Origin of the sequence: Primorskyibacter sp. S187A (assembly GCF_049800955.1) — a bacterium.
In the GTDB taxonomy this organism is placed as follows: Bacteria; Pseudomonadota; Alphaproteobacteria; order Rhodobacterales; family Rhodobacteraceae; genus JAKVBH01.
Genome location: NZ_JBNAGA010000001.1, coordinates 1 through 53,840, shown reverse-complemented (window position 1 = coordinate 53,840; position 53,840 = coordinate 1). Strand labels below are relative to the sequence as shown.

General features: G+C 59.5%; 63 protein-coding genes. 14 read left to right on the top strand and 49 right to left on the bottom strand.

Going from position 1 to position 53,840, the window contains the following annotated elements:
• Positions 1-151 precede the first annotated feature (151 nt).
• The 13 genes from ACP15S_RS00315 to rplO form a co-directional block, all read right to left on the bottom strand.
• A complete protein-coding gene (locus ACP15S_RS00315) occupies positions 152-871 on the bottom strand; it encodes an ATP12 family chaperone protein (protein ID WP_425037372.1) in 720 nt (239 codons plus the stop codon).
• The gene (locus ACP15S_RS00310) at positions 868-1,539 is read right to left on the bottom strand and encodes an HAD-IA family hydrolase (RefSeq protein ID WP_425037370.1); all 672 of its coding nucleotides are present in this window, start codon (positions 1,537-1,539) and stop codon (positions 868-870) included. The genes ACP15S_RS00315 and ACP15S_RS00310 overlap by 4 nt, the downstream gene beginning before the upstream one ends.
• Positions 1,536-2,594, bottom strand: a complete 1,059-nt coding sequence (locus ACP15S_RS00305; RefSeq protein WP_425037369.1) for an RluA family pseudouridine synthase — start codon at positions 2,592-2,594, stop codon at positions 1,536-1,538. The genes ACP15S_RS00310 and ACP15S_RS00305 overlap by 4 nt, the downstream gene beginning before the upstream one ends.
• Positions 2,591-2,971, bottom strand: coding sequence for a fluoride efflux transporter CrcB (crcB, locus tag ACP15S_RS00300; RefSeq protein ID WP_425037367.1), 381 nt, complete (start codon positions 2,969-2,971; stop codon positions 2,591-2,593). The genes ACP15S_RS00305 and crcB overlap by 4 nt, the downstream gene beginning before the upstream one ends.
• Before the next feature lie 32 nt (positions 2,972-3,003).
• Positions 3,004-4,308 (bottom strand): replication-associated recombination protein A, encoded by a 1,305-nt coding sequence (locus ACP15S_RS00295; RefSeq protein ID WP_425037365.1) that lies wholly within the window; start codon positions 4,306-4,308, stop codon positions 3,004-3,006.
• Between the two features lie 2 nt (positions 4,309-4,310).
• A complete protein-coding gene (locus ACP15S_RS00290) occupies positions 4,311-5,690 on the bottom strand; it encodes a trypsin-like peptidase domain-containing protein (RefSeq protein ID WP_425037363.1) in 1,380 nt (459 codons plus the stop codon).
• A 138-nt stretch (positions 5,691-5,828) separates the two neighbouring features.
• Positions 5,829-6,248 carry a 50S ribosomal protein L17 gene (gene rplQ, locus ACP15S_RS00285; protein WP_425037361.1) on the bottom strand — a complete coding sequence of 140 codons (420 nt, stop codon included), beginning with the start codon at positions 6,246-6,248 and terminating at the stop codon, positions 5,829-5,831.
• A 205-nt stretch (positions 6,249-6,453) separates the two neighbouring features.
• Positions 6,454-7,470, bottom strand: a complete 1,017-nt coding sequence (locus ACP15S_RS00280; RefSeq protein ID WP_425037360.1) for a DNA-directed RNA polymerase subunit alpha — start codon at positions 7,468-7,470, stop codon at positions 6,454-6,456.
• A gap of 113 nt (positions 7,471-7,583) precedes the next feature.
• A complete protein-coding gene (gene rpsK, locus ACP15S_RS00275) occupies positions 7,584-7,973 on the bottom strand; it encodes a 30S ribosomal protein S11 (RefSeq protein WP_425037358.1) in 390 nt (129 codons plus the stop codon).
• A gap of 15 nt (positions 7,974-7,988) precedes the next feature.
• A complete protein-coding gene (gene rpsM, locus ACP15S_RS00270; protein WP_425037357.1) occupies positions 7,989-8,357 on the bottom strand; it encodes a 30S ribosomal protein S13 in 369 nt (122 codons plus the stop codon).
• 390 nt (positions 8,358-8,747) lie between these two features.
• Positions 8,748-9,389, bottom strand: coding sequence for an adenylate kinase (locus ACP15S_RS00265; protein WP_425037356.1), 642 nt, complete (start codon positions 9,387-9,389; stop codon positions 8,748-8,750).
• A gap of 75 nt (positions 9,390-9,464) precedes the next feature.
• Positions 9,465-10,826 carry a preprotein translocase subunit SecY gene (gene secY / locus ACP15S_RS00260; RefSeq protein WP_425037354.1) on the bottom strand — a complete coding sequence of 454 codons (1,362 nt, stop codon included), beginning with the start codon at positions 10,824-10,826 and terminating at the stop codon, positions 9,465-9,467.
• 114 nt (positions 10,827-10,940) lie between these two features.
• A complete protein-coding gene (gene rplO / locus ACP15S_RS00255) occupies positions 10,941-11,393 on the bottom strand; it encodes a 50S ribosomal protein L15 (protein WP_425037353.1) in 453 nt (150 codons plus the stop codon).
• Positions 11,394-11,802: 409 nt separating this feature from the next.
• On the opposite strand from rplO, the gene ACP15S_RS00250 reads away from it, so the two are divergent.
• On the top strand, positions 11,803-12,678 hold the full coding sequence (locus ACP15S_RS00250; RefSeq protein WP_425037351.1) for a matrixin family metalloprotease: 876 nt from the start codon (positions 11,803-11,805) through the stop codon (positions 12,676-12,678).
• Between the two features lie 87 nt (positions 12,679-12,765).
• A complete protein-coding gene (locus ACP15S_RS00245; RefSeq protein WP_425037349.1) occupies positions 12,766-13,173 on the top strand; it encodes a hypothetical protein in 408 nt (135 codons plus the stop codon).
• A gap of 98 nt (positions 13,174-13,271) precedes the next feature.
• On the opposite strand, the gene rpmD is transcribed toward ACP15S_RS00245, so the two are convergent.
• The 11 genes from rpmD to rpmC all read right to left on the bottom strand — a co-directional run bounded on the left by rpmD (position 13,272) and on the right by rpmC (position 17,570).
• Positions 13,272-13,460, bottom strand: coding sequence for a 50S ribosomal protein L30 (rpmD, locus tag ACP15S_RS00240; RefSeq protein WP_425037347.1), 189 nt, complete (start codon positions 13,458-13,460; stop codon positions 13,272-13,274).
• Between the two features lie 13 nt (positions 13,461-13,473).
• Positions 13,474-14,043, bottom strand: coding sequence for a 30S ribosomal protein S5 (gene rpsE, locus ACP15S_RS00235; RefSeq protein ID WP_425037346.1), 570 nt, complete (start codon positions 14,041-14,043; stop codon positions 13,474-13,476).
• A gap of 122 nt (positions 14,044-14,165) precedes the next feature.
• Positions 14,166-14,525: a 50S ribosomal protein L18 gene (rplR, locus tag ACP15S_RS00230; RefSeq protein WP_425037344.1), complete on the bottom strand. Its 360-nt coding sequence runs from the start codon at positions 14,523-14,525 to the stop codon at positions 14,166-14,168.
• An 11-nt stretch (positions 14,526-14,536) separates the two neighbouring features.
• Positions 14,537-15,070, bottom strand: a complete 534-nt coding sequence (gene rplF, locus ACP15S_RS00225; RefSeq protein WP_425037342.1) for a 50S ribosomal protein L6 — start codon at positions 15,068-15,070, stop codon at positions 14,537-14,539.
• A 14-nt stretch (positions 15,071-15,084) separates the two neighbouring features.
• The gene (rpsH, locus tag ACP15S_RS00220; protein WP_425037340.1) at positions 15,085-15,477 is read right to left on the bottom strand and encodes a 30S ribosomal protein S8; all 393 of its coding nucleotides are present in this window, start codon (positions 15,475-15,477) and stop codon (positions 15,085-15,087) included.
• Positions 15,478-15,489: 12 nt separating this feature from the next.
• On the bottom strand, positions 15,490-15,795 hold the full coding sequence (gene rpsN, locus ACP15S_RS00215; RefSeq protein WP_425037338.1) for a 30S ribosomal protein S14: 306 nt from the start codon (positions 15,793-15,795) through the stop codon (positions 15,490-15,492).
• Positions 15,796-15,808: 13 nt separating this feature from the next.
• A complete protein-coding gene (rplE, locus tag ACP15S_RS00210) occupies positions 15,809-16,372 on the bottom strand; it encodes a 50S ribosomal protein L5 (RefSeq protein WP_425037337.1) in 564 nt (187 codons plus the stop codon).
• A complete protein-coding gene (rplX, locus tag ACP15S_RS00205) occupies positions 16,365-16,676 on the bottom strand; it encodes a 50S ribosomal protein L24 (protein WP_425037335.1) in 312 nt (103 codons plus the stop codon). Before rplX ends, rplE begins: the two co-directional genes overlap by 8 nt.
• Positions 16,676-17,044 (bottom strand): 50S ribosomal protein L14, encoded by a 369-nt coding sequence (rplN, locus tag ACP15S_RS00200; protein ID WP_106609251.1) that lies wholly within the window; start codon positions 17,042-17,044, stop codon positions 16,676-16,678. Before rplN ends, rplX begins: the two co-directional genes overlap by 1 nt.
• A gap of 82 nt (positions 17,045-17,126) precedes the next feature.
• Positions 17,127-17,357 (bottom strand): 30S ribosomal protein S17, encoded by a 231-nt coding sequence (rpsQ, locus tag ACP15S_RS00195; RefSeq protein ID WP_425037333.1) that lies wholly within the window; start codon positions 17,355-17,357, stop codon positions 17,127-17,129.
• 12 nt (positions 17,358-17,369) lie between these two features.
• The gene (gene rpmC, locus ACP15S_RS00190) at positions 17,370-17,570 is read right to left on the bottom strand and encodes a 50S ribosomal protein L29 (RefSeq protein WP_425037331.1); all 201 of its coding nucleotides are present in this window, start codon (positions 17,568-17,570) and stop codon (positions 17,370-17,372) included.
• Between the two features lie 386 nt (positions 17,571-17,956).
• Between rpmC and ACP15S_RS00185 the strand changes: the two genes are divergently transcribed.
• A complete protein-coding gene (locus ACP15S_RS00185; protein ID WP_425037329.1) occupies positions 17,957-19,027 on the top strand; it encodes a calcium-binding protein in 1,071 nt (356 codons plus the stop codon).
• A 403-nt stretch (positions 19,028-19,430) separates the two neighbouring features.
• Here ACP15S_RS00185 and ACP15S_RS00180 read toward each other — a convergent pair whose 3' ends face one another.
• Together ACP15S_RS00180 and ACP15S_RS00175 are read right to left on the bottom strand one after the other, a co-directional pair.
• Positions 19,431-20,051: a 2OG-Fe(II) oxygenase family protein gene (locus ACP15S_RS00180; RefSeq protein ID WP_425037327.1), complete on the bottom strand. Its 621-nt coding sequence runs from the start codon at positions 20,049-20,051 to the stop codon at positions 19,431-19,433.
• A gap of 328 nt (positions 20,052-20,379) precedes the next feature.
• Complete coding sequence (locus tag ACP15S_RS00175) at positions 20,380-20,811, bottom strand: MarR family winged helix-turn-helix transcriptional regulator (RefSeq protein WP_425037325.1); 432 nt, start codon at positions 20,809-20,811, stop codon at positions 20,380-20,382.
• Positions 20,812-20,918: 107 nt separating this feature from the next.
• Here ACP15S_RS00175 and ACP15S_RS00170 point away from each other — a divergent pair, with 107 nt between their 5' ends.
• The 3 genes from ACP15S_RS00170 to ACP15S_RS00160 all read left to right on the top strand — a co-directional run bounded on the left by ACP15S_RS00170 (position 20,919) and on the right by ACP15S_RS00160 (position 23,325).
• Complete coding sequence (locus ACP15S_RS00170; protein WP_425037323.1) at positions 20,919-21,452, top strand: cytochrome b; 534 nt, start codon at positions 20,919-20,921, stop codon at positions 21,450-21,452.
• Positions 21,433-21,918: an enoyl-CoA hydratase gene (locus ACP15S_RS00165; protein ID WP_425037321.1), complete on the top strand. Its 486-nt coding sequence runs from the start codon at positions 21,433-21,435 to the stop codon at positions 21,916-21,918. Before ACP15S_RS00170 ends, ACP15S_RS00165 begins: the two co-directional genes overlap by 20 nt.
• A gap of 363 nt (positions 21,919-22,281) precedes the next feature.
• Entirely contained in the window at positions 22,282-23,325 is a 1,044-nt protein-coding gene (locus tag ACP15S_RS00160; RefSeq protein ID WP_425037319.1) for a succinylglutamate desuccinylase/aspartoacylase family protein, read from the top strand.
• Positions 23,326-23,561: 236 nt separating this feature from the next.
• Here the strand turns inward: ACP15S_RS00160 and ACP15S_RS00155 are convergent, their stop codons facing one another.
• The 4 genes from ACP15S_RS00155 to ACP15S_RS00140 form a co-directional block, all read right to left on the bottom strand.
• Positions 23,562-23,744, bottom strand: a complete 183-nt coding sequence (locus tag ACP15S_RS00155; protein WP_425037317.1) for a hypothetical protein — start codon at positions 23,742-23,744, stop codon at positions 23,562-23,564.
• Between the two features lie 162 nt (positions 23,745-23,906).
• Positions 23,907-25,112, bottom strand: a complete 1,206-nt coding sequence (locus ACP15S_RS00150) for a helix-turn-helix domain-containing protein (RefSeq protein ID WP_425037316.1) — start codon at positions 25,110-25,112, stop codon at positions 23,907-23,909.
• A 35-nt stretch (positions 25,113-25,147) separates the two neighbouring features.
• Positions 25,148-26,158 (bottom strand): serine hydrolase domain-containing protein, encoded by a 1,011-nt coding sequence (locus ACP15S_RS00145; protein WP_425037314.1) that lies wholly within the window; start codon positions 26,156-26,158, stop codon positions 25,148-25,150.
• Positions 26,159-26,387: 229 nt separating this feature from the next.
• Positions 26,388-27,356 (bottom strand): arginase family protein, encoded by a 969-nt coding sequence (locus ACP15S_RS00140; protein ID WP_425037312.1) that lies wholly within the window; start codon positions 27,354-27,356, stop codon positions 26,388-26,390.
• A 143-nt stretch (positions 27,357-27,499) separates the two neighbouring features.
• Here ACP15S_RS00140 and ACP15S_RS00135 point away from each other — a divergent pair, with 143 nt between their 5' ends.
• Together ACP15S_RS00135 and ACP15S_RS00130 are read left to right on the top strand one after the other, a co-directional pair.
• Positions 27,500-28,021, top strand: a complete 522-nt coding sequence (locus tag ACP15S_RS00135; protein ID WP_425037310.1) for a 2'-5' RNA ligase family protein — start codon at positions 27,500-27,502, stop codon at positions 28,019-28,021.
• A gap of 768 nt (positions 28,022-28,789) precedes the next feature.
• Complete coding sequence (locus ACP15S_RS00130) at positions 28,790-29,116, top strand: hypothetical protein (RefSeq protein ID WP_425037309.1); 327 nt, start codon at positions 28,790-28,792, stop codon at positions 29,114-29,116.
• 226 nt (positions 29,117-29,342) lie between these two features.
• Here ACP15S_RS00130 and rplP read toward each other — a convergent pair whose 3' ends face one another.
• The 17 genes from rplP to ACP15S_RS00045 all read right to left on the bottom strand — a co-directional run bounded on the left by rplP (position 29,343) and on the right by ACP15S_RS00045 (position 46,145).
• On the bottom strand, positions 29,343-29,756 hold the full coding sequence (rplP, locus tag ACP15S_RS00125) for a 50S ribosomal protein L16 (protein WP_425037307.1): 414 nt from the start codon (positions 29,754-29,756) through the stop codon (positions 29,343-29,345).
• Positions 29,757-29,770: 14 nt separating this feature from the next.
• Positions 29,771-30,484 (bottom strand): 30S ribosomal protein S3, encoded by a 714-nt coding sequence (gene rpsC, locus ACP15S_RS00120; RefSeq protein ID WP_425037306.1) that lies wholly within the window; start codon positions 30,482-30,484, stop codon positions 29,771-29,773.
• Entirely contained in the window at positions 30,484-30,864 is a 381-nt protein-coding gene (gene rplV / locus ACP15S_RS00115; protein WP_425037304.1) for a 50S ribosomal protein L22, read from the bottom strand. The genes rpsC and rplV overlap by 1 nt, the downstream gene beginning before the upstream one ends.
• Before the next feature lie 3 nt (positions 30,865-30,867).
• Complete coding sequence (gene rpsS / locus ACP15S_RS00110; protein ID WP_104018659.1) at positions 30,868-31,146, bottom strand: 30S ribosomal protein S19; 279 nt, start codon at positions 31,144-31,146, stop codon at positions 30,868-30,870.
• A 3-nt stretch (positions 31,147-31,149) separates the two neighbouring features.
• Positions 31,150-31,992, bottom strand: a complete 843-nt coding sequence (gene rplB / locus ACP15S_RS00105) for a 50S ribosomal protein L2 (protein ID WP_425037302.1) — start codon at positions 31,990-31,992, stop codon at positions 31,150-31,152.
• Positions 31,993-32,267: 275 nt separating this feature from the next.
• Positions 32,268-33,467 carry an MFS transporter gene (locus ACP15S_RS00100; RefSeq protein ID WP_425037301.1) on the bottom strand — a complete coding sequence of 400 codons (1,200 nt, stop codon included), beginning with the start codon at positions 33,465-33,467 and terminating at the stop codon, positions 32,268-32,270.
• A 97-nt stretch (positions 33,468-33,564) separates the two neighbouring features.
• Positions 33,565-34,557, bottom strand: coding sequence for a radical SAM protein (locus ACP15S_RS00095; protein ID WP_425037299.1), 993 nt, complete (start codon positions 34,555-34,557; stop codon positions 33,565-33,567).
• A 232-nt stretch (positions 34,558-34,789) separates the two neighbouring features.
• Positions 34,790-35,086 (bottom strand): 50S ribosomal protein L23, encoded by a 297-nt coding sequence (locus ACP15S_RS00090; RefSeq protein ID WP_425037297.1) that lies wholly within the window; start codon positions 35,084-35,086, stop codon positions 34,790-34,792.
• The gene (rplD, locus tag ACP15S_RS00085; RefSeq protein WP_425037295.1) at positions 35,083-35,700 is read right to left on the bottom strand and encodes a 50S ribosomal protein L4; all 618 of its coding nucleotides are present in this window, start codon (positions 35,698-35,700) and stop codon (positions 35,083-35,085) included. The genes ACP15S_RS00090 and rplD overlap by 4 nt, the downstream gene beginning before the upstream one ends.
• On the bottom strand, positions 35,697-36,431 hold the full coding sequence (gene rplC, locus ACP15S_RS00080; RefSeq protein ID WP_425037294.1) for a 50S ribosomal protein L3: 735 nt from the start codon (positions 36,429-36,431) through the stop codon (positions 35,697-35,699). Before rplC ends, rplD begins: the two co-directional genes overlap by 4 nt.
• Before the next feature lie 13 nt (positions 36,432-36,444).
• Positions 36,445-36,759, bottom strand: coding sequence for a 30S ribosomal protein S10 (rpsJ, locus tag ACP15S_RS00075; RefSeq protein ID WP_425037292.1), 315 nt, complete (start codon positions 36,757-36,759; stop codon positions 36,445-36,447).
• Positions 36,760-37,893: 1,134 nt separating this feature from the next.
• A complete protein-coding gene (gene glyA, locus ACP15S_RS00070; RefSeq protein WP_425037290.1) occupies positions 37,894-39,180 on the bottom strand; it encodes a serine hydroxymethyltransferase in 1,287 nt (428 codons plus the stop codon).
• A gap of 18 nt (positions 39,181-39,198) precedes the next feature.
• Entirely contained in the window at positions 39,199-41,838 is a 2,640-nt protein-coding gene (locus ACP15S_RS00065) for a phosphoenolpyruvate carboxylase (RefSeq protein ID WP_425037289.1), read from the bottom strand.
• Positions 41,838-42,809: a 2-hydroxyacid dehydrogenase gene (locus tag ACP15S_RS00060; RefSeq protein WP_425037287.1), complete on the bottom strand. Its 972-nt coding sequence runs from the start codon at positions 42,807-42,809 to the stop codon at positions 41,838-41,840. The genes ACP15S_RS00065 and ACP15S_RS00060 overlap by 1 nt, the downstream gene beginning before the upstream one ends.
• Before the next feature lie 10 nt (positions 42,810-42,819).
• Complete coding sequence (gene sucD / locus ACP15S_RS00055) at positions 42,820-43,698, bottom strand: succinate--CoA ligase subunit alpha (protein WP_425037285.1); 879 nt, start codon at positions 43,696-43,698, stop codon at positions 42,820-42,822.
• A 2-nt stretch (positions 43,699-43,700) separates the two neighbouring features.
• The gene (locus tag ACP15S_RS00050) at positions 43,701-44,891 is read right to left on the bottom strand and encodes a malate--CoA ligase subunit beta (RefSeq protein ID WP_425037283.1); all 1,191 of its coding nucleotides are present in this window, start codon (positions 44,889-44,891) and stop codon (positions 43,701-43,703) included.
• 9 nt (positions 44,892-44,900) lie between these two features.
• A complete protein-coding gene (locus tag ACP15S_RS00045) occupies positions 44,901-46,145 on the bottom strand; it encodes an aminotransferase class V-fold PLP-dependent enzyme (protein WP_425037281.1) in 1,245 nt (414 codons plus the stop codon).
• A gap of 246 nt (positions 46,146-46,391) precedes the next feature.
• Between ACP15S_RS00045 and ACP15S_RS00040 the strand changes: the two genes are divergently transcribed.
• Both ACP15S_RS00040 and ACP15S_RS00035 read left to right on the top strand, forming a co-directional pair.
• On the top strand, positions 46,392-46,685 hold the full coding sequence (locus ACP15S_RS00040) for a hypothetical protein (RefSeq protein ID WP_425037279.1): 294 nt from the start codon (positions 46,392-46,394) through the stop codon (positions 46,683-46,685).
• A gap of 110 nt (positions 46,686-46,795) precedes the next feature.
• Entirely contained in the window at positions 46,796-47,773 is a 978-nt protein-coding gene (locus tag ACP15S_RS00035) for an HpcH/HpaI aldolase/citrate lyase family protein (protein WP_425037277.1), read from the top strand.
• Positions 47,774-48,162: 389 nt separating this feature from the next.
• Here the strand turns inward: ACP15S_RS00035 and ACP15S_RS00030 are convergent, their stop codons facing one another.
• On the bottom strand, positions 48,163-48,633 hold the full coding sequence (locus ACP15S_RS00030) for a TetR/AcrR family transcriptional regulator (RefSeq protein WP_425037275.1): 471 nt from the start codon (positions 48,631-48,633) through the stop codon (positions 48,163-48,165).
• Positions 48,634-48,825: 192 nt separating this feature from the next.
• Here ACP15S_RS00030 and ACP15S_RS00025 point away from each other — a divergent pair, with 192 nt between their 5' ends.
• From ACP15S_RS00025 to ACP15S_RS00010, 4 genes are all read left to right on the top strand, one after another.
• Entirely contained in the window at positions 48,826-49,095 is a 270-nt protein-coding gene (locus ACP15S_RS00025) for a hypothetical protein (RefSeq protein ID WP_425037273.1), read from the top strand.
• A gap of 103 nt (positions 49,096-49,198) precedes the next feature.
• Entirely contained in the window at positions 49,199-51,583 is a 2,385-nt protein-coding gene (locus ACP15S_RS00020; protein ID WP_425037271.1) for an efflux RND transporter permease subunit, read from the top strand.
• Complete coding sequence (locus tag ACP15S_RS00015; protein ID WP_425037269.1) at positions 51,580-52,050, top strand: deiodinase-like protein; 471 nt, start codon at positions 51,580-51,582, stop codon at positions 52,048-52,050. Before ACP15S_RS00020 ends, ACP15S_RS00015 begins: the two co-directional genes overlap by 4 nt.
• Positions 51,990-52,301: a hypothetical protein gene (locus ACP15S_RS00010; protein WP_425039691.1), complete on the top strand. Its 312-nt coding sequence runs from the start codon at positions 51,990-51,992 to the stop codon at positions 52,299-52,301. Before ACP15S_RS00015 ends, ACP15S_RS00010 begins: the two co-directional genes overlap by 61 nt.
• 363 nt (positions 52,302-52,664) lie before the next feature.
• Here the strand turns inward: ACP15S_RS00010 and tuf are convergent, their stop codons facing one another.
• Entirely contained in the window at positions 52,665-53,840 is a 1,176-nt protein-coding gene (tuf, locus tag ACP15S_RS00005; RefSeq protein WP_425037267.1) for an elongation factor Tu, read from the bottom strand.

Genomic DNA, 53,840 nt, shown 5'->3' with positions numbered 1-53,840 from the left:
GCGGCGTTTTTTGGCGCCTGGGCGCCAGACACGAGTTGAAAAAGGGGCCACAACCCCTCTGACATAAACAAGAATGATGGGATTCATTTGGAAACGTCAAGGCTTGCAAAAGAGCTTTCACATTCCCAAATGGCACTTTCCGCCGGGTAAACTAGCCTTTTTTGAGAGAAAGCGTGTGCCAAACACGTCCGGCGTGCATGAATTCGGAGCGTTTATGAGCCGCGAGAGCGCTTGCTTCTTCGTCCTCGCCCCATTGCTCTTCCTGCCATGTTTCATCGACCCTCGAGCGGGCCCAGAGGTCATCCAGCGGCGCGTAATTCCGCGTTGTGGCCAATGCGATCAGCAAAGACCCCGACAGCGAGACGAGATCGTGAAAGGCTGCAATTTCGAACACAGACATCCGGTCAATCGGTGCTTTCAAACGCTCAAGCGCGGTTTGGTCTTGCGCCGCATACATGACGCCCGTCGTGGGCTTCAAACGCGCGTCAAACGTGTCAGCGGCCCATTCGATGAGCGGATCCCAGGCCTCGGCCTGACGCGCAACAAGGCCCTCGGGATCGCTCGCGCGGTAGCAGGTCAGATCGCTGGCACCGTATTCTGCCAACATCTCGATCACTTCCTCACGCTGAGCCGTCACTTTGTCCAGCGCCGCGTTGGCCGTGCGGGTAAACAGCATGGCGCGCGGATCAATCTCACCCTCCTGCGCCTCCCACTCCTGCGCGATTTCCTGCGCGAGGGCGTCTGTGGGCACAATCACTTGCGTTTTGGCGGGCGTACGCACGGGGCGCCCATCCAACAGGATCGCGAAACCGCGCTCCTCTTCAACGACGCTGACCTCCGTCCAAAACCGTTTTGCTTTCCATTCACTCATGAGGACATCCCCCAAATGTCTCTGATGATCCCATCCAAAGCACCGATGTCATCTATGATATGCGCCGCGCGGGCCAGCGCCGACACCGGATGATATCCCCACGAGACGCCGATGCCTGTGCAGCCCGCCGCATGGGCCATGTCCATGTCAAAGCTCGTATCTCCCAACATCAGCGTATCGCGGGCCTGAACGTCTGCCTCGGCCATGGCGCTGTGCAACATCGCAGGATGCGGCTTGGAGGGGTGAAAATCCGCGACCTGCTCGGTCACGAACACACCCCCCAACCCGTGACCCGCGATCAGCTTGTCCAGCCCACGGCGAGATTTGCCCGTCGCCACACCAAGCAGCAGATCCTCGCGTTCCGACAACCGATCAAGCATCGCGCGCACGCCGGGATAGAGCGGCGAAGACTGCGCGACGCCATTCTCCGCGCGCAGCGCGACGTATGCGTCCTTGTACCCTTCGGTCAGCCGATCCTGTTGGACAACATCCGTTTGAGGCGCCAACCGCGCCATCGCCTGCGGCAGCGACAGCCCCACAATCGAAAGCACGGCCTCCCGCGCAGGAGGTGTGAGCCCCTCACCCTCAAAGGCGCGTGTCATGGCCGCGAGAATATCGCCCTGGCTATCGACAAGCGTGCCATCGACATCAAAGACAATCAGTTTCACAGCAAGCTCTCGAATGGATCTTCGGCGGCAAGATCAGGCGTCCAGCCGAGCGTGTTCCAGGTGTCAGCCATGTGCGGCGGCAGCTCTGCGTGAATGGTTGTCTCTTGCTTGGTCACGGGATGTTCAAACCGCATGGTGCGGGCATGCAGATGCAGCTTCTTGGAAATGACGCCGCCCACGCCTGCACCCCAGCCATCGCCCATATTGTCCTGGCTCGAGCCGCCGTATTTGCCATCGCCCACGATAGGATGCCCGATCTCCGCCATATGCGCGCGCAGCTGATGGGTCCGCCCGGTGATGGGCTCCATCGCGACCCAGGCCGCCCGGCTCGCCACTCGGTAGAGCGTCGCGTATTGCGTGATAGCGCGTTTGGCGCCCTCCGTCCGTTCCACCTCCCGAGGGTGGACGCAGATCATCTTCTCGCCTTCACCCGACCGGCCATGGCCTGCCGCCTTCATAAGCCCGTATTTGATCTCGCCGAGATAGGGCACCGGGACACCTGCCACGAGCGCCCAGTAGATCTTGCGGGTCTGCTTATGGCGCAAAGCGGCCGTCATGGCCTGCGCTGCGGCGCGGGTGCGCGCGAGGATCAGAACGCCTGATGTATCCTTGTCCAGCCTATGCACCAGCCGCGGCTTCTCCTCAAAACCAAAGCGCAAGGCCTCGGACAGGCCATCCACATGACGCGTCTGCTTGCTGCCGCCTTGCGTGGGCAATCCGGGCGGTTTGTTGATCGCGATGATATGATCATCGCGGTAAATCACACTCGATTCCATCAGCTCGGCATCGGCCCGCGTGATCCGCGCCTTGGGTTTGGCCTGCGGCGCGTCTTGCTTGGCATCTTCCGGCTTGGGCAGAGGGGGGATGCGCACTTCCTGTCCCGCCTCGATCCGCGTAGACGGCTTCACACGCCCTCCATCGATACGCAGCTCGCCCTTGCGGCAAGCCTTCTCGATGCGGCCCTGCCCCATTTGCGGAAAGGTGCGCTTGAGCCAGCGATCGAGCCGCTGGCCCGCATCCGCCTCCGCAATCACACGTTTTTGCACAAAGCTCATGCCCAAATCCCTCGCGCCATCGTGACGCCTACGTAAAGCCCACCCACTGACAAGACCACCGACCCCACGACATAGGCCATTGCCAACCCGAGCTGGCCGCGCTCCAGCAGTGTCACGGTTTCAAGCGAAAACGCCGAGAAGGTCGTGAACCCGCCCAGCACGCCTGTCATCACAAAAGGCCCCCAGGCCGTCAGACCCTTTTGCGCCGCCAGAACGACAAAGAAGCCCATCAGAAAGGATCCCAGAATATTGACGCTGATCACGCCCAGCGGAAAGGCCATGGGCCCCAGCGCGCGGAGGATCATGACGCCAGCGCCAAAGCGCAGTGCCGCGCCTATCGCGCCTCCGAGGGCAACTTGTGCGAGTGTGATCCACATGCTGCCCCCTCTCGCGCGCGGGCTGGCGCATGTCAAGTTGACCGTTTGGCTCTGAGCCGCGCGAAATACTCCACGCGCTTTTTCAGATCACGCTCGAACCCACGCTCGACAGGCGCGTAGAAGCCCGGGCGCTGCATCTCATCGGGGAAATAATTCTGGCCGGAGAACCCATCTTCCGCGTCGTGATCATAGGCATAGCCCGCGCCATAGCCTTCGGTTTTCATCAACGATGTCGGCGCGTTCAGAATATGCTTGGGCGGCGGGGCGGAGCCTGTGTCCTTGGCGGCACGGCGCGCCGCCTTGTAAGCCACGTAGGTTGCGTTGGATTTCGGTGCGAGCGCCAGATAAACCACCGCCTGCGCCAGCGCCAATTCGCCTTCAGGAGAGCCCAGGCGCTCATAGGTTTCCCAGCTTTGCAGACACACGGCCTGCGCCTGCGGATCAGCGAGGCCAATGTCTTCCACAGCCATACGCGTGATGCGGCGGGCCAGAAAGCGCGGGTCTTCGCCCCCCTCGAGCATGCGCGCAAACCAGTAGAGCGAAGCATCAGGGTCCGAACCGCGCACCGATTTGTGCAGAGCCGAGATCAGGTTGTAATGCGCATCACCCGACTTGTCGTATTGCGCGGCGCGCCGTTGCAATCGCTGGCCCAGCTGCTCAGGTGTGAGTTTGCCCTCAACCCTCCAGGCGGCGACCTGCTCAACCAGATTGAGAAGCGCGCGCCCGTCCCCATCAGCCATCTCAAGCAGCTGTTCGCGCGCGTGCCCGTCAAGCGGCAGACTTCGCTCCAGCGCTTTTTCGGCCCGCTGTGCCAAAAGCTCCATCTCGGTCAAATCAAGCCGTGTCAACGTCATGACCTGCGCGCGGCTCAGGATCGCAGAGTTCAGCTCAAAGCTCGGGTTTTCCGTCGTGGCACCGACGAGTACAATCGTGCCGTCTTCCATATGGGGCAGAAAGCCGTCCTGTTGCGCTTTGTTGAACCGGTGGATTTCATCCACGAACAGCAAGGTGCCCTGCCCCTGCTGACGCCTGAGTTTCGCGGCCTCAAAGACCTTTCTAAGCTCCGGCACACCTGTGAAGATGGCGCTGATCTGGACGAAATGCAGATCGCTCTCTTGTGCCAGAAGCCGCGCAATCGTCGTCTTCCCGACCCCGGGCGGCCCCCAAAACACGATCGAACCAAGCGCCTTGGACCCCAGCATGACCGTCAGCGGGCCGTCCGCCCCCAAAAGCTGGGTTTGACCGATCACATCGGTCAGGACTTGGGGCCGCAGCCTGTCTGCCAGCGGGCGCGGGGCATCATCAACCGGGCCGTCTGTGTCAAAGAGATCCGCCATCCTCAGATCCGAAACCGCAAGGTCACGCGCCGTCCCTGACGGTTGACCACAATCGTTGTGCTGCCCGCCGCGCGCCGCAACGCGCGCGCCATGTCGGTTGGCCGATCAACGGCACGACCGTCCACGCCCAAAACGAGATCCCCCAGGCGCAGACCGACCCGCGCCCCCAGGGGACCCGGATCCGTGACAACCACACCTTCGGATTGGATCGGCAGACCCAACTCAGAACTGACGGCCGGGTTGACCCGCGCCAACGCAAGCCCCTCGAGAATATCGCGGCGCCCGAGGACCATAGCCTCACGGTCGGGGACATCTGGCGGCAGGATCAATGGCACCGACACGGTCGATGGCAGCCCCCCGCGCAGAAAGGTGATCTCCGCCTCCGCGCCGATGCCTTTCACTGACATGTGAAACAACATCTCCGCCGGTGTGTTGACCGGTAGGCGATCCACCTGTGTGATGACATCTCCCGGCGCGAGCCCTGCCACGACAAAAGGGCTGGCCGGGTGCAACTCAGCGACGACCACGCCCTCGGGGATCTGCAGGCCGAGGCTTTCGGCCAAATCCGCGCTCACAGCCTGCCCCGTAATGCCCGCCCAGGGTCGCAAGAACGCACCGGCCCCCGCGCGGGCCTGAGTGACAAACTGAGCGACAAGCGAGGCCGGAATTGCAAATCCAATCCCGTTTGAGCCGCCGGAGCGCGTCAGGATCGATGTGTTCACGCCGATGAGACGGCCCTGCATATCCACCAAGGCCCCCCCCGAGTTGCCCGGGTTGATTGGCGCATCTGTTTGAATGAAATACCCCCGGCCATTGCCCGTAGCGGTGCCGGATCGCGCCAGCCCGGACACGATCCCCGAGCTGACCGTCTGCCCAACCCCAAAAGGATTGCCAATGGCCAGGACCAACTCACCAACTTCAACCGTGTTACTGTCGCGCAGCGCCAGATGCGGCATGTCTTGCGCGCCCTCAAGCTGCAGGATCGCCAAATCGCTTTCTTCATCGCCCAGCAGGACACGCGCCGAAAACTCCCGGCGATCCTTCAAAACCACACGAATATCCGTCGCTTGCCCCACCACATGGTAGTTGGACACGACAATGCCATCCGCCGAGAGAATAACGCCAGAGCCCAGTGAATTCTGAATGCGAGGGCGCGTTTGGCCAAACTCCCGGAAAAAATCGCGGAAGAACGGATCGTTGGCGAAGGGGCTTCGGCGCCTGCTTTCCACGACCCGTCGCGCGTAGATATTCACAACGGCCGGCGCGGCCTCCTGCACCAAAGGGGCGAAGCTCAGCGCAATCTCAGCCGAAGAGCTCGGGACACGGGTCTCTGCCTGTGCCGCGCCAATCCATGCCAAACATATAAGCAATACCCATTTCATTGACATCACCATATGCGAAACACGAGTGTCAAAAACAACCATCCCGCTTCTTCTGGCCCAAAATACGCATATCACGACAAAAGCAAAACGCCCCGCGGCCGGTGGACCGCGAGGCGCTTTCAAACGATTTCAAACCGCTTAGTCTGCGTCGGCCTCGGCGGCTTCGAGGCGAGCCTTGTCAGCCGCGCCCTTGGCGTCGACATCGCGGTCCACAAGCTCGATGATCGCCATCGGCGCCATGTCGCCATAGCGGAAACCGGCTTTGAGAACACGGGTGTAGCCACCCTGGCGCTCGGCATAACGGGGGCCAAGGATCTCGAAGAGTTTGGCGACGTCCTTGTCTTCTTTCAGCTGCGCTGCGGCCTGGCGGCGGGCGTGCAGGTCGCCGCGTTTGCCGAGCGTGATCAGCTTGTCCATGATCCGCTTGAGCTCTTTGGCCTTGGGCAGCGTGGTCTTGATTTGCTCATGTTCGATGAGCGAACCGGCCATGTTGGAAAAAAGCGCCTTACGGTGCTCATGGGTGCGGTTCAGGCGGCGGTAGCCTCGTGCGTGACGCATGTGTCTTTACTCCAATGTGCCCTCTACGGGCTGTTTTGCTTTGTCCGGGACCCGATGCGTGTCAGGTCCTCACCTTGGGGCAGATGCCCGGTCGCATGGGCCAAAGCCCAGGGGTTTTGTGCGATGAGGGGTCCAAATCGCACAAAATGCCCCCCGCCGCGCCGCCGGACCGAACGGTCACTGCGCAACGGGGGAATTCAGCGCCTTAGAAGCTGTCTTCGAACTTCTTGGCGAGGTCTTCGATATTGTCCGGCGGCCAGTCTTCGACATCCATGCCGAGATGCAGACCCATGCCCGAAAGCACTTCCTTGATCTCGTTGAGCGACTTGCGGCCGAAGTTCGGCGTGCGCAGCATCTCTGCTTCGGTTTTCTGGATCAGATCCCCGATGTAGACGATGTTGTCGTTCTTCAGGCAGTTGGCCGAGCGCACGGACAGCTCGAGCTCGTCGACCTTCTTGAGCAGCAGCGGGTTGAACTCCAGACCATCGTCCTCGTCCGCCTGACGCGCCGATTCCGGCTCGTCGAAGTTGACGAAGATCGAGAGCTGATCCTGCAGGATGCGCGCGGCGAAGGCCACGGCGTCCTCGGGCGTGACGGAGCCATCCGTCTCGACCTTCATGGTCAGCTTGTCATAGTCCAGAACCTGACCTTCGCGGGTCGGCTGCACATCGTAGGAGACCTTCTTGACCGGCGAGTAGATCGCATCAATCGGGATCAGACCGATGGGCGCGTCTTCCGGCTTGTTCTTGTCCGCAGAGACATAGCCTTTGCCCGTGTTCACGGTGAGCTCGACATAGAGATCCGCGCCGTCATCGAGGTGACAAATGACGTGATCCTTGTTGAGGATCTCGATCCCCGCGCTGTCAGAGATATCGCCCGCCGTCACGATGCCGGGGCCCTTGGCATTGATGGAGAGCCGCTTGGGGCCTTCCACTTCCATGCGCAGGGACACGCCTTTGAGGTTCAGCACGATATCGGTCACGTCTTCCCGCACACCGGCCACGGAGGAAAACTCGTGCAGCACGTTGTCGATCTGAACAGATGTAATCGCGCCACCTTGCAGCGACGACAGCAGAACACGACGCAGCGCATTGCCCAGTGTCAGGCCAAAGCCACGCTCCAGCGGCTCAGCGACGACAGTGGCCATACGCGACGGGTCCGCACCCGGTTTTACATCCAGCTGCGTAGGTTTGATGAGCTCAGCCCAATTTTTATGGATCATGCGTCCCTCCATACTTGTCTTGCCTCCATGTCCGAAAAGGCAAAACGCCCGAGGTTGAAATGACGAAACCGTGGCCCCGAAAACGGAGCCACGGGGTAGACAGATGCAGTGCCTTAAACGCGGCGGCGTTTGGGCGGACGGCAGCCGTTGTGCGCGATGGGCGTCACGTCGCGGATCGACGTAATGTTGAACCCGATGGCGGCCAGAGCGCGCAGCGCGGATTCACGGCCCGAACCGGGGCCCTGCACTTCAACTTCCAGTGTTTTCACACCGTGATCCTGTGCTTTCTTGCCCGCATCTTCCGCAGCCATCTGGGCGGCGTAAGGTGTGGATTTCCGCGAGCCTTTGAAACCCATGGTACCGGCAGAGGACCACGCAATCGCGTTGCCCTGTACGTCGGAAATCAGGATTTTGGTGTTGTTGAAGCTGGAGTTCACATGGGCGACGCCAGCTGCGATGTTCTTGGAGACCTTTTTCTTGGTCCTGCGTGTATCACGTGCCATTGATCAGGGCCTCCCTTACTTCTTCTTGCCAGCGATGGGTTTCGCCGGGCCTTTGCGCGTCCGCGCGTTCGTGTGGGTCCGCTGACCGCGCACGGGGAGGTTACGACGATGGCGCAGACCGCGGTAGCAGCCGAGGTCCATCAGACGTTTGATGTTCATCTGCACTTCGCGGCGCAGATCGCCTTCGACAGTGTAGTTGGCATCGATATGTTCGCGCATGGCGAGCACTTCTGCGTCAGACAGCTCGTTCACACGACGGGATGCGTCGATGTTGACGGCTTCGCAGATGGCTTTGGCCGATGCATGGCCGATACCGGTGACATAAGTGAGGGCGATGGGGACCCGCTTGTGGGTCGGGATGTTAACGCCGGCGATACGTGCCACGTGTCATGTCCTTTCGTTGCGAGCCCGTAATCCCGGGCCCTTTTTTCACAACTGAAGCCCGAAGGATTTTCCCGCGGGCTCAAGCGATGAGGTGATCCCACGTCCGGCGGGGGCGACCCGCGCTCAGTGGTATGGATCTCTTAAGAGATAGCGCGAGTTAGGGAGATTCGAGGGGGGTGTCAAGCCCGTTTGCACTTTGCCCCATACGTGCGCTGGCACACACGCGCAGGAAGACCGCGCGCAATGCCGGGAAATTCCTGTCCAAACCCGCCTGAACAAACATCTTTGGACGTATCCAAATTTCCGCAGCAGCCGCTTGAAAGGATCAAGTGCTGCGCCCACTTTCACCCTGAGGTTGTGCCCCGCAGGGTGCGTCGCTCAAAGCAGGGATCAGTCCAGGTGGCCGGCAATGGCCGCCTGCACATCGGAAATCTCACCCAACCCATCGACGGAGGAGAGCGCGCCCTTGGCGTAGTAATACCCGATCAGCGGAGATGTCTTCTTGTAGTATTCCATCAGCCGGATCTTGAGGCTTTCGGCATTGTCATCGGCGCGGCGGGAAAACTCGGTCTTGCCGCAATTGGTGCATTTACCGTCCGACGGAATGGGCTTGGTGTTGTCGTTGTAGACTTCGCCGCAGCCCGCACAGGTCGAGCGCGCGGTGATGCGGGCGACGAGGGCATCGTCATCCACCTGCATCTCGATGACACGATCGAGGCTTTGCCCCATTTCGCTGAGCAAATCGCCCAGGGCATCCGCCTGCGGCAAGGTGCGCGGGAAACCATCAAAAATGAAGCCATTGGCCTTCTCGGTCTGCAACTTTTCGCGAATGAGGCCGATCACGATCTCATCTGTGACCAGCTCGCCCCGCGCCATGACGTCGGCCACCCGATTGCCCATCTCCGTACCGGAGGTTTTGGCCTCGCGCAGCATATCGCCGGTGGAGAGTTGCACCATGCCGCGTTCCTCGACGAGGATGCGCGCCTGCGTGCCTTTACCGGCCCCCGGGGGCCCGAGCAGAATGATGTTCATGATGTCCCTCCCGAGGATCTTCAAAAGCAAGTGGCGCGCCTCTTGCGGACGCGCCACTTGAAAAGTCTTAGCCTGTTAGCGGCGCACCGGCGAGCGTTTCTTCTTGGACCCACCCCGGCCGCGCAGTTGCGACTTCTGGATCAGCCCCTCGTATTGGTGCGCCAGAAGGTGCGATTGCGCCTGTTGGATCGTGTCCATTGCCACGGAGACCACGATCAGAACGGACGTGCCGCCGAAGTAGAACGGGATCTGCAACTCGCCGCGCAAAATCTCCGGGAAGAGACAGACGACCGTCAGGTAGATCGAGCCCAGCACCAGCACGCGGTTGACCACGTATTCGAGGTATTCGGCCGTGTTCTTGCCGGGGCGGATGCCGGGCACGTAGCCGTTCTGGTTCTTCAGGTTGTCAGCCACATCGTCCACTTTGAAGCTGACGTTGAAGGTATAGAAATACGTGAAGAAGACGATCATGCTCCCGAAGAACAGCAGATAAAGCGGCTGTCCCGGCCCGAAATAGGCGAGGATCGTTGACATGATCGGGTTGGTTTGCTGGCCCGAAAAGGTCGCAATGGTTGTGGGCAGGAGTAGCAGCGAGGAGGCGAAGATCGCCGGGATCACGCCCGCCGGGTTCACCTTCACGGGCAGATGCGATTGCTGCGCCTCAGATATTTTCATCCCCTGCTGACGACGCGGATACTGGATCGTGATTTTTCGGAGCGCCCGCTCCATGAAGACCACGAAGAGGAAGGTCACCACCACCATCAGGATCACCCCGATGATGACCGCAGGGCTCAGCGCGCCGGAGCGGCCAGAGGCGAAGAACTGCGCCAGAGCGGCGGGAACTTCGGCGATGATGCCTACGAAGATGATGAGCGAGATACCGTTGCCGATGCCGCGCGCTGTGATCTGTTCGCCAAGCCACATCAGGAACATCGTGCCGCCGACCAGTGTGATCACGCAGGAGGCGCGGAAAAACAGGCCCGGATCGGTCACAAGATCGCCCGCTTCAAGGCTGACCGCGAGGCCATAGGCCTGCAGCGTTGCCAGTACGACCGTCCCGTAACGGGTGTATTGGTTGATCTTCTTGCGGCCCTGCTCGCCCTCTTTCTTGAGCTGCTCAAGCTTGGGCACCATGGCCGTCAGGAGTTGCACGATGATCGAGGCGGAGATGTAGGGCATGATGCCCAAGGCAAAGATACCCATCCGTCCGAGCGCGCCACCGGTAAACATCGAGACCATGCCCGCGATGCCCTGCCCCGCTTGCTCGACAAACTCACGCAGCGCCAGACCGTCGATACCGGGCACGGGGATGAACGTCCCCAAACGGTACACGATCAAAAGGCCTAGCGTGAAAAGAATGCGATTGCGCAGGTCGGTGGCTTTGCCGAGGGCGGCCCAGCTTGTGTTGGCCGCCATCTGTTCTGCTGCTGATACCATAGCCCGGTTTATCCTGTCGTCTGAATGCAGACGTCGCCCGGCCGGGGTCTCCAGCGGGCGACGTCGAAAACCTATTGCGTCATGTAAGGGCCGATGGGCCCTCCCACAAGCGCATTACGCAGTTGTGAGCGAACCGCCCGCTTTCTCGACCGCCTCAACAGCGGATTTCGATGCGCCTGTCACGGTGATCTTGGCTTTCGCCGTCAGCTCGCCCTTGGCCAGAACGCGCACGCCATCGAGCTTGCGGCGCACCAGACCGGAGGCCACGAGCGTGTCCTCGGTGATCTCACCGGCATCAAGCTTGCCTGCGTCGATGAATTTCTGGATCAGGCCGAGATTGACCACGGCAAACGCCTTGCGGTTGGGCTTGTTGAAGCCGCGCTTGGGCAGGCGTTGGTAGAGCGGCATCTGGCCACCCTCGTAGCCATTGATCGCCACACCGGAGCGGGACTTCTGACCCTTGATACCACGACCGGCGGTTTTACCCTTGCCGGAACCGGGGCCACGGCCCACGCGTTTTTTCGTTTTGGTCGCGCCGGGATTGTCGCGCAATTCATGCAGTTTCATATCGCTTCTCCTTTGCCGGAAGCACCCCCGAAGCGAAGTGGGATGTACACGGCGTTTCTAGATTGATTCTTGCAGTGGCTTACACCACCGGGCGCGTATAGCGAGATGGCTCTGAGCTGACAAGACCTCTCGCCTGGGCGCATGCGCGCGGCGGCCCCGGATCAGGCGCTTTGTCGCAGAACGGTCAGACAGATTCGCGGGAGGGGATCGGACACACGGGGCAGGAATCTCTTTGACCGATAGATTTTTAGGCGTATTGTTTCAGGATTAGAACCAATCCACCGTGCTCTTGGTCTTATTGGACAGAATTTCGTGGCAAGGGGAAAGTTTGGTTGAAATAGTCTTAACGCCTCGGTTAACTCTACGCGATGCCGAGTAATCGTTCTTAAGTCTTTGGAGGGACATAATTATGAAAACATCTTTTGTCGCGCTGTCTGCGGCACTTTCCATTTTCGCGCTTCCCGCATCCGCTGCGGTGCTTGATAGCTATTTCGCAACGGAAGAAGAAGCGCGCAAGCACATTGAAGCCGAAGGCGGCCCCAGTGACGATCCCTTTGTGCTGTTTGGCACAAAATGGGGCCCTGAAGAGTTGGGGACTGGTGCGAATGTCACGTACAGCTTCATGGGTGACGGCGTAAATTGCGGTGCGGTCGAAGATCCCAATTGCGGCACAATCTCCAGCTTCGGCAGCTTTATGCCCGAGGGTTGGGAAGCCGAAGTGCGCCGCGCATTCGACAGCTGGGAAGCTGTTGCGAACATCACGTTCACAGAGGTAGCGGACGATGGTGCCGCCGTTAACGCGCCAACAACTTCCGGTGACATCCGCATCGGTGGCCACGGCGTTGGCGACTTTGACGCGGTCTTTGAAGGTCACGGCGACGGTCACGGTGATGACGATGAAGACTTCGGGGCGCCGGGCGGTGTTCTCGCGCATGCGTTCTTCCCGCCCCCCAACGGCGCATCCATCGCCGGCGATATCCATTTTGACACGGCTGAGTTGTGGCAAATCGGGTTCGACGGGCCGGGTTTCGACATCTTCACTGTTATGGCCCACGAGATCGGTCACGCCATTGGCCTGCGTCACACAAGCGTTCCGAACAGCTTGATGAACCCGTTCTATGCCGAAGGGTTCACAGGGCCAGCTGCGGATGATGCCGCTGGTGCGGTTGCTCTTTACGGTGCGCCTGTAATCGTCACAGCGCCGGTTCCGCTTCCGGCGGGTCTGCCGTTGATGCTGACGGCACTGGGCGGCCTGGCGTTCTACCGTCGCCGCAAAGCTGCGTAAGCATCTCTGCTGACATCACGAAAACGCGGGCCCCTCTAGGCTCGCGTTTTTTTGTGCCTAAATGTTTAAGGCAAAAGAGGGATTTTCATGCGTTCACTTGTTTTAGCTGCATTGATCGCGCTGACCGGACCGGGAGGAGCCGCCATGGCCATGTCTGCCCGCATGACGACCGAAGCGCTCGTTGAGACATCATCCTTGATTATCGTCGGGACCTATGAGCGCACGGCGACGGCCGATGACGGCCGGACCTACGGCATCATCACGGCGACGGATGTTCTGGCGGGCGAGGCCCCAGAGCAAATCCGCCTCGCCATTCCACAGCCCGGTCAACCCATCAACAGCAGCATGGCGCTGCATGATGTTGGCCAATCTGGCCTGTGGTTTCTCAAGAGGCTCAAGTCCGGTGCCTATTCCGCAAACCATCCGCAACGCTTCCTGGCCAGCGACCGCGCGGGCGCTTTGATCCAAGAGGTTGAGGCACTGGTCGGACAATAGGCCACCTCGCATCACGCGACGCCGCCCAACTCCTAAATGCAAAAACGCCCCGTGGCGGAACCACGGGGCGTTTTCTCATTCCTGAAAGTGCGGCGGGCTTAGCCGCGCTCTTCGACGATCTCGACCAGATGCGGGATCTTGCGGATCATGCCGCGCACGGAAGGGGTATCTTCCAGCTCGCGCGTCTTGTGCATCTTGTTCAGGCCCAGACCGATCAATGTCGCGCGCTGATCTTGCGGGCGGCGGATCGGGGAGCCGATTTGTTTGACAACAATGGTTTTGGCCATGGGTCTTTACTCCTTACGCGTCAGCAGCTTCGGGCGCGGCTGTTTCTTCCGGCTTGCGCAGGATGTCAGCCACTTTCTTGCCACGGCGCTGAGCGACCTGACGGGGCGAGCTCTCTTTAGTGAGCCCGTTGATGGTCGCGCGGATCATGTTGTAGGGGTTTTGCGAGCCGATGGACTTCGCAACAACGTCCTGAACACCCAGCATCTCGAAGACGGCCCGCATTGGACCACCGGCGATGATACCTGTACCTTGCGGGGCGGTGCGCATGACCACTTTACCGGCGCCGTGACGGCCTTCGATATCGTGGTGCAGCGTGCGGCCTTCGCGCAGCGGCACGCGGATCATCTGGCGCTTGGCTTGCTCGGTGGCCTTGCGGATCGCCTCGGGCACCTCTTTGGCTTTACCTTTGCCGAAACCGACACGGCCTTTTTGATCGCCCACAACCACAAGTGCGGCAAAGCCAAAGCGCTTACCACCTTTCACGGTCTTGGATACCCGGTTGATCGCGACCAGGCGGTCGGCGAATTCGGGTGTCTCGTCGCGATCGCGGCGGCCCCGGCCTCTGTTTTCACGTTCTGCCATCTGGCAATTCCTCTCGATTGGCGCGCTCCGGGCGCCGATTTTGGTCAATCGCAGTGCTCCGGGGATTATCCGGGGCCTCGATCATCGAGGGGCGCCCCTTGCGGCACGCCCCTACTCTTGTCTTAGAACTTCAGACCGCCTTCACGCGCAGCGTCGGCCAGAGCCTTGACGCCACCATGAAAGAGAAAGCCACCACGGTCGAAGTAGCATTCTTCGACACCGGCCTTCTTGGCGCGTTCTGCAATCGCCGCACCGACCTTGGAGGCCGCTTCGACGTTGTTCTTGCCAACCACACCGAGGTCTTTCTCGAGCGTCGAGGCGGCGGCAAGGGTCTTGCCGGCCACGTCGTCGATCAGTTGGACCGAGATGTTCTTGTTGGAACGGTGGACGGACATGCGGATGCGGCCCGCGTTCACCTTGCGAAGTTTGTTCCGGACGCGCTGGCGGCGCTTCTGGAACAGGTCCCGTTTGCTGTTTGCCATTTCTTGCGTCCTTACTTCTTCTTGCCTTCCTTCTGGAAGATGTATTCGCCCTTGTAGCGGATGCCTTTGCCTTTGTAGGGCTCGGGCTTGCGCCAGTCGCGAATGTTCGCCGCCACCTGGCCCACCAGTTGAGCGTCGTGACCTTCGATCACGATCTCTGTCTGTTTTGGGCATGTGACAGTGACACCGTCCGGAATGGGAAAGTCCACGTCGTGGGAGAGGCCGAGGTTCAGCTTCAGGACATTGCCCTGCAGTGCGGCACGATAACCAACACCCTGAATCTCAAGCTCTTTCTTGAAGGTCGAGGTCACACCATGCACCATGTTGGCGACTATCGTGCGGCTCATGCCCCATTGCTGACGCGCGCGCTTGGATTTGCCGCGCGGGCTGACGGTCACAACATTGCCGTCCACCTCGAGGGTGACGTCATCTGTGGCCGTGAAGCTCTGGGAGCCCTTGGGGCCCTTCACCTCAATGGTCTGACCCGAGAGGCTGGCTGTGACGCCATCGGGCAGGTCCACGGGTTTCTTACCGATACGAGACATCGATCAAACCCTCCTTAGAAGACTGTGCAAAGCACTTCGCCGCCAACGTTGGCCGCGCGTGCATTTGCATCAGACATGACGCCCTTGGGAGTGGAGACGATGGAAACACCCAGGCCCTGACGGACGGAGGGGATATCGTTCACACCCATGTACACACGACGGCCCGGCTTGGAAATCCGCTTCAATTCGCGGATCACAGGCGCGCCTTCATAGTACTTCAGGCTGATTTCAAGCGTCGGGTGGCCCGCCGCGTCGGTGGCTTTCTCATAACCGCGGATGTAGCCCTCGTCTGCGAGCACATCGAGCACCCAGGCGCGCAGTTTGGAAGCCGGTGTCGAGACGACCGACTTGCCACGCATCTGGCTGTTGCGGATCCGGGTGAGCATATCGCCAATAGGATCGTTCATCTTTTCTCCCCCTTACCAGCTGGACTTGACCATGCCGGGCAGCATCCCCTTGGACCCGAGGTCCCGGAGCGCAATACGGCTGATCTTCAGCTTGCGGTAATAGGCGTGCGGACGCCCGGTGAGTTGGCAACGGTTGTGCATCCGTGTGGGTGCAGAGTTGCGCGGCAGTTTCGCCAGCTTCAGGCGCGCCTTGAAGCGCTCTTCCATCGGCTTGCTTTCGTCATTCGCGATCTCTTTGAGCTCGGCACGCTTGGTGGCGTATTTCGCAACCAGCCGGGCCCGCTTCTTCTCGCGTTCGATCATTGCTTTCTTAGCCATGATGTCCTCCGGCTCAGCTGTTGAAGGGCATGTTGAAATGCTTCAACAGCGCCTTTGCTTCCGCATCATTCGGTGCGGTTGTTGCGATCACGATGTCCAGGCCCCAGGGCTCGTCAACTTTGTCGAAGTCGATTTCCGGGAAGACGATGTGCTCCTTGATGCCCATGGCGTAGTTGCCACGGCCGTCAAAGCTCTTGCCCGAGACACCGCGGAAGTCGCGGATCCGGGGCATCGCCACAGTGATGAGACGGTCCAGGAAGTCGTACATGCGGGCGCCACGCAGGGTCGCTTTCGCACCCATCGGCATGCCCTCACGAACGCGGAAGCCCGCGATGGAGTTCTTGGCGATGGTTGTCACGGCGTGTTGACCGGCAATCGCTGTCAGATCCGCTTGCGCAGACTTGGCTTTCTTGCTGTCACGCACAGCCGCACGACCGCAGCCGATGTTCAGGACGATCTTGTCCAGACGCGGGATCTGCATGTCGTTGCCGTAGCCGAACTCTTCTTTCATCTTGGCACGGATTTCCGTGTCATAAAGAGTGCGCAGACGCGGGGTATAGTTCGCAGTATCAAGCATCGATCACGTCCCCCGTGGTCTTGGCGTAACGGACCTTCTTGTCGCCTTCCATGCGGAAGCCAACGCGGGTCGCTTTGCCGTCTTTGTCGAGCAGAGCGAGGTTCGAGAGGTCAATCGGCATCGCTTTGGGGATGCGACCGCCCTGGCTCGTCTGGGTTTGGCGTGTGGCGCGGATGGCGATGTTCACACCATCGACAACGGCCTTGCCGGCTTTGGGGTCAACAGAAGAGATCGTACCCTTCTTGCCCTTGTCCTTGCCAGCAAGCACGATGACTTCGTCACCTTTGCGGAGTTTGGCAGCCATTACAGCACCTCCGGAGCAAGCGAGATGATCTTCATGAAGTTCTTGGCACGCAGCTCGCGCACAACCGGCCCGAAGATACGGGTACCGACAGGCTCGTTGTTGTTATTGAGAATAACAGCTGCGTTGCGATCGAAACGGATCGCTGTGCCATCTTCACGACGGACTTCCTTGGCGGTGCGCACGACAACGGCCTTGCGGACGTCACCTTTCTTTACGCGACCACGCGGGATGGCTTCCTTAACGGAGACCACGATAACGTCACCGACGCTCGCGTATTTCCGCTTGGACCCACCCAGAACCTTGATGCACTGAACCCGGCGTGCGCCGGAGTTGTCAGCCACATCCAGATTGGTCTGCATCTGGATCATGAGGTTTCTCCTGACCTATGGGGGCTGGTCTTGTTATCTCCCCCAGGGTTTCGATTGAAAAAGCCGAAAAGGCTCCGGTGGCTTACGCCTCCAGAACCTCCCAGCGTTTTGTCTTGGAACGCGGCGCGCATTCGATAATGCGGACCTTGTCTCCCACCTTGAAGGTGTTCTTCTCATCGTGCGCCCGGTATTTCTTGGACTTACGAATGGTCTTCTTGAGGACCGGATGCGTGAAGCGGCGCTCCACGGATACTGTCACGGTCTGCTCGTTTTTGTCGGATGTGACGGTGCCTGTCAGGATGCGTTTGGGCATATCTGTGGTCCTTTACTCTGCAGCCGCGCGGGCTTTTTCGTTCAGGATCGTGTTGACCCGAGCGACGTCGCGCTTGACCTGACGCATGCGCGCCGTGTTTTCCAATTGGCCAGTGGCCTGCTGGAACCGCAGGTTGAAGGCTTCTTTCTTGAGGTTGGTCAGCTCTTCGCGAAGCTGATCCGGCGTTTTGTCACGCAGATCGGTGGCGTTCATGCGCCTGTTCCTTTCAACAATCACCGGAGGGCCCGCTCGCACATGCGATAGGTCACCCTGATTCCCGATGGAGTGGATGATGAAGTGGCCGTATAGGCGGCTTGACTGGCCTTGGCAAGCCCTATCCCCAAGGGCCGTGATGGCAGTGATGCGACCGCCCGACAAGCCTCCGAAAAGCGGCCTCGCCAGTGGTTGTCCGGCATAGGTTGCGCCCGGGACCTTGCGCGGACCGATTAAAGCGCAAATGGCAACAATTCCGCCCAATTCAGATCGGTGTTTCCCCGAGGGCGCCAAAATGGCCGCTGCAAGCCTCTCCAGAGACCTCGCGCTTGACCCGCCTGTCCGAGGTTCCTAGCGTCTGTTAACTGTGTTTAGGAGTACCCGCTATGTTATGGCTTCTCGCGCTTGCCGTGCCTGTTCTGCTGCTGCCGCTCGTTGATATGGGCGATGGGGACAGCTCCGATGATGACGGCATGCCCGCCGATCCCGAACCGCCCACGCCCGGCGACGATGGCACGGCCTTCCTCGTTGGCTCCGGCGAGGTTGTCACGGGGACATCGGGGAATGATGTCTTCGTCGCAGATCCGGCCGTGGAGACGGCTGCGGGCAGCACGATCAACGCAGGTGCGGGCGATGACATTATTCAGTTCCCCATTGTCCCCGGCCCGTCGGACGCTGGCGCATTTTCCGGCGAGATCAATGGCGAGGCGGGCAATGACCGCATCCTGGTTGATGCGGAGGAGGTCGACGTCAATGGCGGCACCGGAGATGACACGATTTCAGGCGAAGTCATCGGCGGCTCCGAGATCTCCGGCGGTGCGGGCGACGATGACATAACCATCACGTCGATCCCTGGCGACAACGCCACCATCACTGGCGACGCTGGAGACGACCGGCTGGACCTGCGCACGCGGGGCGATATCACCAGTCTGATCGCATCCGGCGGCGCGGGCGATGATACGATCATCACCGATGGTGTCGTTCTGGGCGGCACCGGCTATGTGCTGCAAACCGACGGAGGCGCGGGGGACGACACGCTGATCCACGAGGTCGACACTTTCCTGACCTCCAATGATCTGAGCGACATCCTGTCACCAAGCTCCATGAGCGGCGGCGCGGGAACGGACACGTTTGAAATCGCCGCGGTGAGCCTCGGCGGTGTGTTCTCGGAAGGGCCGGATGATCCCGAAGAGATCACGACCGCGCTGATAAACATCACCGATTTCGCACCCCAGGACGAAACGATTGAGTTCGATCTCGCTGGTCTGGCCTCCAACGATAGCGCGGCGATCACTGTGACAGAGGATGAAGACGCTGGGACAACAACCGTGACGCTGGACATCGAAAAGCCCAATGGCCCGGATCAGGAGATCGTCGTGACGTTGAATGCCACAGGGCTGACGGCCAACAACATCGTGACCTCTGGCGGCCCTGTAACGCCGATTGCAATCCTGTAGGCCCGCGCCGCTGTTTGCACATGAGAGGCGAACCTCTACCGCCAGCCTGCCCGACGCCCGGTCAATGTGCCAAAGGACGATAGCACCGTCAGCGTTTCAGTGACGCCCACGCTGATCTTACCCTTGGACCGGCTGGGCTCCGCCCGTTCGCGCCTCAAAAGCTCCGCTGGAGCTTTTGCCAAGCATACGCTTGGACCGGCTGGGCTCCGCCCGTTCGCGCCTCAAAAGCTCCGCTGGAGCTTTTGCCAAGCATACCCTTGGACCGGCTGGGCTCCGCCCGTTCGCGCCTCAAAAGCTCCGCTGGAGCTTTTGCCAAGCATACCCTTGGACCGGCTGGGCTCCGCCCAATCGCACCTCAAAAGCTCCACTGGAGCTTTTGCCAAGCATACGCTTGGACCGGCGCTCACTCCCACCGATAGTTGAAACTCACGCTCACCCGTTCGTCCTCGGCCATGTTCATGGGCACTTCATGGCGCAGCCAGCTTTCCCAGAGCAGTACGTCACCCACCGAGGGCTTTTGATAGACGAAGGTCCGCAATTCCTCCCGCGCGTCCTTGCGGCGGGGCGGCGCGGCCATCATGCGTTCAGAACGCGGGTCTTCCAGCTTGAGGGCGGAGGCACCCTCCGGCATCGCGACATAGGTCGTGCCGGAGATGACCGAATGGGGGTGGATGTGGCTGGCATGCATGCCACCCTCTGGCAGGATGTTGATCCAGATATCCTCCAGCACCAACGCACGGCCATCGAGGTCAAACTCCAGATCCTCGGCAAAAGCCGCGACATGGGCGTCAAGGCATTTGACCAGTTCGGCAAAGATCGGAAAGCGCCAGGGCAGATCGGACAGCGAGGCGTAGGAGGTATAGCCCGGATAGCCGTTCTCCTCCGACCACGCCTGCCCCGCCTCATCATCCTCGGCGATGGTGAAACAGGAGGCTTCCAGTTCGGCTTGGTCGATCTTGGGCGCCTGCTCCGAGAGAGCTGCGCGGTAGAGGCGGGTCACGAAGAGAGAAGAAATCTGGGGCATACACGCCCTCTATCGCGGTTCCGGAAAAACCGCGAGACGTTTTCGGAAAGATTGCCGCGCCGCAGATTGGGTTCACCTTCTGCATCGCTCTTTCATCCCTAGAGCCGCTTGGAGCCACAGAGACCGCGAGTGCTGCCAGGAGACCAACGGCCTCAGCCGGCACGAATGGCCGTCTGACGCGCCCGCCGCACAACACGGGCGCAGCGATTGCAATTGAGCTTGGTCGTCAGCCCATTCCTTTGCCGACCCTGTCAGCTCGCAACCGATGGCGTCCGTCCCGACGGGTAGATCAGCCGCCTGCGGACAGCGCCGCAGTCGCCGCTTGCCGCTAGATGAGCTTTTGAAGCAACGCGCCGAGTTGTTCCCGCTGGGCCGTTGTCAGCGGCGCCGTCAGCTCTGCATTCACGTCATTTACGATGTCGTGGAGGCTTGGCGCCAGCGCGCTTCCCCCCTGTGTCGCGTGGACGGTGAACGCGCGCCTGGACGTTGGATGCTGGCGGCGTGCAACAAAACCGGCTTTCTCCAAATGGTCGATTGCTCGGCTGATTGCATAGGGTGGCATCGAAAACCGTGCGCCGATTTCAGTCTGCGTCAGGCCATCAAATTCCAGAACAGTCATCATTACCGCAAATTGCTGCAGGTTGAGCCCGTGCGGTGCCAGCCGCTCTTCCATCGACTGGTTCAATCGGCGAGCGATCTGCTGAATCATCCAGCCATAGCTGGTCGTTCTGGTGCGATGTGTATCTTCTTCGACTGACATAGGGTGCCATACCTCAGGAACGTATCATCTACAACATTCGCAAAAGATACTGTTGCAAATGCAAGTAAATACGATATAGTTCACCCAGCTTCAGATGGGAGGGCACCATGCGTCGATATCACCCCTTACTCGTCACACTGCACTGGCTACTTGCCGTGATGGTCATTGGCGGTCTTGTCATGGGCACATTTGCTCTTGCGGCAACTCCCAATGACGACCCCTTCAAAATCACGGCTTTGACAATGCACATGGGTATGGGGGTCCTGATCCTTGTGTTGATGATCTTTCGCCTGATTGTGCGCTTTGCCACATCCAAGCCACCGCACGCCGATATTGGCAACGCGCTGCTGAACAAGGGTGCAATTGCCGCGCATTGGGTTTTCTATTTTCTCGTCATTGCGATGTGCCTGTCGGGGCTGGCCACAGCCAATATCGCGGGCCTGCCTGCGATCGTTTTCGGTGGTTCTGGCGAGCCATTGCCCGCTAACTTCGACGACATCCCCCCAAGGGTGGCCCACGGCATCATTGCGACCCTTCTGGGCCTGTTGATCCTCGCGCACATCTTGGCGGGGTTCTATCACCACTACGTGCGCAAGGACGGGCTTTTGGGGCGGATGTGGTATGGCCAGCGCGATGCGTAGCCTCGTCGGGTTCGTCAACGAGATTGCTGGCATTCTGTATGTCGGCGGCATTGCATCGCACATTGTCATCGGGGCCACCGTCGGAACACCTGACGCTGAAACCGCTTATACCGTCTACACATACAAGGAACTGAGCGCCTATATCCTCATTCTTCCCGGTCTGGCGCTCAAGATCCTCTGTGATCTGATCCTCTACGTTTTTTATCATGAGCGCGCCAATTGGATGAAAGTAAAGGCCGTCCTGGTTGCGTTTCTGACGGTCAACGCTTTTTTGTTCCTGGTCCCCATGATGCCAGAGCTACGTGCCCTTGCGGACGCTACAAAAGCGACGGGCGATCTCGCCGCTTTCCACGCGCTCGAAAACCGTGAGGCGCTGGTCGGCATGTCGAACGCCATCCCCTTGGCGCTGGAACTCATCCTCGGACACTTCAAGCCCAGGCTCTTTGGGGAAAGAAGAGCGGCTTAGGGCTCTCAGCTGTCATTTACAGCTCCATCTGACCGACGAAAGGCACAAGAGCAAACCTTGCCCGCGACTGATGTAGGGGCGACGGTTTTGGAAAAGGGTCGCCCGGTCACACGTGTGAGGGCTCGAACACTTCCGCGCAATGGTCAGAAGATGCGTTTTGGTGTTTCGGCTTTTGGCAGTGTTTGCGCGCGGCCACGCGTGTTTTCATCGCAGTGAAACGTGAAAGCGCGCTATTGCAAGTTGGGTGCTCAGGTCAAAGCACAAGTGGACGGCGCGCGCGTTGCCTGATCTGTGCGCGTCCCGTCTGGCGCGCGGGCGGGTCCCTGCGTATATCGGGGCACCTTATGCAAGCGGATCCTTTCCATGGCCAAACGCGCTCCCTTTGAGATTGCCGGACACCAGATCGCTCCGGGCACCCGCCAGACGATTGATCTGCCGGTCAGCACGCTGTCGAACCATACGCCCGTGGGCCTTGCGGCTCATGTGGTGCATGGCACACATGCGGGCCCCACGATCTTTGTCAGCGCGGGTGTGCATGGTGATGAGGTCATCGGGATCGAGATCGTCCGGCGCCTGCTCAAGGCCCCGGCCCTGCGGCGCCTGAAAGGCACGCTGATCGCGGTGCCGATTGTGAACTCCTTCGGTTTTCTCAACCGCTCGCGCTATCTGCCCGACCGGCGCGATCTGAACCGCTCCTTTCCCGGCCATGAAGGCGGCTCGCTGGCGGCCCGGCTGGCGCATCTCTTTCTTGGGGAGATCGTGGCGCGTTGCGATCTGGGCATAGATCTGCATTCCGCCGCGATCCACCGGACGAATTATCCGCAAATCCGTGTCTCACCCGATGACGCGGCCATGCGCGCGCTCGCAGATGTCTTTGGCGCGCCGATCATCATGCAATCTGACCTGCGAGACGGCAGCTTGCGCGCGGAGGCCCGTGCCGTGGGCACGCCGATCCTGCTCTATGAGGCGGGTGAGGGATTGCGGTTTGACGAATACTCGGCGCGCGTGGGTCAGATCGGCATTCTGCGGGTCATGGCGCAGCTGGGCATGATCCCCGCGCGCAGCGTGCGCCCGCCCAAGACCCCGCCGCAATTCTGCGCGTCGAGCAAATGGCTGCGCGCACCCATGGGCGGCCTCTTCCGCGGCTTTCGCGGCGAGGGGGATCTGGTGGCGGCAGGCGATGTGCTGGGCGTGGTCTCTGATCCGTTTGGCGAAGAAGAGCAGGAGATCGCAGCCCAATTCGACGGGATCATCGTGGGCAAAGCGGTCCTGCCCGTGGTCAATGAAGGCGACGCGGTCTTTCATGTGGCACGGGTGGCCTCGCTCGCCCGCGCGGAAGATGCGCTGGATGGGCATTCGACGCAATTGGCGGATGACCCGATGTTTGATGAAGACGAGATTATCTGAGCGCCAGCGCATGACCTCAATCACGGCCAAGACTTGCGTGCAGACAAGGCAGCTGTTTTCGGAGGAGGTCTACACAGGCACAGCGACCCGCGCTCGGGGCGAGGCTCTGCAGATGGGCCTTCACCAAGCGAAACAGGCCAGAGATGGTCTGAGCGGGAGACCCGCTCAGAACCTGAAATGCCATGTCAGCCCGCGGCGCGCATCGTAGCCTGGAATGAGGCGATACGCTCGGGCCTTCAAAAACCCGCCGCAGACGTGGCCAGCGTTTGATTGCGGGAATCCACTCTCCGCTGAACGGCCGCGCAAGCCTCGATGTTTCCCTCCATACAGGCGGCATCGAGCTTTCGGCTGGCTTCGATCTCCGCAGGTGAATCGCAGGCGCTGAGCGCGAGCACTGCAAGAATGAGGTATCTTTTCATGAATGTTCTTTCTCGGTTTGTTGGGGTTGTGCACCGATCTGACCAGCGAAGAAGGAAAACGGAGGCTTTGGCCCTTGCTGAAAAGCTGCGGAACAAAACCCCCGTTTGGGATAGGGTATTCGTGAGTGATGGCCTTAGATCTTCCTGATCAGTTTCGATGGATCAGGTGTCGCCCAGTTGTCCGTTCATGTCGTCCAACCCGTCACGCTGGGACAGTTCTTTTCGAAAATTCGTGGGGGTTTGTCCGGTATGTCGCTTGAACGCGTTGTAAAAGGAAGACCGCGCGTTGAAGCCCACATCATAGGTGATGGTCAAAACCGACGCGTCTGTCGTGGCGAGCAATGTTTTGGCTTCGGCAATCCGGTAGCTGTTTACAAAGTCGAAGAAACTCTCCCCCATAACCTCATTGAGCGTTTGGGAGATGTAATTGGACGAAGCGCCGGTATGTCGCGCCAAGGCCCAGAGCGACAGATTGGGATCCCGGTGCAAGTGATCGACTTCCATGGCGCGGCGCAGCTTGCGGCTGAGCCGATCCGAGGCCTCCGGGCTCAATGCGGATTTCTCGTATTTGCCAGCGGCATGCGCGTCTGTCTGAGCGGGCCCGCGCGCGGCGTCAGGGGCCAAAGGCGGGCGTTGCCGAATGCCCCAGAGCGTGAGCGCGCTGACAAGGACGAACCCGGCCAGGCTTGCCACCGCCTCGACCCAGGGCGGCGTCTCTCCAAACCCAACGGTCGCGAACAAGACGAGCACCATGGTCAGCCAAAACGAAAACCCCAGCCCGCCAATGATGTATATCCAGCGCAGCTCGTAGCGTTCGGTACTCGAGTAATACTCCCGCAAGGTGAGCCGAAATTCCGAGAGGCGGCGTATGATCAAGACGAGATAGAGCGCGATCTGGGGGAACACCGCGATGTGGAGCAGTCCCACCAAAACGCCAAGTGACATCCCCCATGCGGAGTTTGGCTCAAGCTCATCCCCGACCAGTGCCACGCGCAGCGAGACCGGAGAGAGCAGCACGAGGATGGCGGCAAGAACGGCAACGGCAGGCAGGGCAAAATGCCGGGCGAGGCGCGTCGGCATCTGCTGGTCTGGCGCGGTCAGGACATGGACATAAAGCCAGAACAGCGGGGCCAGCAAAAACGAACTTGGCATGGTGATGAAATCAACCGTCGCGCCATAGCTGCGAGGGAACATGGCAAGCATCTGGATAAAGGCATCCGGCATGTTGTTGAGCGCAATTGCAAGGAGGAAAACGGCGAAGGTCCGGCTGATCCGGGAATGCCGGGTTTGCATCACACAGAACGCCGCGCCGAACAGGGCAATGGCCACGGACCCGAGCGCTGTCATTTCCACCAGAATATTGTCCATAGCCCCAAGGCCTCTCACGCAGGCTGCCCCACATCCTATTGCGGAAGAAGGCCCCGCGCATAGTCTTCTATAAAGCCGTTTCTGTTTGTCACGGCCGCTCGGACCCGCCCGGTGGTCAGCTCGGCGGCCATGATGGCATCAAAGCCGAAGTTGCGGCCCTCGTGCCAAATAACACGCCCCGGCTCAACGAACACGCCCAAACCCGATTGCTGGCTCACAGGTGTGGTCATGCGCTCGGCAAGTCCTGCGGGCAAAAGCGCGTGCCGTTTGCCCCGCAGACTTTCGAGGATCGCCTGGAGGATTTTTGCAAGATCGGAGGCAGTGGCCCATAGCCCGGCAGCCGCGCTTTCCGGGTGCCTGCGGAAACCGCCTTCCAGGTTCTGACCGTTCTCATGAGCGCCGTAGGCAAAGGGCGTCTCAGGCGTGATTGCAAAGGTAGCCGCCCGCGCGCCGACAGGCTGCAGCACGGCGCGTGTTGCGTAGTCAGCGAACGACTGGCCCGTCACATCTTCGATCAGCATCTGCAAAACGGTGGTGCCGCCGCCACTATACCTGAATGGGCCAAACAGCCGGGGGCGGGCCCGGACCGCGCCGGAATTCGCGGGGGACCGCCCCCCGAGGATCGCCAGAAGATCCGGCAGATCGTCAGAGGGGCCGTATCCTCCAAAGCCATGCACGGAGGTCCCCGCAGTGTGAGACATCAGCTCGGCAATCGTCGCGGTATCGCCGCGCAAGCCCGGCAATTGCCACCGTCTGAGATACTGGTTCACCGGCGCGTCAAGCTGCAGGTGATCCTCCCGGACGAGGGTCAGGATGGCGAGCGATGTCACGGTTTTGGAACAGGACGCGACCTGAAACAACGTGCTGTCATCAACAGCGAGATCGGCGCGCGCCATTCCCCCGTGTTGCACCGTCAGAAGGCCATCGTTGATGGCGGCAATCTGGTAGCCCACTGCGCCTGTCGCGTTGTGCTGCGCCAAAGGCAGACGCGCCAGCGGTGCGGATGCCAGAGCCAGGCTCATGGCGTTAAAGGTTCTTCGGTTCATGGATGTGATCGTCTCGCTTCCGGTTTGGGCCAGAGTGTCTGGCCCTTTCGCGGACGAGATGACTTGTGATATCAGGCGTGTCGCCTGTGCCTATAGGGCTGGACACGAAGGTGACGCGGTTGATTGCACATCACACCTGCGGCCCGCGCGGTGCGCGTGTTTGCCCTGCGCGACACTGGTCAACCCCGCAAGGCATCGGGCGTCTGCTCCTCCCGACAATCGGGCGCGACTATGGCTGCGGCGGCCCCGCTTGCTGGCGCGCGATCACACCCATGATTGCGGCCACCAAGCGCGAGACATTCAGGCCTCCGATGCCGTCCACATCTGCTTCGGGCAGGATTTCCACAACATCAACCGCCGCGATATGGCCGCGCTCTGCCACTGCCAGGATCAACTCCAACACTTGGTAGTAGCTCATCCCGCCCGGCGCGCGCCCGATTGTGTTGGGCGCAACTGAAGGGTCGAGCGCGTCGATGTCGATACACAGGATGACCTCCGCCCCCGGCGCGATCTGATCGATTGCTGGCTGCATGCCTTGGCGGTGCAGGTCGAGCCCCGTGAAGAATTTTACTCCCCAGGACAAGGCATCCTCGAAATCCGACGAATGCCCGGACCCGATGCCACGGGCACCGACCTGAACGATCTTCTCGATATGCGCCATTTCGGACGCGCGCCGCATCGTGGAAGACAGCCCCATGGTCTCGCCCATATGAGTATCGCGCCAATCGATATGCGCATCGATCTGCAGGATCGTATAGGATTTCCCCGTCTCCCCCATGGCCTCGATCATCGGGATGGGAACGGAATCATCTCCGCCGATCAAAATGGGCACAACGCCACGACAAACGATCTTGGAGATGGCATTGCGGATCGTGGCGCGGTTCGCCGCAAAATCGCTGTCGCTCCAGGGCAGGTCACCGCAATCCACTGCGCGCCTGGTTCCGTCGGGAAAGGTCGGGCCGCCGAGGTCGAAATTGTGCCGATCGATATTGGCGCTGAGCGAGGCGATAGCGCGCCGGAGGGAGGCAGGCCCGTTTTGCGCATAGGCGCCAACCGATGCGTAGGGCGTTGCGCATGGCGCGCCAATGAAGGCGGATGAGGCGTCAATCGTCTCGAGATCGTCGCACAGCTCGAGGCCCAGAAAAGTCTTCACATCGCCCGCACCAAAAAGGGCCGCAAGATCGGGTGTTGTGCTCATCGGATGCTCCCGTCGCCATTGCCTCTCAAGGCCTACAAGCCGACGCGACGCAACGCCAGCGCGAACCGCTGGTGTGACCCGTTGGCCTATCGCCCTGCGGGCTGGCGTTGAGTTTTTGAAACCAGCGCGCCATTGTCCATCGCATGATTTATGTCCTGGCCTACCCGGAGTTCGAACCATTCTGCGCGACGCGCATTGATGACTTCCGGGCGGCGCATGAACCGCACAGGGCGAAGCTGGTTCCGCCGCACATCACCTTGGTGTTTGGCGCACAGAGCGCACACGCGCAGGTGATTACCGACTTGGCCCTCGCGGTTGCAGACCAAACTCAAGAATTCCCTGTTATCTTCGACGAGCACGCCATCGAATTTGATCCTTTCGAGCAAAAGCACAAAATCTTTCTGCTCTGCGGGGATGGAGCGCACCAAGTAACGGCTATGCACAAGCAACTCTATGAGGGGGATCACCGCGCAGACCTCAGCGCGGCACATCCGTTTCGCCCCCATATGACAATCGCGACATATGCCGAGCGCGCGCAAATCGAGTGCGTTGATGTTGCCGATGCGGGCGACCTTCCGCTCCGAGGCACATTGCGCGCGCTGGACATCGTTCGGTTTTCCAATGGCACGCTGACTTCGCTCAAGAAAATTCCGTTTCGTCGGTAGACGGGTCACGCAGAGAGCGAGCACATGGGCATGGTTTGGCTCCCGTAAAGCGGGACCAATCCCGCCCTGTGCACAAAGCACGTTTATTGGAAGACGTGGGTCCGAGCGCGCGGCCAAATCAAACGTTCCAGTGCTCGCATCGTGAGGTGGCATGTGTCCAAAACCCCTAACGCAATTCCAACTTGGGTCAGTGCCGCAGTACTGCTTTGGCCATTCCTGGTTTGGCTGGTGCTCCAAACGATTGCGCTGTTGGTGCAGATGCTCGGGTGCAAACCGTCCGCTCAAGGCCCAAGCCTTTGTGATGTCTTTGGAACTGATATGAGCGCTCTGGTCTATCCTCTATGGGCCGCCGGGATTTGGCTTTTATATGCATTGCTTTGGATCCCCTTCGGCCTGGGCATCCTGGGCATTGTGCGCGCAATGCGAAGCGCGTAGCCGCGCAAAAACAACCCCTGAGATTGCGATTGGACGCGGTTGTCTTAGCACTTTCCGGCTGGCTTTGCCCGGGGCCGCTGGCGCGACCTGTTAACCGGGCTGGGCCTTTGTCAAAGCCGCAGCGGCCAGAGCAGCCACTATCGGAGAATTCGCCGCTCGCCTGCTCAGAAATCGCAGCAATAATTGCCACGGCCATTACCCAGGTAATGATACAACCCACGGAAGTCTCAGCTCACGAAAGAGAACTATTTCTCCACACCAGCTCTCGCTTAGGGGAAGAGACTAGCATATAATCAAGGTGAAAAAAATTTCGCAAGCAAGCGGACTTAATGCATGAGCACAGATACCATAATCGGGTTAATTGGTTTGGCAGGCGGAACAATTTCCGGTTTTTTGCTTGGCAATGTTGTTAAGCCTATCCGGCTTGCGGGTTTGGGACTACTGGTAGTCAGTCTTTTGGCTTTCGTGCACTTTTCAGAGCAAGCAGCAGCAGATGACAGAAAATATTCAAACATGCTAGAAACAAGGTTGGAAACGCTTTTGGATACTACTGACCATCAAAGCAATGAAATGCGAGAATTTCGCGAGTGTTTCAATCGCAGGATGGATGATTTTGGTGCCTTGGACAGCATTTTGGGTTGTCCGGCGCCTGAGAACTGACATGCAGATTTATCTTGCACCGAATAGCAAATGTTCATTTGCCTTGTAGCCTTGCTGATTATGATCTGCAGCCGACACCGGATTTCGAGACCAACGCTGATGCAATAAAAAACCCCCGCCAGTGACTGACGGGGGTTCTTGATTTTCTACCGGGTGCTGCTCTCGCGGATTTGCAGGCAAATACGCTGCCGCACAGGCATTGAAACCGCTGACGCGGTTTCAATGTTTACCAATCCTCGCGCACAACCACGCGGGTTTTGACAGGCAGTTTCATCGCGGCGAGGCGCAGGGCTTCGCGGGCGATGTCTTCGTTCACGCCGTCGATCTCGAACATCACGCGACCGGGTTTGACCTTGGCCGCCCAGTAATCGACCGAGCCTTTACCTTTACCCATCCGGACTTCCGTAGGCTTCGACGACACGGGCGTGTCGGGGAAGATACGAATCCAGACCCGGCCCTGACGCTTCATATGACGCGTCATGGCACGACGGGCGGCTTCGATCTGACGGGCCGTGACGCGCTCGGGCGTGGTGGCTTTCAGACCGTAGGTGCCGAAGTTCAGATCAGACCCGCCTTTGGCGAGGCCCTTGATCCGGCCTTTGTGCATCTTGCGGAATTTCGTACGCTTTGGCTGAAGCATTGGTTAGCTCCCCCTTAATTCCGGCGACCGCCGCCTGCACCACGGGGTGCGGGGCCATCTTGGATTTCCTGCGCCTTGCGATCGCGGGCCTGTGGATCATGCTCCATGATCTCGCCTTTGAAGATCCAGACCTTGATACCGATGATGCCGTAGGGCGTCATGGCTTCCACATGGCTGTGGTCAATGTCGGCACGCAGGGTGTGAAGCGGAACGCGACCTTCGCGGTACCATTCCGTCCGCGCGATCTCAGCACCGCCCAAGCGACCGGCCACATTCACACGGATGCCAAGGGCCCCCATGCGCATGGCGTTTTGCACGGCGCGCTTCATGGCACGACGGAAGGACACCCGACGCTCAAGCTGTTGCGCGATGCTTTCGCCGACGAGGCGGGCATCAAGCTCGGGCTTGCGCACTTCAACGATGTTGAGGTGCAGTTCGCTGTCGGTCATGTTGGCAATCTTCTTGCGGAGCGTCTCGATGTCCGCGCCTTTCTTGCCGATGATCACGCCGGGGCGCGCTGTGTGCACTGTCACGCGGCACTTCTTGTGCGGACGTTCAATGATCACACGGGCGATGCCCGCTTGCTTGCACTCTTCGTGGATGAAGTCACGGATCGCGAGATCTTCGAGGAGAAGATCGCCGTAATCCTTGGTATCGGCGTACCAGCGGCTGTCCCAGGTGCGGTTGACCTGGAGGCGCATGCCGATCGGATTTGTCTTGTTACCCATTAGGCTTGCTCCTCAACTTGACGCACCTTGATCGTCAGTTCCGAAAACGGCTTTACGATCTTGCCAAACCGGCCCCGTGCGCGCGGACGACCGCGTTTCATGACGAGGTTTTTGCCCACATAGGCCTCAGCGACGACGAGTTCGTCGACATCGAGGTTGTGGTTGTTCTCGGCATTGGCAATCGCCGATTGCAGGCACTTGCGGACGTCAACGGCGATACGCTTCTTGGAGAAGGCGAGATCGTTGAGCGCTTTGTCCACTTTCTTGCCGCGGATCAGCTGTGCGACGAGATTGAGTTTCTGGGGCGAGGTGCGCAGCATACGCAGCTTTGCCATCGCCTCATTGTCCGCCACGCGGCGGGGATTCTTATCCTTGCCCATGGCTTACTTCCTCTTCGCTTTTTTATCCGCCGCGTGGCCGTAATAGGTCCGCGTGGGGGAATATTCACCAAACTTCTGACCGATCATGTCCTCAGACACGTTCACGGGCACATGCTTGTGGCCATTGTAGACGCCAAACGTCAGACCCACGAACTGGGGCAGGATCGTCGAGCGGCGCGACCAGATCTTGATCACTTCGTTGCGGCCCGACTCGCGCGCAGCTTCGGCTTTTTTCAGCACGTAAGCGTCGACGAAAGGACCTTTCCATACAGAGCGAGACATAAATTAACGCCCCTTCTTCTTGGCGTGCCGCGAGCGGATAATCAGCTTGCTGGACGCTTTGTTCTTGTTGCGGGTGCGCGCACCCTTCGTGGGCTTGCCCCAAGGTGTCACAGGGTGACGACCACCAGAGGTCCGGCCTTCACCACCACCATGGGGGTGGTCGATCGGGTTCATGACAACACCACGCACGGAAGGGCGGATGCCCTTGTGGCGCATGCGGCCCGCTTTACCGAAGTTCTGGTTCGAGTTGTCAGGGTTCGACACGGCACCAACGGTGGCCATGCATTCCTGACGCACCATGCGCAGCTCGCCCGAGGACAGGCGGATCTGAGCGTAGCCACCATCCCGGCCCACAAACTGGGCATAGGTGCCTGCGGCGCGGGCGATCTGGCCGCCTTTGCCGGGCTTGAGCTCGATATTGTGCACGATTGTCCCGATGGGCATGCCCGAGAAGGGCATCGCGTTACCAGGCTTGATGTCGGCCTTGGCCGAGGCAATCACCTGATCCCCAACACCCAGACGCTGCGGCGCGAGGATATAGGCCTGCTCGCCGTCATTGTACTGGATCAGCGCGATGAAGGCTGTCCGGTTGGGGTCATATTCGATGCGCATCACGACGCCAGCGACGTCCATCTTGTTGCGCTTGAAATCTACGATCCGGTAGAGGCGTTTCGCCCCACCACCGCGGCGTCGCGATGTGATCCGTCCGGTGTTGTTCCGGCCGCCCGATTTCGTCAGACCCTCTGTGAGGCTCTTGACTGGACGTCCTTTCCAAAGCTCCGAACGGTCGATCAGCACCAGCCCGCGCTGGCCCGGCGTCGTCGGCTTGTACGACTTGAGTGCCATGCTTTCTGTCTTCCGTTTAGCTCGCGACCACAATCGAGGCCGCTTTGTTTGGGTCGTTCCACTGGGATGTGGTCAGACCGGGTATAGGCCCCCGTAGGTGCCCGGTTCTTGCTGTCCTTGCGGACAACAGCAAAGCCCCGGACGAATCCGGGGCCGTTGCCGATGAGGTCGTGTAAGGGAGTGCATCCAGCGGGTCAAGCGATCTTGAGCGCTGCGCGGGCACTTGTGCTTGAGCCACCGCTTCGCTCGGACAGGCCTTGCGGAACACTCGCTTTTCAGGCCTCCGCGAGTTGCCGTCCTATCGCGATGACCCAGACCAAGGCGACGGTCAATATCGGCACAGCCGAGAGCGACAGGATGGACCAGCCGAGGCCCGTCACAATCGCGCCGGAGCCAAAGACGCAGATCGTCGAGGCCAGCGCCACAGCCGTGTCGTTCAGCCCTTGCACGACCGCGCGATCTTCTGCGGCGACAGCCCGCGCCAGCAGGTCGGTGGCGCCGATGAAGCTGAAGTTCCACCCGATGCCCAAGACGATCAAGGCCGCGTAAAAGTGATGCAGCGACAGCCCGCTCGCGGCCACAGCCGCCGCGCAAATCAGGAAGATGAGGCCCGTGGCAACGATGGGCACCGTGCCAAACCGCTTGATCAGGAAACCTGTGACAAAGGACGGCGCAAACATCGCCACCACATGCCAGCGCACCACATCACTCGCCAGCACATCAGAGTGACCATGCGCTGTCATGGCCAGCGGTGTCGGCGCCATGAGCAACACCATGATCCCCTGAGAAACAGCGCCGATAACAATCGCGGCAAAGACCGGGCGGCTGCGCAGCACCAAGACCAGCGCGCCGCGGTCAAGGCCTGCCCTGCCCCCGGCTGAGGCGGGCGGCGGCAATTTGACGAACGCAAGCGGCAGCACACCCACCAGCGACAGCACCACAATAGAGGCATAGGCCCCCGCCAATGGCACCTGCGCAAAGCTGTCCTTGGTTCGGATGAAGATCTCCGGGCCAATCAGCGCCGCGATCAGACCCGATGTCAGCATCAGTGAGATGGCAACCGGTTGCCACTGCGGCGCCACGACCTCTGCCGCCGCGAACCGAAAATAGAGGTAGCAGGCCAGGGCCGCGCCCGTGAACGCATGAGCAAGACAAAGCAGCGCGAAGCTCGACCAAAAGAGCGCCAGAACCCCCAAAGCCCCGCCAATCATCGCCGTGACCGCGCCCACGACAAACCCGAAACGCCGCCCTTGTCGGCCCATGAGAAGCGAAAACGGCCCTGTGACCACAAAACCAGCAAAGATCTGGATCGAAGGCGGCAGGGTTGCCAACGCCGGGCTCGGCGCAAGCGCAAGCCCGGCAAGACCACCGAGGATAATGAGCAACGGCAAAGCCGCGCCTAAAATGGTGTTGGCCGCAAGAAGTCCAAGAAACGGCAAGTTCGCCAAAAGGGGCTTCTGCTGTGCGGAGATCATCGGGCTGTCCTGAATACGGAGATCACAGGCGCACCGAAAACATCTCACCGTGGCGCCTTTAGCTCAGATAGCGGCTTTCGAGCGACGTCAATGCGCCTTACCCCGAATCAATCCGATTGCTCTGTGTGCCGGCACGGTCCGGTTTAGGATTGCCTGTGAGAGGTACACCTTCTTCTTCGGCCCCACGCAGCCGCATGCCGCGACGCGTGCGCCAATTTGCGTAGGCGTCTTTCCAGCTGGGGCTCAAACGCTCTTCCGCTGGGACTTCTTGCATCTGCGCCGTGAAATGCCCGCAAAAGCGGCACAAGGCCTGCATGTCCTCGCGCATGTCATCGCTTATTTCGGGCACTGCATCGCGGCCAAGTTTCAAATCAAAAATCCGGTCAATCCCCCCGGCGACGGCGCAATGGTAATACCCGCTGGGTGTCAGCCCCATGCCGCTGAGCTCGGTCACGAAGCAGCCGTTTGAGAAATCGCTGTTCTGATGTTCGGGAAAGTCGCAAGGCGCGCGGTTGAAGGTCTGGTGGACGGGTTGTGTGTTGCTGGTCTTGGCCGTGTTCACGATCCTGATGTCCGGGGTCAGCTGGTCTAGGGTTTTATTGACCCGCTCTCCGAAGCCGTTGCTGATGACCTCGATGATCAGCTTGGGCGCATGTTCTCTCCGGTAGACTTTCAAATCCTCCACGATACGCAGGAAATCGGGATGCAACGTCGGCTCGCCACCCAGCAGTCGGATACGATCCCATCGGTAGCTCCGGGCAATCCAATCCTGAATGTGCCGTTGAATATCTGCGTGATCGAGCTGGGTGTTCTCCGGGGCCTGCGTGACGGAGCGATTGCAATCGTTGCAACGCATATTGCAGCGATACGTCAGGTCTATTTCGAGAAACTTGGTCGAGCGCCGCCAACGTCGCCCCAACAGAGCGGTGACGCGCTTGGACAGCCGCCATGTCTCGTAACGGTGAAAGCCACGTACAATCGCGCCAAACCGCCCGGGGCGCGCCATCACGATTGCCCGGAACTTAACCCAGAACGAACACCAGATGGCCTCTCGTAGCTTGATCTTGATCTGGTGCGCGGTAAATCGCATCGGCTAAAAAATCCATTTGGAATAAATCTTTGAGGACGCTAGCGGAGGCGTTGGCCGCCTGACAACACATAACGAACGTGACCCGACTTTCAGGTCCATTTGGCGCAGATATTGACTGCGACTGGGCGCGCCTGTGGGCCAATAGGACGGAATGACCGTAAGTGTTGCCAAAAAGAAGCCCCGGTCTCAACGAGAGACCGGGGCTTGCAATTGTTACTGCATCTCGAGGCGGTCAGAGACCGGTCGATACGTCGATTGTGTTGCCTTCTTCGAGCATCACATAGGCTTTCTTGACGTCCTTGCGCTTACCGGCTGTGCCGCGAAAACGCTTGGTTTTGCCTTTGGTGATCGTCGTATTCACAGCTTTGACCTTCACACCAAAGAGCGCCTCGACGGCCTCCTTGATCTGGGGTTTGTTGCTGTCAATCGCCACTTCGAACACAACCGCACCGTTCTCGGAAGCCATTGTGGTTTTCTCGGTGATGACCGGCTTGCGGATCACATCGTAGTGTTTGGGTTCTGCGCTCATTTCAGGCGAGCCTCCAATGCTTCGACACCCGCTTTGGTGAGCACAAGTGTGTCACGCTTGAGGATGTCATAAACGTTTGCGCCCATGGATGGCAGCACGTCGAGACCTTCGATATTGGCCGCAGCTTGCGCGAATTCCGCGTTCACTTCTGAGCCATCGATGATCAGGGCGCGTTTCCAGCCGAGGTCCTTGACCTTCTTGGCCAGCTCGTTGGTTTTACCCGCGGCCGCCGCCTCGTCGATCACAACCAGTTCGCCTGCTTTCGCTTTGGCGGACAGGGCATGCATCAGACCCAGCTTGCGCACTTTCTTGGGCAGGTCATGCCCATGGGAGCGCGGCGTGGGGCCTTTGTAGATACCACCCTTGCGGAAGATCGGCGCGTTGCGGTCCCCGTGGCGTGCGCCACCGGTGCCCTTCTGGCGATAGATCTTCTTGGTCGAGTAAGACGTCTCGGAGCGCGTCTTGACCTTGTGCGTGCCGGCCTGCGCATTGTTGCGCTGCCAACGGACCACACGGTGCAGGATGTCCGCGCGCGGCTCAAGGCCAAAGAGCGCTTCATCCAGATCGAGGGATCCGGCTTTGCCGCCGTCGAGTTTGATCACATCGATTTTCATGCTTCACCCCCTTCCGCAGGAGCTTCTTCTGCGGGAGCTTCAGTGGCCGCGGATGCTGCAGCTTTCAGACCGGCCGGGAACGGCACGTTCTCAGGCAGAGCTTTCTTCACAGCGTCTTTGACAGTGACCCAGCCGCCTTTGGCGCCAGGAACGGCCCCTTTGATCATGATGAGACCACGATCGGCGTCGGTTTTGACCACTTCGAGGTTCTGTGTCGTCACGCGGGCAGCACCCATGTGACCGGCCATTTTCTTACCTTTGAAAACCTTGCCGGGATCCTGACACTGACCTGTCGAGCCGTGCGAACGGTGCGAAATCGAAACACCGTGCGAGGCGCGCAGACCGCCGAAGTTGTGACGTTTCATGGCGCCGGCAAAGCCTTTACCAATCGACGTGCCGGAGACGTCCACTTTTTGACCCTCGACGAAATGCTCGGCAGACAGTTCTGCGCCCACTTCGATGAGGTTGTCCTCGGACACCCGGAACTCAGCCACTTTCCGCTTGGGCGCCACGTTGTTGGCTGCGAAATGGCCGCGCATCGCCTTGGAGACGCGCTTTGTCTTGGGTGTGCCAGCGCCGAGTTGCACGGCGGTGTAGCCATGGGCGTCGGAGGTGCGCTGCGAGACGACCTGAAGGTCTTCGAGCTGCAGCACGGTGACGGGAACCTGACGGCCATCTTCCATGAAGAGGCGGGTCATGCCCACTTTCTTTGCAATGATACCAGAGCGCATGTGTTCGTGCTCCTTATGATTGCAGCTTGATCTCGACGTCCACACCAGCGGCGAGGTCGAGCTTCATGAGCGCGTCCACGGTCTGGGGCGTCGGATCAATGATGTCGAGCAGACGCTTGTGCGTGCGGATCTCGAACTGATCACGGGATTTCTTGTTCACGTGGGGGCCACGCAGAACGGTGAATTTCTCGATCTTGTTGGGAAGCGGGATCGGCCCGCGAACCCCGGCACCGGTACGTTTGGCGGTGTTGACGATCTCTTGTGTGGACGCATCCAGCACACGATAGTCAAACGCCTTCAGCCGGATACGGATGTTTTGGCTTTGCATTATATGCCCCATTCTCAGGGGTTCTAACGGAGAGGAGGACCTGGCTCATCCAATGCCCTCGTCGCGTCTCATGGTCCAACGGAAAAGGGCACGCCGTGGCGCACCCTGTTGGATGGGTGGCGTATAGGGGGAGTCGGGAGGTGTGGCAAGGGGGTTTTTGGCCGAAGTATTGACGTGACAGCCCTGAACCTCGGATGGTCTCGGGTTTTGTCAGATCGCACTTACCAGTTCATCCCAAAGTTCTAGCTCAAGGCTGCCTCGCTGCGCCTTGGCAACCAAAACGCAAGGACGGCCGCCAATGTGTAGAGGACCCCAAATCGGCCACAGATCAATACAAGAAGCCAAACCGCCACTATCATGCCGCCCAGCGCGCCAAATGGTAATCCCCAAGCTGCCAGCAAGCCTCCAAAGGCACCCTCTACGGGGAACGCCGCAACAATGATCACGATCTCCATCACAATACTGCGACCCATTGCCGGATATATGAGCCAGGCCCAAAAGGCGCCGCCAAGCGCAGTGCAAACACCCAGATAGTACGGGCTCAAGGAACCATGGCCCGAATTGACAGTCGCTTCGTAATAGAACGCAGCGCAGAACCCGACTGCCGCGCAAAGAGTTATCGCGAGGGGGCGGCTGGTGGGCATTGATCACTGCATAGACGGGTTGGCCCTACCATACCCGACCGAGGCGGTGGTGCCGAGGTCCATGCAATCGTCCAACAGAACCACCCGGAGGATTGCTCAAGCCTGCTCTGTGCCTTTGCTATGGGCCCGACCGCCTTGCTGCGCGCGCTCTGAGCAACTGAATATCTGCAAGAGCGCCACAATCCGCGCCACTCCCCAGCGAACGATACGCCATCTTTCCTGCATCGCCCTCATCGGCAGCCTTTGCACTGTTCTGCGTTGCACCTTCCTTCGTATCACCGTCACACACGTCTGGACCGGTGGCTCCCGGCCAGGACACGGAGTTCAACTCTCAATCCGTATGCTTTGTAGACCCCTGACCCATGCCTGCCGTTGAGGCAACGGCGACGCTTGCATATTTGGACCCAGGGGTGCCGGGGTCAGACACTGAAAAGAACGGACCCTCGCGCTCATGTCTCTGGCCGGCCCCGGAGGCCTCGATGGATGTCACTCAGAGTTTGGGATACATCGGGAACGCATCGCAGAAGGCCTCGACCTCGGCTTTGACTTTCGCCTCGACCGCAGCATTGCCCTCCGGGCCATTGGCCGCAAGGCCGTCCACAACTTCAACAATCCAATCGCCGATCTGGCGGAACTCGGCCTCGAGAAAACCACGGGTCGTGCCCGCTGGTGTGCCAAGGCGAATGCCGGAGGTCACCGTCGGTTTTTCAGGATCGAAGGGAATGCCGTTCTTGTTGGTCGTGATATTGGCGCGTCCGAGCGCCGCATCGGTGATGTTGCCGGTTACGCCTTTGGGGCGCAGATCGACAAGCATGACATGCGTGTCTGTGCCACCTGTTACGATGTCCAATCCGCCCTTCATCAGCTGATCAGCCAGCGCTACGGCATTGGCGCGCACCTGCTTTTGGTAGGCTTTGAACTCAGGGCGCAATGCTTCGCCAAACGCGACAGCCTTCGCCGCAATCACGTGCATCAAAGGTCCGCCCTGAAGGCCCGGGAAGATCGCGGAGTTGAACTTCTTGGCAAGCGCCTCGTCATTGGTCAGGATCATGCCGCCGCGCGGGCCGCGCAGGGTTTTGTGGGTCGTCGTGGTTGCGACATGGGCGTGCGGGAACGGGGACGGATGCTCTCCGGCGGCCACGAGGCCCGCAAAATGGGCCATGTCCACGTGCAGGTATGCGCCGACAGAATCCGCAATCTCTCGCATGCGCTTGAAATCAATCTGGCGCGGGATGGCAGACCCGCCTGCGATAATCAGTTGGGGCCGATGTTCCGTCGCAAGCTCCTGCACCTGAGCGTAGTCCAAGAGGTTGTCCTGCTGACGCACTCCATATTGCACGGCGTTGAACCATTTGCCCGACTGGTTCGGCTTGGCGCCATGGGTCAGGTGGCCACCCGCATCCAGGGACATGCCGAGGATCGTATCGCCGGGCTGCAACAGCGCCTGAAACACGCCCTGATTGGCCTGGCTTCCCGAGTTGGGCTGCACGTTGGCATAGTTACACCCAAAGAGCTCTGTAGCACGCTTTATAGCAAGGTTTTCGGCCACATCGACGTGTTGACAGCCGCCATAATATCGGCGCCCTGGGTAGCCTTCGGCGTATTTGTTGGTCATCACGCTGCCCTGGGCTTCCATCACAGCTGCGCTGACGATGTTTTCGGATGCGATCAATTCGATTTCTTTGCGCTGACGGCCAAGTTCGGAGGAGATCGCAGCGGCAACCTGAGGATCTCGGGTGGCAAGGTCTTCGGTGAAAAACGCAGTCAGGTTTGTCATGTTTTGTCCTCGTTTCGGTTAGCCTGTCCAACCAAGCCCTGCCGAGATGCAGTTCATGGATTGAAGCAATAGGCTGGTGTCAGTCGATCCTTCGCCACTGCGCAGCGCGCGCAATTGGCTGATCTGGATGGCGTGGATGGTGCCAAGGTGGGCACTGTTTTCCTCAAACCGGTGTGTCAGGTTCGGAAAGCGGGATGCCAAGACAGATTTTCCCGTTATTTTGCGAATGGCCGATGCCGAGGTGGCGTACTCGGATTGAACCATTTCGAAAATCACTGAGCTGGTCACGGGATCTGTTGAAAGCTTCGCATATTGCGCCGCGATCTGCATATCCGCCTGAAACAAGCTCTTTTCGACTTCATCGACCATCAGCTGGAACAATGCGGAGGTCGCAAACATGTCTCGCAGCATCGCCCAGCCCAGATCGCCACGCACCTTCGTGAAAGAGGAACAAGCTGCGCCAAAACCATACCAGCCCGTCAGCAGATGGCGGTTTTGCGACCAGGCAAAAACCCAAGGGATCGCCCGCAGGTCGGCCAAACTGGACGCACCGAACCGACGCGCAGGTCGTGACCCGATCTTGAGCATCGCAAGTTCTTCAACCGGGCTGGCCTCTTGGAAGTACTGCACAAACCCCGGTGTGTTCAGCAATGCGCTGTAGGCGGCCTGCGACATGCCGGACAAGGCTTGCAGCGCATCATCATGTTCTGGATTGCTTCGAGGGGCCTTGGGCGACAGTGCGGTATGGAGCAGGGCTGAGGATGCCAACTGCTCAAGCTCCTGAAGGGCGGTTCCGCGATTGGCGTATTTCGCGGACACAACCTCGCCCTGCTCCGTCGTTCGCATCGCACCATTTAATGTGCCCGCTGGCTGGGCTGCAATCGCGCGCCCGGTTGGCGCCCCCCCGCGACTGACCGACCCGCCGCGACCATGGAAAAAGGCGGGCACGAAGCCCAGATTACCCAGAGTTTGCGTGATCCTGCGTTGGGCCTGCTCCAATTCCCAGGTTGAGCAGATGAAGCCGCCGTCTTTGTTGCTGTCCGAATATCCCAGCATGATTTCGACCCGCGCGCCCTGCCGTTTCAGACTGCGTCGCGCGGTTGGCACATCGATCAAGTCGGTCAGGATGCGGGGCGCATTTCGCAGGTCATCAATCGTCTCGAACAAGGGAACGATTGGCAGATCAAGTGTTTCACCCACAGCGCCTGCGTATCTCGCCAAAACATAAACCGCGAGCAGATCATCGGTGGACCGCGTCATGGACAAAATGAAGGAGCCGACTGCGTTGGGATCGTCCCCTTCCCGCGCCTCAACGATTGTTTTCAGCAAGCCAAGCAGCTCTTGCGCCTGCGCGCTCAGCACTCCCAAGTCTATGTCCGGCAAAACATCGGCTGCGAGATCACGGCGCAGCTTCTGCGACCACGCCGTGCTGCCATAGGTGGCATCCGAGCCCCAAATCTCGGCCAGAACCTCTGTCGTAACCGTTGAATTTTGCCGAATGTCCAAGGACGTGGTGCGAAATCCAAAGACCTCGACCCGCCATCGCACAGGACGAATGTATTTGTCGCCGAGATGCTGCGCACCGATCGCAATCAGACTGCTCTCAATTGCCGAAAGATCCGACACCAATTCATCGACATGTGCGTATTTCGGCCGACCTGAAAGCCGTTCAATGATCGCGCTGATGGCCTGGCGGAACACCTCACCAGGATTGCGCTCGACGATCGTATCATACGCGCTGGCACGCGCCGTGATCGCATCAAGCGATTGGACATGGGCCTGCGGCACGTCTGCTATATCGCGGCTGATGCTGATGTGGCGGGCGGCGTGGGTGAGGCCTTCGATATGTTTGCTGATCGCCACGTCACGCCCACGTGCCATCGCGAACTCGGTCGCCGCAACAGTGACATTTGGGTTGCCGTCACGATCCCCGCCGATCCACGAGTGGAATTTCAAACAGGGGCGCAAAGCATGCGAATGCTTGGGGAATGTCCGTTCCAGCCCGATCAAGAATTGATCAAACAGCTGGGGCGTTGCGTCAAACAGGCTGTCCCGAAAAAACTGCAATCCCCATTCTATCTCATCCGACAAGCTGGGACGCTCAAGGCGCAGCTCACCGGTCAGCCACAAAAGATCGATTTCGCCGCGCAGATCCTCAACCCTCGCGCTGCGTTCCCGCGGGGTCCAGCGTTGTGTTTCCAGCGCCACGAGGTGGCGGTAAATCCGGCGGTGAATTTCAAGGATCGTAACGCGCTTGGCCTCAGTGGGATGTGCAGTCAGGGTCGGGCCAACGGATAGCGCAGCGACCGCGCTTTCGAATTGATCGGGCGCCTCTTGCGCAATCCTGGTCATGACTTGCGCAAAACTTCCGTCCACGCATTCTGCCCCATCCACCGTTTCTATCTTTCGGCGCTCCCGCACCGCCGTATTCTCCTCGGCGATTTTCTTGAGCTGGAACCAAATGTTTGTCGCTTGCAGGAAATCGCCTGTCTGGCTTTCCTTGAGCGCGCCGATATCGTGAGGCGCGACCAGAAATGCCGCAACATCAGGAGCGCGGTGCATCACCGTCTGAACCAGCAAATCCCAAAGCAGATCCCTGAGTGATCTGGCGTAATCCTGGCCGTCCTGTTCTCCCGAAAATGCTCTTGCCGTGCGCATCAGTTGACACGATCAGGAGGCGTTTCACCGTTAAAGAACGCCTCCAGGTTGTTCATGACGCGAAATCCCATGTCCTCACGGGCTTCGGCCGTAGCACTTCCCAAATGGGGCAGCATGACAAGCCGATCACTGTCCAGGAGCGGTTGCGCTATGTTGGGCTCCCCGTCAAAGACGTCGAGGGCAGCACCGCCAATGGTGTCAAACGTCAGCGCCTGCACGAGGTCGCACTCATTAATCACTTCGCCGCGCGCGGTATTGATCAAGAAAGCACCGGGACGCATCAGATCAAGCCGCCGGGCATTGATCAGGTGTCGGTTTTCTGCGCCGCCGGGGCAGTGCAGGGAGACAAAGTCACACTGCGGCAGCAGAGCATCAAGATCATCGGCTTGTTTTGCATTGAACCGCGCCAGAATGTCAGGAGCCACGCGGCTGCGGTTATGCACGATGATGTCCATGCCAAAGCCATGGTGCGCGCGGCGGGCCACTTCCTGCCCGATACGGCCAAAGCCCACGATGCCCAGTGTCTTGCCGGAAACCTTGGTGCCCACAAGATGCGTAGGGCGCCAGCCGGTCCAGCGCCCGGCGCGGATTTCGCGCTCGCCTTCGCCAGCCCGCCGGGCCGCCATGAGCATCAATGTCATGGCAAGATCGGCCGTGCATTCAGACAGCACATCCGGCGTGTTGGTAACGACCATCCCGTGGGAATTGGCGCGGGGCAGGTCGATATGCGTGAACCCCACGCCATAGTTGGCCAGCAACTTGGTTCGCGGGTTCGTCAGCTCGAGAGCGTCCGGACCGATCTTGTCAGTGACCGTCGGCAAAACGGCATCAAAATCCTTGAAGGCCTCCCGAAACTCACAAGGTCGCAACGCGACATCGTTGTTTGACAAGACAACGTCAAACTTCTCGGCCAATTGCGCTTCGACGGCAGCAGGCCAGCGGCGGGTCACAAGGACTTTGGGCTTTGCCATGGTCATCTTCTCACATCACGCTTGCGATCGTTTCACCGATGACAGCCGGGTTTTCCGCGACCGTCACACCCGCAGCAGACAGGATTTCAACCTTCTCGGACGCGCTTTCGCCAAAGGCAGAAATGATTGCGCCGGCATGTCCCATGGTGCGGCCCTTGGGCGCTGTCAGACCAGCGACATAAGCGACAACGGGTTTGGTCACATGCTCTTGAATGTAGGCCGCGGCTTCGGCTTCCTGCGGGCCGCCGATTTCGCCGATCATGGCGATGACATGCGTGTCTTCGTCATTCTCGAACTGCTCAAGGATATCACGGAAGGATGATCCATTGATGGGGTCGCCCCCGATCCCGACGCTGGTCGACACACCAATGCCGCGTTCTTTCAATTGCGCGGCCGCCTCATAGCCAAGTGTGCCAGACCGCCCGACGATACCAACATTGCCGGGCAGAAAAATGTGCCCCGGCATGATCCCCAACATCGCTTTGCCGGGCGAAATGGTCCCAGCGCAATTCGGCCCCGTCAGCACCATACGGCGCTCCTTGGGATAGCGCAGCATATAGCGCTTCACCTGGATCATGTCCTGCGCGGGAATGCCGTCCGTGATGCAGACACAATACCGGATACCGGCATCTGCGGCCTCCATAATGCTGTCTGCGGCAAAGGGCGGCGGGACAAACACGAGGCTTGCCTCGGCTTGTGTGGCTTCAACGGCCTCTTTCACGGTGTCAAAAACCGGAACGCCATGCACCGTTTCACCGCCCTTGCCGGGAACGACACCGCCGACGACATTGGTGCCATATTCGAGCATGTCCTTGGTGTGGAATTGCGCCATCCGGCCCGTGATGCCCTGAACGATGACGCGCGTCTCGCGATTGAGGTAAATACTCATGGCTACACTGCCTTCCTGTTGGGTGAGATGTCGCTTTTCCAAGCGGCGACAGATCTTTCGGCCGCTTCCATGAGAGATGACGCGCGAATGATCGGCAGGCCGCTCTTGGCCAGAATTTTCTGGCCCTCGTCGACATTTGTGCCCGCAAGACGCACGATCACAGGCACATCGACCTGCACTTCCTTGAGCGCCTGCACGACCCCTTCAGCGACCCAGTCACAGCGGTTGATCCCGGCAAAGATGTTGACCAGAACCGCCTGCACGTTCTTGTCCGACATCACGAGCCGAAACGCCTTGGCCACACGTTCTGGCGTGGCACCACCGCCAATATCGAGAAAGTTGGCTGGCTCTCCGCCCGCCAGTTTGATCGTGTCCATGGTCGCCATGGCCAGACCCGCACCGTTCACGATACAGCCGATATTGCCGTCCAGTCCAACATAAGAAAGGCCACGATCCGCCGCGCGGCTCTCGCGCGGGTCTTCCTGGCTCTTGTCGCGCAATTCGCTGATTTGAGGATGGCGAAACAAGGCATTGTCATCAAAGGTCATCTTGGCATCCAGCGCCAATATCCGGTTGTCGCCGGTCACGACCAATGGGTTGATTTCAACCATGGTCGCATCGAGATCGCGGAACGCGCGGTAGCACCCCTGCAATGTGCGCACCATGGCCTGCGTCAGGGCCGGTTCGATACCCAGCTTGAAAGCAATCTCGCGGGCCTGAAAGTTCTGTAGACCAACGGCCGGTTCAACGGTGGATCGCACGATACTGTCCGGTTTGCTCTCCGCGATGTCTTCGATTTCCATACCACCTTCGGCAGAAGCGACGATCATGACGCGCTGCGACGTGCGATCCAGAACAAAACCCAGATAGATTTCACGGTCGATAGGCACAGCCGCCTCGACATAGACGCGGTAAATCCCCTTGCCTTCCGGGCCCGTCTGATGCGTGACCAGTCTCTTGCCAAACATGTCTTCGCAGGCGGCCTGGATCTCCTGATCCGTGTCACAAAGCTTCACACCGCCCGCTTTGCCCCGGCCACCGGCATGAACCTGCGCTTTGACGATCCACTTCTCACCGCCCATTTCACGTGCGCGATATGCTGCTTGCTCGGGGCTATACGCCAAGGCACCGGACGGAATTTCGACGCCAAAATTGCTCAGAACTTCTTTGGCTTGGTACTCGTGGATGTCCATTGTCGCCTCCTATGCCGCAATGCGGGAGTGATAGTGCGTTTCAAGCTGCGCCGTGATCGCATTGATATCGACCTCGGCCCCCAGATCGTTCATCGCCTCTGCGAACTTGGTCACGATCTCTGTGATCGCTGCTTGCGTCAGCAAATTCAGGATCCCGATGCGGACTTGAACCGGAGCTGACAGCGTTGGCCAAATCCCGAACCCGGACGCCCGGCAGTTCTGCACCAACTCCATTTCGCGACCGGCAAATGCAGGCGGCAAATTCAGAACGACAAGGCTGGTCATGTTTGAAGTCACTTCGCAGCCCATCGTCGTGACCGCATCCCGCAACGCCTTTTCATGAAACACATAATCCTGCGCGCGTTGGGTCAGGCCATCCGCCAGATTGATGCGCAGAGCCTCGTGAAAGGCGCTGACCGCATAGGCGGAATGGGTCCGGTGATAGACACCCTTTTCGACATCCTGCCCATCTACGATTCCCCAATGACGGGCTTCCATGATCGGGTGATTGGCGTAAGTGTAGGCGCCGTTTGCTTTCAATGTCTCGATGTAGCGATCCGAAAAACTTACCGGTGCGTAGGTCAGCGGCAGACACAGCAACCCCTTCTGCGGGCAAGACGCCCAGCCAACAACACCGGGGAAGTCATCAATCGAGAAATCCTCGACGCCGAGGGAGGACACGGCGTCGACGAGGCCCATCGCATCATGTTTCACGCAGGCATCAGAGAAACCTTTGATATCATTGATCCAACCGGAGCCAGTTTCCCAATGCGCCATAAAGGCCCACTTGGGCTTGTGTTCTGCAAGCGCCGCCTCAACAATCTCCCCGGTGACCGATTGGCCATGCGGCACTTCGATGACTGTGACACTGGCGGGCTGCGGGTTCAGGCTGTCTGCGGCCAGCTCCTCCCGGGTCGCGGCCTTCATCCGCAAGGTCAACGCGTCGATGCCGGAGAAGGTGCCATTGGCGAAGGCCACGACCGTATCACCGGGCATGACGGCGGACATCATGCAATCAAGCCCGCTCCATCCAGTTCCGGCAACCCCGAAGGTGTGGACGTTGCCGGTGCCCATGAAGCTGCGCAGCATATGTTTGCACTCAATCATGCCGCGCAAGACGTCCGGCTGCATGTGGTCTGCGACACCTGCCCCCGCGAAAGCAGCCAGAACGCGGGCATCCGTATTGCCTGGACCGGGGCCTGCGGCGAGGGTGTCAGGAATTACAAGCTGCGGGAATGAGGGAGCGTTTGTCATAGCAGGCCCTATCTCATCAGGAAAATTTTCTTCCTGCTATGAAACAAGTGATCGCCCAGCACTACAACGTAGGTTACTCCTGCTTTTGGGTATCTATTTTTACGGGTAAAATCCCACCCATGCTGGTAGAAATACCACGGTATACCATTAATTGCCCCATTCATATGGGTAGTATTTTGATTAAAGACCCGTAGTTTCAAGAGATTGGCAATTGCGTCGTCGGCTCAGGATGCCCCAAACAGGAAGATGCACGGTCAGACTCTGATCGAAGGCCCCAACTGGAACCTGCCCAACCCTGAGAACCGGGCGCGGGTCAACGTCTTGTATGACGAGCCAAGCACTGCGCGCGTTTTGACCTCTGGCAACCGACCAGTCCACGAAGCCTGCCAGACGCTAGCCACAGGGCAATTGAATTCGCGGCGCAAAACGGATCGGTCCACGGGTTGCTCGCCCTCTTTGCGGGAAGCTCTCGGTGAACAGCCAATCCCGGGCTTTGGTGATCTTGCTTCTGGCCCGGATCAGCGCGCACAAGACGGATGACCCCTGAGATCCAAGGATCAGATCTCGGAAAAAGATATTCTTGACAGGAAAATATTTTTCCTTCCTGTGTAGCCCCCACCTTCGTTATGCAACCTCAAGGATGATCGAAAATGAGTTTCCAACCCATCGACCAAGCCACCGCACGCCTGAACAGATCAGAATTGGCCGTCCCCGGCAGTCAGCCTCAAATGTTTGAAAAGGCTGCGCAATCTGATGTTGACGTGATCTTCCTTGATCTTGAGGACGCAGTTGCCCCCGACGAAAAAGAACAGGCGCGCAAGAACATCATCAAGGGCCTGAACGAAATCGATTGGGGCAACAAATCGATGTCGATTCGCATCAACGGGTTGGACACACATTACATGTATCGCGATGTTGTGGACGTGGTTGAGCAAGCCGGGGAGCGCCTCGACTTGATCATGATCCCCAAGGTCGGCACCGCCGCAGACGTCTATGCCGTGGACATGATGGTGACCCAGATTGAGGACGCAAAAGGCTACTCCAAACGTATCGGTTTCGAGCACATCATCGAGACGGCTTTGGGCATGCAAAACGTCAACGAAATCGCCGCCGCATCCAAGCGAAACGAAAGCCTGCATTTCGGAGTCGCAGATTACGCCGCAAGTATGCGCGCGCGTACGACTGTTATCGGTGGCGTGAATGAAAACTACTCGGTTTTGACTGACCCCGCAGAAGACGGCACACGCGCGGTGCATTGGGGCGATATGTGGCACTCCGCGATAGCAAACATGGTTGTCGCTGCGCGCGCAAATGGCCTGCGCCCAATCGACGGGCCATTTGGCGATTTTTCCGATCCTGAGGGGTATAAGGCCGCGGCGTACCGCGCGGCTGTGCTGGGTTGCGAGGGAAAGTGGGCCATCCACCCCAGCCAAATCGCCCTGGCCAACGAAGTGATGAGCCCGTCTGAAGCAGAAGTCACAAAGGCGAACCGGATCCTCGAAGCCATGGCAGAAGCCGAAGCCGCAGGAAAGGGCGCGGTATCGCTGGACGGGCGATTGATTGATTACGCCTCTATTCGCCAAGCTGAAAACCTGGTGATGAAGGCCAAGCAAATCGCGGCCGGATGAGACCTGGCGATCTCCAAAACCTGGCGCGGGTCCGCTTTCGGAGGGGCCCGCGCCGCGCTTGAGACGGGACCGCTCGCGTTCCAGTCAAAACTGCATCGACGCCTCCCGCGCCTTTGCGGCAACCCAGCGCACCAGAACCACCTCGGCCATCAGCATTGCTTTGCCGCGTCTGCAAAAACAGCCCGGTGATCCGCTCAAGATCAGGGATCGGACAAACCCCTGACGTTCTCCGTCTCATGGCGGAGGTTCGCACGCTATACACTCAGGCTTGCGACAAGTTTTGCATCGCAAGCACATGGTTTTATCTCCCAGTGCTGCGTTTGCCTTCCTCAAGCGGGACCTGCGCAATCTTCATCGCTCGTGAGGTCTCGTCAGAAGCCCGTGGAGCATCAATTCCAGATGGTCCTCGACCAGCGTCTCGATATCGAGCTCTTGCAAATCGTCGAACAGAATGCGCCAAACGGCTGTGTAGACATGGGCCCCGACGAGGACGAGCGGATCAATGTGCGCGATTTCCGGACGAAACTAGCCAGTTGCGACGCCATGCGTTTGGCTGCGATGAGCATCTGTTGCGATAGTAGTTCGCGCGCGGTCCCCGTACTTTCTGCGGCCGCCTGACCCATCTGTTGCAGCGTGGGCATGATCGCCATGAATATGACGGCTTCGAGCAGGTCATTCTTCGTGTCAAAATAGAGATAGAGCGTGCCCTTCGCGACCTCGGCCTCGCGCGCAATATCCTCCATCTTGGCTGCCTCAAACCCGTCACGATCAAAAATCTTCACAGCCGCCTGCACGATATCATCGCGCCGCCGACGCTGGGACCGCGAAAGAGGTTTGGTGTCCGTGTCAGAGCGGCCCAAGAGACAGGTCCTTTTCCGAAAGAGCGTCAATGACTGTGTTCATCCTGAGCATTTCAAACGACTTGGCCCTGAATGACCGAGAGGTCAAATATTGACTAATTGGTCAGTTATAGACCAATCGGTCATTCTGCTTCATGGCCATGGGCTGCACACGAGGCCCGGCACATGCTGCGCTTCAGGAAGGGATGAGACATGATGCGGACCTTTCCCACCTTGGCATTGGTTGCGGCTCTTGCGGGGTGTCAGGAAGAGGACCAAGCAGTCGATCCCCCCGTCCGTGGCTTGAAAACGCATCTGATAGCAGACATCGAGCGCACGACCGTCCGAAGGTTTCCCGCTGTTCTTGAGCGAACGTCGCTCAACACGCTGTCTTTCGAAGTGGCGGGCAAACTCAATGCCGTCCCGCTGGAGGTTGGTCAGCGCGTGAAGCGAGCATCGCGGGTGTGCGTGAAAACGCTGTGATCTTGGTTGATGGATTAGACGTCGGGGATCGCATTGCCTCCGCCGGAGTGTCGTTCCTGCGCGATGGCATGCAAGTCAATCTCCTCAGCGATGGCCAATAGAGATGGAGCTTCTGACGCGCTTCGGACTGGAAAAGTCCCGCCTCACGATCCTCGTCATGATCGGCCTGCTGTTGATGGGCTCCTTGACCTATCTCGGCATCCCCAAGCGGGAAAACCCGGCCATCAAGGTTCGGACAGCGATCGTTTCGGCCCAGTTCCCGGGGATGGCGCCGGAGCGGGTCGAGGACCTGATCGCCGTGCCCCTGGAGCGTGCGGCGCGCGAGATCGGTGAAGTTGAAGACATTGAAACGCACATCCTGACCGGGGTCGCGGTTCTCAAACTGCATATCTACGATGCCGTCCCCGAGGAGCAGCTCGTGCGGATGTTCCAGGACATTCGTAACAAGATGGGTGACAGCGCCAGTGACCTGCCTCAAGGCACGCTCGGGCCATCGGTGAACACGGATTTTGGAGACGTGGGCATTGCGACCATTGCCGTCATGGGGGAGCGGTTCACCTATGCCGAGATTTTCGATGCCGCAGACGCCCTGCGCAATGGGCTCTATACGGTCGACGGCACCACCAAGGTGTCAATTTACGGAGAGCAGGAAGAGCGTATCTGGCTGGAGATCGACACCCGCCGCCTCGCCGCGATTGGCGTGCAGCTCGAACGGGTTCTGGGCGATCTTCAGGCGCAAAACGTCATCCGGCCAGCAGGCGAGCTAAACTCCGACGGCACCAACATCACGCTGGAGGCCAACGGGGATCTCCGAACGATTGAAGAGATCGAGGATGTTCTGACCAAGGTGCCCGGTCTCAGCGGCTTTGTGCGTCTGAAAGACATCCTGTCGGTGCGGCGCGGTTTCGTTGATCCGCCCGAAAAGCCTGTCTTCTTCAATGGTCAACCGGCGCTGATGATCAGCGTCGAGATGGCCAATGACAAGGATATCCAGCAGCTTGGCCGCGTGCTGAAAAAACGCATCACCGAATTGGAAAGCCAGCAACCCATCGGGATCTCTTTCAACATCTCCACCTTTCAGGAAACCAACGTCACCGTCGCCATCAACAGCGCTCTGTCCAATGTCGGCCAAACCTTCTTCATGGTGCTGGGTGTGATGCTGGTGTTTCTCGGGATGCGGCCTACGCTCATCATTGCCAGCATCGTGACCTTCACGGTGATGTTCGCGCTGCTCGTAATGATCAATCTCGGGAACGACATTCAACAGGTCTCGGCGGCCGCCGTCATCATCTCCCTCGGGCTCTTGGTGGAAAACGGATTGGTAGTGATCGAAGACATTCAAACCAAGGTGAACCGGGGGATGCCCCCCCATGACGCGGCCATTGCCTCTTGCGGGCAGTTTTTCCTACCACTCGCGGTTGCCTCTCTGACCACCATTGCAGCGTTCATTCCAATGCTGATCCTTGATGGGACAGAGGGGCAGTTCGCTTATGCCATGGGGGCGGTTGTTGCGGCAATGCTCACGGGATCCTGGCTGGTCGCGCAGTACGTTTTGCCCTTTTTGGCCGCCCGCCTTGTGAAGCCGACCAAGCAGGAGACCACAAAGGAAAACTGGATTGTCCGGCGTTATGGCGGCATCACCCGCGCGCTCCTGCCCTGGGGCATCCCCATCGAGGCGCGTGCCGAGGGCAGCTTCCGCGACAGTCTGGAAGACCTCGCGAACCTCTCGGTGCCCACCAGCGCTGGCCCGATCTCTCTCAATCAGGTGGCGAACTTCAGGCCAACCCTCGAATACGCCCAGATCCGGCGTGAACATCAGGAACGCATGATCACGATTTCCGGCAGGAGCGAGACCCTCGGCGCCGCACAGGTCGAGACCATTCTGGCCCCGACGCTGGCCGCGCTGGACCTGGGCCCGGACTACCGGATCGTCATCGGTGGGGAGAGTGAACAGGGCGCGAAGATTATGGGCAAGCTTTCGGCTGGCGTGCCCTTTGCCCTGATCGTGATGCTGGTCGCGCTGACCTTCCAGTTCAATTCCGCCCGCCGCGTGACGCTGACCTCCATGACAATCCCCCTGATCGTTGCAGGCGCGCCCCTTGCGTTCGCACTTGTGGGGCAGCCCCTGTCGTTCTTCGCAATCCTCGGCCTGCTGTCCCTGATGGGCATCATCATCAACAACGCGATTGTGCTCATCGATCAGATCGACATCGAACGCGAAAGCCACGATTTCGACGAGGCCATTGTCATCGCCGCCAAAAAACGTGTGACGCCGGTGATGCTCACGTCGCTCACGACGGTGCTGGGACTGGTGCCCGTGGCCCTCGGCGGCGGGGCCCTCTTTGAACCCATGGCGACGCTCATGGTTGGCGGCTTGCTCTTGGCCTCACCACTCACGCTCTTTTTCGTGCCGCCCGCTTATCGCCTGTTCTTCCGGCGCTCGGCGCAGACCCGTGCCACAAACCACCGCAGCGAGGCAAGCGCATGACAGGCTACAATTATGACGCCTTCTCCCTCGACAAGTACAACCTCGCCAGCGCTGACGGGCCGGAGGTGGGTGACAGGGCGCCGGATTTCGATCTGGAACCCCATGATGGTCAGGCGCGGCGTTTGCTGGATTTCGAAGGGGAGCGTCTTGTGCTGAAACTGGGCAGCATGACCTGCCCGCTTTTCCTGACCCGACAAGACAGCATGGAAAGGAATGCGCAAAACTTCCCCAATTGCGCGCATGCCATCCTCTACGTGCGCGAAGCCCATTCCGGGGCCGATATCCCGGCCCACAAGACGCTGGAAGACAAACGCAGCTGTGCGGCGCTTCTCAAGACTGAGTTGAACGACCCACGGACGGTGTTGGTTGACGGCGTCGAGAGGCCGCCCATCTCGCCTACGGCAGCATGCCCAACGCCATCTACATCATCGACTGCGACGGCATCGTCCAGTTCAAAGCGCCGTTGAACAATGCCACAACGACGCGCAAAGCGCTGCAAACCATCCTTGCTGGCAAACCTGCCAAGATGAAAAGCTATTTCAAACCGGCCACGCCGTGGGTCGTGATGAGCACCGCAAAACGCGCCGGACATGGGCCTGGCAAGGACTTTGTTCACGGTCTGTCACGGTTAATCTGGAATGTGCTCATCAAGAACAACATCCGGACTTTCTTGAAGCGAGGCAATGTCGCGCCCTGCCAAAAGCCTGAGTGGAAATAACCACTGTTTACGCCGAGAGCTGACACCGCGCGGCGATAGACAAAGGGAGCGAAGTGCCGCGCCGGGAGGGGCTGTCTTGTGGGTTTGCATCTCGCTGAAAGTAAAAGCGCGTCCGGACAGGGCGCGTTTTGTTTTGGTTGCTCCCGGGTGGGGCGGGGCTGCGGTCTTGGGCGATTTTTCCCAGAAGCCACTGCCAGCCGCGTGCCAAACAAAGGTGTTGTTTCATACGTGAAAAGGCCGCCCGGGTGGGGCGGCCTTTTTTGGTTTTCCCAGAATGTCGAGTGTGTGGGCTCTCAGGCGCTTTTCTTCGAAAAGCCCTTGCCGCCCACCCTCCGTGTTTGGGCTGACGCCCAAGCCACGGTGTTACTCAATAATCTTCGAGACAACACCCGAACCGACTGTGCGGCCGCCTTCGCGGATGGCGAAGCGGAGCTTCTCTTCCATCGCGATCGGCGCGATCAACTCAACGTTGAACTTCAGGTTGTCGCCCGGCATCACCATCTCGGTGCCCTCAGGCAGAACAACCGTCCCCGTCACGTCCGTCGTACGGAAGTAGAACTGCGGGCGGTAGTTCGCGAAGAACGGCGTGTGACGACCGCCTTCATCCTTCGTCAGGATGTAGGCTTCCGCCTCGAACTTCGTGTGCGGCTTGACCGAACCCGGCTTGCAGAGAACCTGCCCGCGCTCGACGCCTTCACGGTCCACACCGCGCAGCAGCGCGCCGATGTTGTCGCCCGCTTCGCCGCGATCCAGCAGCTTGCGGAACATCTCAACGCCCGTGCAGGTCGTCTTGGATGTGTCACGAATACCAACGATTTCAATCTCATCGCCAACATTGATCACGCCGCGCTCGACACGACCGGTCACAACCGTACCGCGACCAGAGATCGAGAACACGTCTTCGATCGGCATCAGGAAGGGCTCATCAACAGCGCGCGGGGGCTGCGGGATGTACTCATCCACGGCCGCCATCAGCTCTTTGATCTTCTCTTCGCCGATTTCCGGGTTGTTGCCTTCCATCGCCGCCAGAGCGGAGCCCGCGATGACGGGAATGTCGTCGCCGGGGAAGTCGTACTCGGAGAGCAGCTCACGGATTTCCATCTCGACGAGCTCCAGGAGCTCTTCGTCGTCGACCTGGTCCACCTTGTTCATGAAGACAACCATGGCGGGAATACCAACCTGACGGCCGAGCAGGATGTGCTCACGCGTCTGGGGCATCGGGCCGTCGGCCGCGTTCACAACCAGGATCGCGCCGTCCATCTGCGCCGCACCGGTGATCATGTTCTTGACGTAGTCGGCGTGGCCGGGGCAGTCGACGTGGGCGTAGTGACGCGCCTCGGTCTCGTACTCCACGTGCGCCGTCGAGATCGTGATCCCGCGGGCCTTCTCCTCCGGCGCGCCGTCAATCTGGTCATACGCCTTGAAATCACCGAAATACTTCGTGATCGCAGCCGTCAGCGTCGTCTTCCCGTGGTCAACGTGCCCAATCGTCCCGATGTTGCAGTGCGGTTTGGAACGCTCAAACTTTTCCTTTGCCAT

What these genes read in the sequence shown, in the direction of transcription:
- ACP15S_RS00315 (WP_425037372.1), bottom strand. Translation starts at nt 871, where the DNA reads ATGAGTGAATGGAAAGCAAAACGGTTTTGGACGGAGGTCAGCGTCGTT.
- ACP15S_RS00305 (WP_425037369.1), bottom strand. Translation starts at nt 2,594, where the DNA reads ATGAGCTTTGTGCAAAAACGTGTGATTGCGGAGGCGGATGCGGGCCAG.
- crcB (WP_425037367.1), bottom strand. Translation starts at nt 2,971, where the DNA reads ATGTGGATCACACTCGCACAAGTTGCCCTCGGAGGCGCGATAGGCGCG.
- ACP15S_RS00295 (WP_425037365.1), bottom strand. Translation starts at nt 4,308, where the DNA reads ATGGCGGATCTCTTTGACACAGACGGCCCGGTTGATGATGCCCCGCGC.
- ACP15S_RS00290 (WP_425037363.1), bottom strand. Translation starts at nt 5,690, where the DNA reads ATGAAATGGGTATTGCTTATATGTTTGGCATGGATTGGCGCGGCACAG.
- rplQ (WP_425037361.1), bottom strand. Translation starts at nt 6,248, where the DNA reads ATGCGTCACGCACGAGGCTACCGCCGCCTGAACCGCACCCATGAGCAC.
- ACP15S_RS00280 (WP_425037360.1), bottom strand. Translation starts at nt 7,470, where the DNA reads ATGATCCATAAAAATTGGGCTGAGCTCATCAAACCTACGCAGCTGGAT.
- rpsK (WP_425037358.1), bottom strand. Translation starts at nt 7,973, where the DNA reads ATGGCACGTGATACACGCAGGACCAAGAAAAAGGTCTCCAAGAACATC.
- ACP15S_RS00265 (WP_425037356.1), bottom strand. Translation starts at nt 9,389, where the DNA reads ATGAACATCATTCTGCTCGGGCCCCCGGGGGCCGGTAAAGGCACGCAG.
- secY (WP_425037354.1), bottom strand. Translation starts at nt 10,826, where the DNA reads ATGGTATCAGCAGCAGAACAGATGGCGGCCAACACAAGCTGGGCCGCC.
- rplO (WP_425037353.1), bottom strand. Translation starts at nt 11,393, where the DNA reads ATGAAACTGCATGAATTGCGCGACAATCCCGGCGCGACCAAAACGAAA.
- ACP15S_RS00250 (WP_425037351.1), top strand. Translation starts at nt 11,803, where the DNA reads ATGAAAACATCTTTTGTCGCGCTGTCTGCGGCACTTTCCATTTTCGCG.
- ACP15S_RS00245 (WP_425037349.1), top strand. Translation starts at nt 12,766, where the DNA reads ATGCGTTCACTTGTTTTAGCTGCATTGATCGCGCTGACCGGACCGGGA.
- rpmD (WP_425037347.1), bottom strand. Translation starts at nt 13,460, where the DNA reads ATGGCCAAAACCATTGTTGTCAAACAAATCGGCTCCCCGATCCGCCGC.
- rpsE (WP_425037346.1), bottom strand. Translation starts at nt 14,043, where the DNA reads ATGGCAGAACGTGAAAACAGAGGCCGGGGCCGCCGCGATCGCGACGAG.
- rplR (WP_425037344.1), bottom strand. Translation starts at nt 14,525, where the DNA reads ATGGCAAACAGCAAACGGGACCTGTTCCAGAAGCGCCGCCAGCGCGTC.
- rplF (WP_425037342.1), bottom strand. Translation starts at nt 15,070, where the DNA reads ATGTCTCGTATCGGTAAGAAACCCGTGGACCTGCCCGATGGCGTCACA.
- rpsH (WP_425037340.1), bottom strand. Translation starts at nt 15,477, where the DNA reads ATGAACGATCCTATTGGCGATATGCTCACCCGGATCCGCAACAGCCAG.
- rpsN (WP_425037338.1), bottom strand. Translation starts at nt 15,795, where the DNA reads ATGGCTAAGAAAGCAATGATCGAACGCGAGAAGAAGCGGGCCCGGCTG.
- rplE (WP_425037337.1), bottom strand. Translation starts at nt 16,372, where the DNA reads ATGCTTGATACTGCGAACTATACCCCGCGTCTGCGCACTCTTTATGAC.
- rplX (WP_425037335.1), bottom strand. Translation starts at nt 16,676, where the DNA reads ATGGCTGCCAAACTCCGCAAAGGTGACGAAGTCATCGTGCTTGCTGGC.
- rplN (WP_106609251.1), bottom strand. Translation starts at nt 17,044, where the DNA reads ATGATCCAGATGCAGACCAATCTGGATGTGGCTGACAACTCCGGCGCA.
- rpsQ (WP_425037333.1), bottom strand. Translation starts at nt 17,357, where the DNA reads ATGCCCAAACGCATCCTGACAGGCACCGTCACATCCGACAAAAACGAG.
- rpmC (WP_425037331.1), bottom strand. Translation starts at nt 17,570, where the DNA reads ATGAACGCCACCGATCTGCGTGACAAAACGCCGGATCAGCTTCGCGAA.
- ACP15S_RS00185 (WP_425037329.1), top strand. Translation starts at nt 17,957, where the DNA reads ATGTTATGGCTTCTCGCGCTTGCCGTGCCTGTTCTGCTGCTGCCGCTC.
- ACP15S_RS00180 (WP_425037327.1), bottom strand. Translation starts at nt 20,051, where the DNA reads ATGCCCCAGATTTCTTCTCTCTTCGTGACCCGCCTCTACCGCGCAGCT.
- ACP15S_RS00175 (WP_425037325.1), bottom strand. Translation starts at nt 20,811, where the DNA reads ATGTCAGTCGAAGAAGATACACATCGCACCAGAACGACCAGCTATGGC.
- ACP15S_RS00170 (WP_425037323.1), top strand. Translation starts at nt 20,919, where the DNA reads ATGCGTCGATATCACCCCTTACTCGTCACACTGCACTGGCTACTTGCC.
- ACP15S_RS00165 (WP_425037321.1), top strand. Translation starts at nt 21,433, where the DNA reads ATGGCCAGCGCGATGCGTAGCCTCGTCGGGTTCGTCAACGAGATTGCT.
- ACP15S_RS00160 (WP_425037319.1), top strand. Translation starts at nt 22,282, where the DNA reads ATGGCCAAACGCGCTCCCTTTGAGATTGCCGGACACCAGATCGCTCCG.
- ACP15S_RS00155 (WP_425037317.1), bottom strand. Translation starts at nt 23,744, where the DNA reads ATGAAAAGATACCTCATTCTTGCAGTGCTCGCGCTCAGCGCCTGCGAT.
- ACP15S_RS00150 (WP_425037316.1), bottom strand. Translation starts at nt 25,112, where the DNA reads ATGGACAATATTCTGGTGGAAATGACAGCGCTCGGGTCCGTGGCCATT.
- ACP15S_RS00145 (WP_425037314.1), bottom strand. Translation starts at nt 26,158, where the DNA reads ATGAACCGAAGAACCTTTAACGCCATGAGCCTGGCTCTGGCATCCGCA.
- ACP15S_RS00140 (WP_425037312.1), bottom strand. Translation starts at nt 27,356, where the DNA reads ATGAGCACAACACCCGATCTTGCGGCCCTTTTTGGTGCGGGCGATGTG.
- ACP15S_RS00135 (WP_425037310.1), top strand. Translation starts at nt 27,500, where the DNA reads ATGATTTATGTCCTGGCCTACCCGGAGTTCGAACCATTCTGCGCGACG.
- ACP15S_RS00130 (WP_425037309.1), top strand. Translation starts at nt 28,790, where the DNA reads ATGAGCACAGATACCATAATCGGGTTAATTGGTTTGGCAGGCGGAACA.
- rplP (WP_425037307.1), bottom strand. Translation starts at nt 29,756, where the DNA reads ATGCTTCAGCCAAAGCGTACGAAATTCCGCAAGATGCACAAAGGCCGG.
- rpsC (WP_425037306.1), bottom strand. Translation starts at nt 30,484, where the DNA reads ATGGGTAACAAGACAAATCCGATCGGCATGCGCCTCCAGGTCAACCGC.
- rplV (WP_425037304.1), bottom strand. Translation starts at nt 30,864, where the DNA reads ATGGGCAAGGATAAGAATCCCCGCCGCGTGGCGGACAATGAGGCGATG.
- rpsS (WP_104018659.1), bottom strand. Translation starts at nt 31,146, where the DNA reads ATGTCTCGCTCTGTATGGAAAGGTCCTTTCGTCGACGCTTACGTGCTG.
- rplB (WP_425037302.1), bottom strand. Translation starts at nt 31,992, where the DNA reads ATGGCACTCAAGTCGTACAAGCCGACGACGCCGGGCCAGCGCGGGCTG.
- ACP15S_RS00100 (WP_425037301.1), bottom strand. Translation starts at nt 33,467, where the DNA reads ATGATCTCCGCACAGCAGAAGCCCCTTTTGGCGAACTTGCCGTTTCTT.
- ACP15S_RS00095 (WP_425037299.1), bottom strand. Translation starts at nt 34,557, where the DNA reads ATGCGATTTACCGCGCACCAGATCAAGATCAAGCTACGAGAGGCCATC.
- ACP15S_RS00090 (WP_425037297.1), bottom strand. Translation starts at nt 35,086, where the DNA reads ATGAGCGCAGAACCCAAACACTACGATGTGATCCGCAAGCCGGTCATC.
- rplD (WP_425037295.1), bottom strand. Translation starts at nt 35,700, where the DNA reads ATGAAAATCGATGTGATCAAACTCGACGGCGGCAAAGCCGGATCCCTC.
- rplC (WP_425037294.1), bottom strand. Translation starts at nt 36,431, where the DNA reads ATGCGCTCTGGTATCATTGCAAAGAAAGTGGGCATGACCCGCCTCTTC.
- rpsJ (WP_425037292.1), bottom strand. Translation starts at nt 36,759, where the DNA reads ATGCAAAGCCAAAACATCCGTATCCGGCTGAAGGCGTTTGACTATCGT.
- glyA (WP_425037290.1), bottom strand. Translation starts at nt 39,180, where the DNA reads ATGACAAACCTGACTGCGTTTTTCACCGAAGACCTTGCCACCCGAGAT.
- ACP15S_RS00065 (WP_425037289.1), bottom strand. Translation starts at nt 41,838, where the DNA reads ATGCGCACGGCAAGAGCATTTTCGGGAGAACAGGACGGCCAGGATTAC.
- ACP15S_RS00060 (WP_425037287.1), bottom strand. Translation starts at nt 42,809, where the DNA reads ATGGCAAAGCCCAAAGTCCTTGTGACCCGCCGCTGGCCTGCTGCCGTC.
- sucD (WP_425037285.1), bottom strand. Translation starts at nt 43,698, where the DNA reads ATGAGTATTTACCTCAATCGCGAGACGCGCGTCATCGTTCAGGGCATC.
- ACP15S_RS00050 (WP_425037283.1), bottom strand. Translation starts at nt 44,891, where the DNA reads ATGGACATCCACGAGTACCAAGCCAAAGAAGTTCTGAGCAATTTTGGC.
- ACP15S_RS00045 (WP_425037281.1), bottom strand. Translation starts at nt 46,145, where the DNA reads ATGACAAACGCTCCCTCATTCCCGCAGCTTGTAATTCCTGACACCCTC.
- ACP15S_RS00040 (WP_425037279.1), top strand. Translation starts at nt 46,392, where the DNA reads ATGCACGGTCAGACTCTGATCGAAGGCCCCAACTGGAACCTGCCCAAC.
- ACP15S_RS00035 (WP_425037277.1), top strand. Translation starts at nt 46,796, where the DNA reads ATGAGTTTCCAACCCATCGACCAAGCCACCGCACGCCTGAACAGATCA.
- ACP15S_RS00025 (WP_425037273.1), top strand. Translation starts at nt 48,826, where the DNA reads ATGATGCGGACCTTTCCCACCTTGGCATTGGTTGCGGCTCTTGCGGGG.
- ACP15S_RS00020 (WP_425037271.1), top strand. Translation starts at nt 49,199, where the DNA reads ATGGAGCTTCTGACGCGCTTCGGACTGGAAAAGTCCCGCCTCACGATC.
- ACP15S_RS00015 (WP_425037269.1), top strand. Translation starts at nt 51,580, where the DNA reads ATGACAGGCTACAATTATGACGCCTTCTCCCTCGACAAGTACAACCTC.
- ACP15S_RS00010 (WP_425039691.1), top strand. Translation starts at nt 51,990, where the DNA reads ATGCCCAACGCCATCTACATCATCGACTGCGACGGCATCGTCCAGTTC.
- tuf (WP_425037267.1), bottom strand. Translation starts at nt 53,840, where the DNA reads ATGGCAAAGGAAAAGTTTGAGCGTTCCAAACCGCACTGCAACATCGGG.